Raw genomic sequence first — 57,671 nt, 5'->3', positions numbered from 1 at the left:
AATCATGCGCACGAGCATTTGGTCGGACAGCATTATGCCATATGGATGGAGGAGCAGGGGTTCGATTGGAAGGCGCATTACGCCGAGCCGACGGGAAGTCTACCGTATTCGGCGGAGCACCGCTGGTCGCTGCCCGAAGCGTATCATTACAATACATGGATAGCGGCGCGGACGAACGCCTTAATGGAGCGTTATACCGACGATGAGGAGCCTTTCTTCGTATGGGCGAGCTTTCCTGATCCGCATCCGCCTTATCTCGTTTCCGAGCCGTGGGATACGATGTACGATCCCGAGCGGCTAACCTTGCCTGAATTGACTCCCGGAGAGCATGAGGCCAATCCGCCTCACTTCGGCATGACGCAGCTTGAACGTCCTGATTTTTCGGCTTATCAGGAGACGGGAAAGGGTGTACACGGGCTGTACACGCATCTGATTCCGAAGGAGAAGCAGCGGAAGAACATGGCCGTCTATTACGGGATGGTCAGCTTCATGGACAAGTATGTCGGGCGGATACTGGATAAGCTTGACGAGCTGGGTATTGCCGATAATACGATTGTCGTCTATACAACCGATCATGGGCATTTCTTCGGACAGCACGGACTGCAGTTCAAGGGCGCCTTCCACTACGAGGATCTGCTGAAGCTTCCGTTCATTGTAAGATACCCGGGCAGCGTTCCGGCCGGCCGGGTCGACTCGTCGCTGCAATCGCTGGTCGATCTGGCGCCGACGTTCCTTGGTTTCTCGGGAATACCGGTTCCGCCGACAATGACAGGCGTGGATCAAAGCCGGGTATGGCTCGGGGAGCAATCTGCCGCAAGGGACCATGTCATCTGCGAGAATCGCAACGAACCGACCTTGATGCACGTCAAAACCTATGTGAGCGAACGTTACAAGCTGACCGTCTACTATGAACGCCCATACGGCGAACTATTCGACCTGTATGAGGACCCGGGCGAGTTACGCAATCTGTGGGACGATCCCGGCCACCAGGACGTGAAGGGGCGGCTGCTGCTTCACTTCTTATGGGCGGAGATGGGCAAGGAGCCGATGCCGATGCCTCGTCTGCACCATGCATAGCCGCCCGATGGAGGAATCGTGAAGAAAGAGGAGGAATAGGCATGGCGTCGAAACAGCAGCCTAACATCGTCATGATCATGACCGATCAGCAGCGATGGGACACAATGGGCAGTTATGGAAACGAAATCATCGAGACCGTCAACCTGGATGCGCTGGCGGCGGAAGGAACCGTGTTCGAGCATGCGTACACCCCGTCTCCGTCATGCATTCCCGCCCGGGCAAGCTTGCTGAGCGGGATGGATCCGTGGCATACCGGAATATTGGGTATGGGCGCCGGACAAGGACCGATGGAAACGGGGTTCGCCCATACGCTTCCCGGCGTTCTGGCCGATGCGGGCTACCATACTCAAGGAATCGGCAAGATGCATTTTTACCCGCAGCGGTCGTTGAACGGGTTTCATCATACGCTGCTGGATGAATCCGGCCGGGTGGAGGACCGTAATTTCGTCTCGGATTATCAGGCATGGTTCGAACGGAACAAGACAGGCCCCTATGAGTTCGTCGATCACGGCATTCATTGGAATTCATGGATGGCAAGGCCGTATCACGCGCCTGAGTATTTGCATCCGACCAATTGGACGGTGAACGAATCGATTGCGTTCATCAAACGGAGAGATCCGAGAAAACCGTTCTTTCTGAAAACCTCCTTCGCGAGGCCGCATTCTCCATTTGATGCGCCATCCGTCTATTTCGATCTGTATGATCGAAAGCGCATGCCGGATCCGTTCGTCGGCGATTGGGCGCATATTCATGACAAACCGGAGGATGCGGTCAGTCCCGTCGCATGGCGGGGCGTGCGCAAGCCGGAGGAGGTCCGTCGGGCCCGAGCGGGCTATTACGGACTTATTCATCATATTGACCATCAGATCGGACGGCTGATCCAATGCCTAGAGCGGGAAGGGCTGTACGACAACACGATGATCGTGTTTCTGTCCGACCATGGCGATATGCTCGGAGATCACAATCTATGGCGCAAAACCTACGGCTATGAAGGATCCGCTCATATTCCGATGATCGTCAGGCTGCCGCGCTCCTATGGCAAAGCGAAGGGCAGAGTGACCGAGCCGGTCACGATTCAGGATGTGATGCCGACGATATTGGACATAGCCGGCTTGGACATACCGGAGACGGTTGACGGCAGGAGCATGAAAGGGCTGATGCTGGATGCGGAGATTGCTGATTGGCGGGAATATGTACATGGCGAGCATTGCGCCTGTTACTCGGATGAGCAGGAGATGCACTTCCTGACGGATGGCAAAATGAAGTATATGTGGTTCCCGCGGCTGGGGAGCGAGCAGCTATTCGATCTGCAGACGGATCCGGGAGAATGCCGGAATCTGGCGGACCGTCCGGAGGAGCAGCGCCGGCTGCAGCACTGGAGACGGAGGCTGGTGGACATACTCGCGAAGCGGGATGCAGGTCTGACGGACGAGGCTGAATTGGTTAACCAAGCCGGGAAACCGGCGATCGTCTCCCCCTATTATAAGGTCAGGGTGAGTGGAGCAAAATGACATAAACGGGCTGCCGATTTTCCGGCAGCCTTTCTGTATAGGTATCAATAAATACATGCATAGTTGAACGTCTATTGCGAATGTATTAAACTGAATACGGTAAATTCTGATAATTCTTCTCAATGGATGGAGTTTTTCCGGGTCAATGATGAAAAAAATATTACTCGTTGAAGATGAAAAAAATATGGCGCGATTTATTGAGCTGGAGCTTAAGCACGAGTCCTACGACGTTCAGGTGGCAACCGACGGGGAACAGGGGCTGTCTCTTGCGCTGAGAGAGGACTATGATGTCATTCTCCTCGATCTGATGCTTCCGAAATTAAATGGCATCGAAGTATGCCGTCAAATACGTTCCGTCAAAAAAACGCCGATTATTATGCTGACGGCCAAGGATAGCGTCGTAGACCGGGTATCCGGTCTCGACCATGGGGCCGATGATTATATGACGAAGCCGTTTGCGATCGAAGAATTGTTAGCCCGCATTCGGGTCATCTTTAGAAGGCAGGAGGATGCCGTTGTTGAAGCGACTGCGCCACTGCTCGTTTTTCAAGACCTGAGCGTCAATCTGGATTCCAGAGTAGTCCGGAAAGGGGAGGAGCAGATCCACTTGACGAAGCGAGAGTATGGGCTTCTCGTCACGTTCATGGAGAATGTGAACCGGGTATTAACACGCGAGGCCCTCTTGGATAAAGTGTGGGGATTCGAGGCGGCAGTCGATACGAATGTCGTGGATGTATATGTCCGATATTTGCGGAATAAGATCGACAGCGCTAACGAAGTCAGCTGCATTCAAACGCTGCGCGGGATCGGATACGTGATGCGGCAATGAAGAGACCGTCGATGGCGTTCCCATTCTCTCGCATGCCGGTCAAGTGGAGACTGACGATCGCTTCGGCCTTGCTGCTCTTTCTTCTGTTCGCAGCCTATAATGCGGTGCAGTATGTATTCGTCGAACAATGGATGCTCAAGCGGGAAGAGACTCGTACGGAACAAGATATGCGGGAAATCTTAAACTATTTTCTGGAGAAGGAAGCTTCCTTCGGAGAGAGCGATAAGGCCGAAATACGCAGTTTTCTGGAAAAGGTGAATCGCCAGGATCAATTTCTACGGGTTCTGGATGAGAACGGCACGCCGATTATCGTCGTATCCAATGATCTGCCTGTGGAGTGGGTCGAACCGAAGGCGGTCACGCGGCCTTCGCTTGAAGAAGGGACGTTCAAGGACCACCGGCTGCTTATCATGAGGAGTCCCTTGACGATATTTCAATTCAACGGGACGATCGAGATCGTGAAGAGCACGCAGGTCTTCCATGAATTAACGAAGGATATTCTCTATGTCATGATCCTATGCGGCATAGGAGCCGTCATCTTAAGCGGATTAGGCGGCATGCTGCTTGCGCGGCAGCTGCTCAGGCCGCTGCAGTCGATGGCGGAAACGATGCGGAATGTGAAACAAAAAGGACTGCACGAACGGGTGAGGATCGGCGACAATCAGGATGAGATCTCCACGCTCATGAAGATGTTTAACGAAATGATGGATCAAGTGGAACAGTCGTTTAAGCAGCAGAGACAGTTCGTTGAGGATGCATCTCATGAATTGAGAACACCGGTCGCCATCGTAGAAGGGCATCTATCGATGCTGCAGCGCTGGGGCAAGACGGACCCGGCTATATTGGAGGAATCGCTGGAAGCCTCGATTCTAGAGACGTCCCGTTTGAAGGGACTCGTGGAGGAGCTGCTTATGCTGACGCGGGCTGAGCAAGGCGGCATCGATGAGAAAGCGGTGGTCACCAATCCGGAACAGATTATCCGAACGATGGTCAGAAACGTTGAAGTTCTTCATCCGGAGGCTCGCATTGAAGTTGATCTGGAAGCGATCAAGGATGTCGCACTCACAATTACCGCGCAGCATTTGGAGCAAATCCTTCTTATCCTGCTGGATAATGCGGTTAAATATTCGCCGGAAAGCGCAATGATCACGGTACGCGGTGCAATGGACAAAGACATGGTATGTCTAGCAATAACCGACTGCGGCATGGGGATCCCTGAAGGGGATCAGCCATTCGTCTTGGACCGGTTCTACCGTGTGGACAAAGCGAGAAGCGGCGAACAGGGCGGGCACGGCCTCGGATTGGCGATTGCCAAACGTCTGACGGAACGTTACAAGGGAACAATCACGCTATACAGCAAGGTGAATGTGGGCACGACCGTTTCGGTTTGTCTGATAAAGCAGTATGATGTGCAAAAAAATGAATAATTTTTTTGTTTTCACATCATTTTCTCATTTTAGTCCGTTACAATAGGCAATAGTCGATGCGCTTGGTAATGATATTCATTATCAATTGAATCGACGTTGCTTCAAAGCTTCAAATGAGAATGAGTATTAATTGCAAAGAAGTACAGCTGCTAATGGATTATTATTAAAACGATTGCGGGGTAGGAAGGGAAATGAAAAAGTATACTGTCGGCATCATGCTTATGGTCATGATGACACTCGTATTTATGACCGGCTGCGGCTCTAATGCCGAGAACAACGGCACAGCGGTAAAAGGAAATACGGCACCGAATACGGCGAATGATGAGAAGAAACCCGAAGATACTACGGAAGGGTCAGGCAAAGACAAAGTCGTCAACGTCTTTACTGCACGGCATTATGATGTAGACAGTCTTATCTATGAAGAATTTACGAAGCAGACAGGCATTAAGGTCAATGAGGTCAAGGGAACGGCAGAGGAGCTTGTAGAGCGTTTGAAGCGCGAGGGCGAAAGCTCCGAAGCGGACTTGTTCGTTACCGTTGATGGCGGCGTGTTGAATTACGCGAAGCAGAATGACGTTCTTCAGCCGATCGAATCCGCGACTGTGGAACAGAACGTTCCCGAGCAATGGCGCGACAAGGATAACAACTGGGTTGGCGTTGCAACCCGCGCACGCGTTATCGTCTATGCGAAGGATCGCGTGAAGCCGGAGCAGCTGTCCACTTACGAGGATCTCGCGACCGATAAGTGGAAAGGAAAGGTGCTGGCACGCTCTTCTTCAAGCTTATATAATCAGTCGCTCCTGGCCTCCTTTGTCGAACTGAACGGGGAGCAGAAGGCTGAAGAGTGGGCTAAGGGCATCGTCAACAACTTTGCGCGCGATCCTGAAGGCGGAGACCGCGACCAAGCCAAGGCTATCGCTGCCAAAGTCGGCGATGTCGCGATCATGAATACTTACTACGTCGGTCAAATGTTGAATTCCAAGGATGCGGAAGAAGTGAAGGTAGCCGAGAACATCGGCGTATTCTTCCCTAACCAGGACACGACCGGCACGCATCTGAATATTAGCGGCATTGGACTGACCAAGCATGCCAAGAATAAAGAGAATGCCATCAAGCTGATCGAGTTCATGACAGGCAAGGAAGGACAAACGATCCTTACGCAAGGAAGCTACGAATTCCCGGTCAACCAAGCGGCGGACAAACCGGAGCTGCTGAAATCGTGGGGCGAATTCAAATCCCAACAAATCGATTATGCGAAGCTGGGAGAGCACAACAAGAAGGCGACCGAAATCCTTAATAAAGTAGGCTGGAAATAAAAATGAATGTTGTTTCATGGCTGCGGAGAATACAACGGAGAAGCAATGCTTGGGTGATCATAAGCGTAATTGGGGCCTTCGTGGCCCTTCTTCCGTCTCTATATATTCTCGTGGGCCTGTTCCAGAAGCCCAATGAGAATTGGCAGCATATTCAGCAATACATGCTGAAGGACTATGCGCTTCAGTCGTTATGGCTGGTGCTGGGGACGGGAACGTTAACCGTCTTGATCGGCGTAACGCTGGCCTGGCTCGTTGCAGCATACGAATTCCCGCTCAGGAGATTTTTCTCCTGGGCGTTTGTGCTGCCGCTGGCCATTCCTCCATATATAGCCGCATATACGTACGGCTCTATGCTCAGCTACACCGGGAGCGTTCAAGTTTTTATGCGCAATGTGCTGGGCTGGACTCCGGATCAGAAGTATTTTGACATCATGTCGATGAAGGGCGCTATTTTTATTTTTACGATGTTTTTGTTCCCTTATGTCTATTTGATTACGCGATCATTCTTCGAGAAGCAGAGCGCTTCATTTATCGAGAATGCGAGACTGCTCGGAAAAAATCCGTTCCATATTTTCTTCCGGATCGTGATTCCTCTGGCACAGCCGGCGATTATAGGAGGCGTAAGTCTTGTCGCTTTCGAGGTGTTGAACGACTTCGGCGTGACCAAGCATTTTGGCATTCAGTCGTTCACGACCGCGATCTTCACCACCTGGTTCGGCATGTACGACGTCGAATCGGCTATCCGGTTGGCGGCCTGGCTCATGAGCGTCATCATCGGCGTGTTCCTGATCGAGCGGCTGCTTCGCAAACGGAAAAAATATAATGCTTCAACGAACAGGTCGAGCCCGTTATCGAGAAGAAGATTGCGCGGCCTGCCCGCTTGGGCCGCTTTTGGCTTCGGCGCTGTTATCGTATCGCTGTCCTTTCTCATACCGGTGGTGCAGCTAATCGTATGGGCCAAGTGGACCTATAAGGACGTCCTGAATGCCAAGTTCGCGGAAATGCTCATGAATACGCTGTCCGTGTCTGCGATTGCTATCGCTATTCTTATGCTGTTTGCCATTATCTCAGCCAATGTCGTTCGGACCGGGCGCTCACTGTTTACGCTTGTTCTCTCCAAGCTGATCTCAATGGGCTATTCGGTTCCCGGCGCGGTTCTGTCGATTGGCGTGCTGGCCGTATTCATTTCCTTCGATGAACAGCTCAGCGGCTTCTATGCTTGGCTGGGGTTAGGCAAGGGCAAGCTGGTACTCAGCATGTCGATTGCAATGCTCATATTCGCTTACGTCATCCGTTTTCTGGCGGTCGGGTATAACGCGGTGGAAGCGGGATTCGAGAAAACGGGAAACCGGTATACGGAAGCTTCCCGCCTGCTTGGATTCGGGATGACGCGAACCTTCTTCAAGGTCGATCTGCCTTTGATCAAGGGCGCGCTGCTAACCGGCTGTATTCTGACATTCATGGAAATTGTGAAGGAGCTGCCGCTCACCCTGCTGCTGCGTCCTTTTAATTTCGATACATTGGCAACTAAAGCTTATCAGTATGCAAGCGACGAACAAATTCATCAAGCGTCCGTTCCTTCGTTATTTATTATCGCGGTAGGCATGATTTCCGTCTTTTTCTACCATTGGTTAGGAGAGAAGAACTCAAAATGACCTTTTTTGAAATGACCGACGTTTCTTTTCAATATGACAAAGGAAGCCGAAAGGTGCTGCGCCATTTTTCGCTGCGGATGGATAAAGGGGAATCGGTAGGCGTGCTTGGACAGAGCGGCTGTGGAAAGAGCACCCTGCTGCGGCTCATATCCGGGCTCGAAGAGCCGGCCTCGGGCAAAATCGTCATCAACGGTACGACGATGGTGGACGCGAAGAAGTTCGTTAACCCTGAATCGCGAGGGATAGGCATGGTATTTCAGGATTATGGATTGTTCCCTCATCTAACCGTTGCTCAGAATATAGTCTTTGGCCTGCACCGTTTGTCCAAGAAGGACCGCGCAGCGCGTTTGGACGAGATGCTGGAGCTGGTCAAGCTTCAGGACTATGGCAAACGTTACCCGCATGAGCTAAGCGGCGGGCAGCAGCAGCGTGTCGCCTTCGCAAGGGCGCTTGCGCCCGAGCCTGCTCTACTGCTCATGGATGAACCGTTCAGCAATCTGGATGCGAATTTGAGAGGCGAGATCCGGTCCGAATTACGGCACATACTAAGCGCCGCGAATATGACCTCGATACTTGTGACACATGACAAAGAAGACGCGGATGCGATCTGCGACCGCATAGTCTATATGCAAGCGAATGATGAGACTTCTCTGGAACGAAAATCCTCTTGATAGCCGGACTCCAAATCTGTGCGCGGCAGATTTGGAGTTTTTTTATTTGTTCGCGGTTCATAATGATGTACAAATGACGGCCTATTGGGTCGTCATTTTCATTTTACTATCCGAATATGAGTATCATATTGGTGCATAATCAAGAGTGAACTTAGCGATTGAAAAATATTTAGTGCATCATAAATAAATATATTGTGCATTAAATAAGTTTTTGATATATTTATGTTGTACTAAAGTTGTTGGGGAGGGAAACAGGGGATGAATATCAATAAAATGGTGATTAGCGGGAAGGAACGGAAGCTGGAGTTGGGTGCGATACTGTGCAAATATTGCGGCTGTCTGATCGGTACGATTCCTACTAACGGTGTCAAGAAATTTTATGGGGTATGTCAGAGCGAACCCTGCCAACAGCTTGCTAAAGGAGGACATTGAGGATGTCAGGAGTGCCGCATAAACAAGTATTTGCTTTTCAGGAAGGCCATGCTCAGATGCTTCATCTATTAGGTGGCAAGGGGGCTAATCTGGCGGAGATGGTCCGGCTCGGACTTCCGGTTCCGCCCGGCTTTACGGTAACGACCGAGGCCTGCCGGGATTTTTATGAGCAGGGCGGACAGACCACCGAGGAGCTTCGCGGACAAATCGCCGCAGCTTTAAAGCGGCTCGAGCTTGAGAAAGGGCAGGTCTTCGGCGATTCGTGCAATCCGCTGCTCGTTTCGGTGCGATCCGGTTCGGTAACCTCCATGCCCGGCATGATGGATACGGTCTTGAATCTCGGATTGAATGATGCAACGGTCGAAGGCTTGGCCAACCATACGCATAATGCCCGATTTGCCTATGACTGCTACAGACGCTTTATCCAGATGTACGGCAATGTCGTGCTCAATATAGAAGGCTTTCACTTTGAACGTCTCCTGCATGAATTGAAGCAGCAGGAAGGGACGGAGCTGGATCAAGCCATAACCGTCGAAGGCTGGCAGCGTCTTATTGCTTCCTATAAAGCCTGCATCCTTCAGAAGACCGGACGGGTGTTTCCGCAGGATGTCAATGAACAGCTCTACTTGGCCGTAGAAGCTGTATTCCGCTCCTGGCACAACCCGAGAGCCCAGATCTACCGTAAAGTGCATCAAATTCCCGATCATCAAGGAACGGCAGTCAACATCCAAAGCATGGTATTCGGCAATATGGGAGATGATAGCGGTACTGGCGTTATTTTCTCGCGGAATCCGTCTAACGGCGAGAACGTTCTGTTCGGCGAATATCTCGTTAATGCGCAGGGCGAGGATGTGGTCGCCGGGGTAAGAACGCCGATGCCGATCGCCGCGCTGGAGAACGAAATGCCGGCTGTATATAATCATTTGTATTCCGTTGCCAAGCAGCTTGAACGCCATTATAAAGATATGCAGGATATCGAATTTACGGTGGAGAACGGCAAGCTGTACCTTCTTCAAACCCGCAGCGGCAAGCGCAATGCGCAAGCCGCAATGAAAATCGCCGTCGATCTCGTCTCGGAAGGAAGCATCAGCAAAGAGGATTCGCTGCGCCGTATCGAAGTTTCTCATCTGGATCAGCTTCTGCACAGAGGTATGGACGAGAGTAAAATTACACAGGTGCTCGCAACCGGTCTGCCGGCTTCTCCGGGTGCCGCGACCGGCCAGGTCGTCTTCGATGCCGATACGGCCGTGGAATGGAACCGGATGGGCAAACGGGTCATACTGGCCCGGCAGGAAACGACACCGGAAGATATTCACGGCATGATCGCTTCGGAGGGCGTCCTGACAAGCAGAGGCGGGATGACGAGCCATGCCGCCGTCGTTGCGCGCGGCATGGGAACGCCGTGTATCTGCGGCTGCGAAGGCATTCAATTTATGGAGAAGGAGAAAGCGATGCAGATCGCCGGCCATGTGCTCAAGGAAGGCGACTGGGTTACGCTGGATGGCACCACTGGCCGTGTTATAGAAGGAAGTATTCCGCTGCGCGAAGCCGAGATGACGCCGGAATTGACGCAAATGCTGGAGTGGGCGGATGAAATCCGGACGCTTCAGGTCTACACCAATGCGGATAATCCGAAGGATGCGGAAACCGCCAGACGCTTCGGAGCGGAAGGCATCGGCCTCTGCCGGACGGAGCATATGTTCTTCGCGCCGGAGAGACTTCCAGTCGTGCAGCAGATGATATTGGCCGACAATATCGGCGAACGCAACCGCGCTCTGACACAGCTGCTGCCAATGCAGCAAGCCGACTTCGAGGGGATCTTCCGGAACATGGACGGACTCCCGGTGACGATCCGTCTATTGGATCCGCCGCTGCATGAATTTCTGCCGAACATCGAAGAGCTCCTGCGCCAGCTCAGCCAGTTGAACGGCGAGGATCCGGAGACGCCTGCGAAGAAGAAAGAACTGCAGGTTCTGATCCGCAAGGTTCGGCTGCTTCACGAGACGAATCCGATGCTGGGTCAGCGTGGCTGCAGACTGGGTATCGTATACCCTGAAATTTATGATATGCAAATCGAAGCGATTTTCCTGGCGGCCGATACGTGCATGGCCGAAGGCATCGACGTTCGTCCCGAGCTGATGGTTCCTCTGGTAGGTCATGCCGCCGAATTGCAATTGATTCGCGGGCGGATTGAAGAGATTGCAAAGCGGATTCTGGGCGCGGAGAAGAGCAAGGTCCTTGCGTATAAAGTGGGTACGATGATTGAAGTGCCGCGGGCTGCGCTTACGGCCAAACAAATTGTACAGTATGCGGACTTCTTCTCCTTCGGTACGAACGATTTGACGCAGATGACCTTCGGATACAGCAGGGACGATGCGGAAGGCAAATTCCTGACCCGCTACCTCGATCAGAAGCTTCTCCCGCAGAATCCGTTCCAGGTGCTGGACACCGACGGCGTCGGACAGTTGATTGAGATGGCAGTTGCAGGAGGAAGAACGGTAAAGCCGTCTCTGAAGACAGGGATTTGCGGCGAGCATGGCGGAGACAAGGCTTCCATCCTGTTCTGTCAGCGCACGGGCTTGAACTATGTCAGCTGCTCCCCATTCCGTGTACCGCTTGCCAGAATCGCTGCCGCCCAGGCACAGCTGGAGGTTAAGGCTGCGGAAGAGCGTACGCCGGCAGCCGTCCTGTAGAGTGCAACATTTCAAGGAAAAAGCTAAAGCCAACCCCTCTTCTTTTTACTATGATGGGAGGTAAGAAGAAGAGGAGGCTTAAGCGATGAGTGCGATACCGGATAACGACAAGAAAGCTGCGACCCGGACATTCAAGGATGCGGTGCCTTTGCTGGCGCAGCCGGAAGTTTTGAGGGAAAGAGCGGAGAAGGACGGTTATCTGTTCTTCAAGGGACTGCTCGACAAGGATGAATTACGGCAGGTGCGTTACCGAATGCTCGACGTTATGCGGCAATGGGGCTTATTGGACAGCCGGCATGCGATTGAAGAGGGCATAGGCGACTATGAGGCGGTAAACAAACTCCCACTGGAATCCTTCCGGGGCTACGGAGTGCCTTGGGAATTATATAAACAGGTCCAACGGATCGAAGCATTCCATCAGCTGGCTCACCAGCCCGCGCTGCTTCAGGCCTTCCGCATATTGTTCGGCAGCGAGGTTCTGCCTCATCCGCGGAATATTGCCCGAATTGTAATGCCTCACCGGGAGCTAAAGGCTACCCCTTCCCATCAGGATTTTATCCATATCCAAGGGACGCCCGCGACCTGGACCGCCTGGTTTCCGCTGGGCGACTGCCCTCGCGAGCTGGGTGGATTGGCGATGCTGGAGGGAAGCTATAAATCCGGCGTGCTGGGCGTAACGAATCATGGCGGCGCAGGCGGGCTGGAGTCGGTATTGTGCAACATGGATCTGGAATGGGCGGAAGGCGATTATGAGCTGGGGGACGTTGTTATTTTTCACAGCCATACCGTGCACAAGGCCCTTCCGAACCGGCAGGGCAACCAGATCCGGCTATCCTGCGATTTCCGCTATCAGCCGGTCCATCTGCCGATCGACCGCGGCTCGCTCCAAGCCCATGGCGGCGAAGCGGCGCTGCCCTGGGAGGAAGTATATGAGGGCTGGGTCAATGAGAAGCTGCAGTATTACTGGACAGAGCTTCCGCTTGTGCTCTCCGACTGGGACGAGAATGTACGATGGCAGAAGGAAAAGATCTGTTAAGATACGGGGAAATAAGGACGGTCTCGCTTGCGGGATCGTCCTTTTCTTATGGGCCAAAGCCATATCATCTGCGTTTCCTTTATCCGTCCATTATGAAAATACTGAATAATCTGAATATCTCCATCGCTTAGGCAGGATATGCGTCTAATGATACCGAATCTTGGAGCATATGACCGCTCGGCAAGACGAACTCATTCAGGAGGTGAAGATGAAAATAGGTGTTCTTGGGAACGGAGCCAATCGATTCGATATTTAGCCCGAGGTATGCGTACTGCAATGAATGCATGATCCATTGAAGAAGGGCAGATGATCGTTCATATGAGTTATATGTTAAGAGCCGTAATATTGGAGCAAACCTGGGAGAGGCAGCTTCAAGAGATCATCAAGCTGTGCGAGGAAGCGGACATCGAAGAAGTCATTCTCAAGGAGCTGTCATCGCATATTATACCGGTTCCGTTTCTAATGAATCGACATCGCACGATGGCTGCGATTTACCGGCATATGGCGGAATCGCTCCGCGAGGCGAATATCGTGTTCAGTATTAATATCATTATGCTGGCTGGCCATTCGGATGGTGACGTAGATGCGAAGTATATACTGCCTTATCAGAAATTCGTTGGTGAAGATTTGCGTGAACGGCATGCTACATATTGTTTATTGGATGAGGATTGGCAGGCCTATGCAGCGGATGTATGCGCCATGTATGCCGCAGCCGGGCCGGATAAATTGTTCATAGACGACGACTTCAGAAGCTTGAACCATGGTGTGCAGTATGGCTGCTTCTGTCCGATCCATGTGCGCCGGACCGCGGAGAGATGCGGGGCTGAATTGACCGCAGAGAGCTTGATGCATGCCGTTAGCGGCACAACCCCGGAGCATATTCGGATCAAGGAAGCATGGATGCAGATCAATTTCGAAGGGCAGCTCGCGGCGGCAAGACGAATGCGTGCGGCCGTGGAGCAAGTAAATCCTCTGACACGCCTCGGTTTGATGAATTCCGGGGAACCGGCGCATTCCTTGCAGGGGCGGGATATGGATGTGCTGCTGCGGGAATTTGCCGGAAGCCGAAGACCGCTCTCACGCCCTGCAGGCTGCAGCTATAGCGATTCGATCCATGGCGATTTGTTCACCATTCACCAGGTTATGGCCTTGAGCATGAGCACGGTAGGTGAAGACATTCAGATCGTGAGTGAAGTGGAGAACTATCCGCATTCGCGGTTCACCAAGAGCATCCGCATCACGAAGCTGCAGCTTGAGCTTCATGCGTTGGCGGGGGCCGAAGGCTTTACCCTTAATCTGTATGATTACTTGGCCACCCCTTATGGGCAGGAACCGGATTTTCTTCGTCTTCTAATCGAAGAGAAGGAACGTCTGGAGACGATCCAAGCGGCAAGAAAAGGGAAGAGGATGGTCGGATTCGGCCTCCCGTGGAGGAAGGATACCGCCCTGCATCAAGTGAGCCGGCGCGGATTGCTGGAAGACGTGATGCCAAACCGGGATCCGGATAACTATTTGCCGCAGTTTGGCATTCCCGTACAGTTTCAACAAGGGAAGGGGAATCTCATCTTCGGCGATGCCGTTCAATGCTATGACGAAGCCGAAATAATGAAGCTGCTAGCCGGCGGACTGATGCTCGACGGACTCGCCTTCGAAAACTTGCACAACCGCGGATTCGGCCCGTATTTGGGCTGTAAGCCAAGCGGGTTTGTGGACGGTTTCAGTGTGGAGCAATTCGGAATGAATGAGTTTACCGGACCATTCGCGGGTAATTTGCAAACGACGAATTGGTCAGAAAGCAAAAAACAAGGGAAGCTTCCTCTTCATGTTCATATCGCTCCTGATGCAAGAGCCATATCCATGCTAATGGACGATCATCTGAACGAATTGGCCCCGGGCGTTGTGTTGTTCGAGAATGAGCTTGGCGGCCGGGTTGCGTTGTTCACCGTTCCGATTACGTCCTTTCAGTTTCTTCACCGATGCCGGGCGTATATGGTCGCCAAGGTAGCGCAGTGGCTTATGCGCGAGTCTCTCCCGATTTGGATCGAGGATTGTCCGAATGTTGGACCGATTTATTACGAAGGCGAAGATGGCGAAGGACTGCTCGGGATTATTAGCGGCAATCTGGATGGAACGGAGGTAAAGCTTCATACCGATTTGCAATTGTTCGATCTTTTTACGGATGAAGCGGTACGCAGCATCTGGATGGAGCCGCTATCCGTCCGATTTTTTCGCACGCAGAAGACGTTGTAGGAGCCTGAACAAACGTTATCTACCATGTCGATTGCTATGAATACCGATTCTCGGATACTGAAGTGAGTACGCGAATTGATCGATGCTGCAAGAACCTCGCCGCAATTGTTAACGGTGAGGTTCTTTTCTTCAGAGAACCATTTATCCTGATCCGACAACATATAATCACCGCAATGCAGCCAGCGATGTGAGCAGCTTCTTATATTTCTCATACCGCTCGCAATAAATGTCCACATTCGTCTGGTCCGGGTAGAAGGTTCTGTCCGGCTTGACGAGAACGTCAGCGGCTTCTTCGAAGGAGCGGTAAACGCCGGCCGCTTTGCCTGCAAGCATAATTGCGCCGACCGTGCCGGCTTCGTTCATGTTCAATCGTTCGATAGGTCGGTTCATGATATCCGCTTTAATCTGCAGCCAGAGATCGGATTTGGAGCCTCCGCCGACCGCACGCAGCATATCGATTGGAATACCGGCCGCAGATAGACATTCCAGGTTATTCCGCATCTCGTATGTCACACCCTCCAGCAGTGAACGGTATAGCTGCCCGGCGTCGGTATCGAGCGTCAGCCCGTAAATCATGCCCCGATCTTCCGGATTCATAAATGGCGTGCCTGAGCCGGCAAAGTGCGGGATCACAAGCAGATCCGTCGGGGCTGCAGGTGCGGTTGATGACAAATAGTCATAGACGTTCATATTTGATTTTCGAGATTCAATCTCCGCGGCCTGTCCCCAATGGTCCCGATACCATTTCAAGAGAGATCCGCCGGTAAAATTGAATGCATACGTCAAATACATCCCTTCTATAACATGGGGGGCGCAGTTGAACTGGTAGGCAAGCATCCTATCGTTCAATACAGGCGAGGAATAAGCCGGTGTAATGCATTCCACGGTACCGATTCCGTCGATGGCTTGATGATCCCGCATAATACCTGCACCCAGCGCAGCGCACGCCTGATCATGTCCGCCCGCGACAACCAGCGTATTCTTATGAAGACCAAGCCGCTGCGCGGCTTCCATCCGGACCTGACCGATGACCTCTCCGGGACGAATGAGGTCGGGAAACTGCGAACGATCGATTCCTGCGCCATCGATAAGCGATGACTCCCACTCCAGTCTGGATACATTGAAAGCCATCGTTCTGGAAGCGAGGGAATGATTGCAGGTTGAAATACCGGTCAGCAGATATGCAATGTAATCGCCAAATAGCATGAATTTCCAGGTGCGTGCATACACTTCAGGCTGGTTTTCTTTGATCCACATCATCTTGGGCAACGAGAACATCGGATGCAGCGGGACCCCTGCAAGCTCCATAATCCGCTGTTTGCCGAAAAGCTGCTCCAGCCTCGCAGCCTGATCCTTTCCTCTTGGATCGGTATATAGGACGCCGCTGCTAAGCGCATTCCCGCTCCGATCGACAGGGACGAAGGTTTCACCAAGCGAGGATATGCAGAGAGCTTGAACCTGAATGCCCGGATAGTCGGCCATCGTCTCTTCGATGACGCTTTGAACCTCATTCCATACGCGAATTGGATTTAATTCATAATAGCCCGGCTGCGGGTTTTCGAGTGGATATTCCCGGTAAGCCGAAGACAGCATGCGGCCGTCCTGATCGAATAAGGTCGATTTGCAGCCCGTCGTTCCAACATCCAGTCCGATTAACGGCATCTGTATGCCCCCTATGCACGGAAGTGTAATGATCGGTTTTAGTATACCTGTTTTAAAGTAACAATTAAATAAAATTATTGTTGAATATGACAATAAATTAAACTAAAATAAGGGTGCGTTATGGTGAAATAAGGAGCTTTTGGAAAGAGCGGGTGATCGATCGACGTGTCGAAGATTTCCATGAGGGAGCTGCTGCAGGACGCTTCCAGGCGGGGATATGCCGTTCCTTGCTTCAATGCCATCAATTTGGATATGATCCGAGGCATCATACAAGCTGCAGAAGAGGAAAAGTCGCCGGTAATCCTCTGTCATGCGGAAATTCATTTCAAGTATACGCCGCTTGAGGTGATTGCTCCGGTCATGGTGGATGCGATGAATCGCGCGAAGGTGCCTGTCAGCATTCTGCTTGACCACGGCAAGAGCTTCCCGGCCGTTATGAAGGCGATGCATCTGGGCTTCAATGCCATTATGTTCGACGGTTCGGAATATGAATATGAGGAGAATGTCCGCAGAACGTCGGAAGTCGTAAAGATCGCGAAGGCCTTAGACGTCTCCGTTGAAGGCGAGCTGGGCTACGTAACCCGGCCGAAGAGCGGGGGAGCGGAGGGGGAGGACGATGATTCCATCGCGGACGATACGTCGCTGTACACGGATCCCGACCAAGCGAAGGAATTCGTCGAGCGGACAGGGATCGATGCTTTGGCTGCGGCGTTCGGTACCGTACATGGCGTTTACTTGAAAAAGCCGGTGCTGGACCTGATGCGTTTGAACCAAATTAGCCGAAAGGCCGGCGTCCCCATCGTTATGCACGGAGGATCAGGTCTGTCCGACGATGATTTTCACCAATCGATCGATCAAGGCGTGGCCAAAATTAACTACTATACGGGTATGGCGTTGAAAGTAATGGAGAAGGCGAAGGAGCGCATGCTTCAGAGCGATACGAAGCTGTTCTATCATGAATTCATGATGAACGCTATCGGCGATTTGCAGGAAGATGCGCAAGCGATTATGCATACATTCCGGAGCAGCGGCAAAGCGTGACCGGGCCCGCAAAACTTAGCGGATGTTTACGAAGCAAGTTTTGTTGCGAAGATTCACTGTAAGTTATACTCCACAAAACTTTTAGGAGGTCTCATACATGCTTCAAACGAAACCGTATGTGTTCTGGTTCGTAGCCGGAAGTCAAGGTCTGTATGGAGAAGAAGCGCTGGAGCAGGTTGGACGGAACGCGAAGGAGATCGCAGACGGCTTAGACCAGGATGAAGCCGTTTCGTACCCGATCGTCTGGAAATCGGTTGTGTCCTCGCCGGAAGCCATTCACAGCGTTTGTCAAGCGGCTAACGCCGACCCGGAATGCGCGGGCATCATTGCGTGGATGCACACGTTCTCGCCGGCCAAGATGTGGATCGCGGGACTGAAGCAGCTCCAGAAGCCGCTTCTTCATTTGCACACCCAATTCAATGTTGAAATTCCATGGGACAGCATCGATATGGATTTCATGAATCTGAATCAGGCGGCGCATGGCGACCGGGAATTCGGCTTCATTGGGGCGCGCCTCGGCATCGCCCGCAAAATCATCGCAGGCCACTGGAAGGACGGGAAGACCCGCGAAAGAATCAGCGCCTGGATGAAGACGGCCGCAGGCTGCGCCGAAGGCCAAACGATGAAAATTGCCCGTTTCGGCGACAATATGCGCTATGTTGCCGTAACGGAAGGCGATAAGGTAGAAGGGCAAATCCGGTTCGGATGGTCCGTAAACGGTTATTCGATCGGAGATTTGGCAGAGCGGGTGCAGGAGGTTGCAGATGGACAGGTTCGGGAGCTTATGGATGAATACGAGGAGCTCTATGAAATTACGCCAGAGGGGCTCAAGGAAGGACGTATAAGGGATGCGATCCGAGAGCAGGCGAAGATCGAAATCGCCCTGAAGGCGTTCTTGCAGGAAGGCGGATACAGCGCATTCGTGACGAGCTTTCAAGCATTGAACGGGTTGAAGCAGCTTCCGGGGCTTGCGGCACAGCGGCTGATGGCAGCCGGATACGGCTTCGGAGCGGAAGGCGACTGGAAGACCGCGGCGCTCCTTCGCATGATGAAGGTAATGGCCGGCAATAAAGGAACTTCGTTCATGGAAGATTATACGTATCATATGGAGCAGGGCAATGCCATGGTGCTCGGGGCGCATATGCTGGAAATCTGCCCGACATTAACGGCGGGCAAGCCGCGGCTCGAGGTGCATCCGTTGTCGATCGGCGGCAAGGAAGACCCGGCACGGCTGATCTTCGACGGCATCGAAGGCAAAGCCATCAATGCGACGGTCGTGGATCTGGGCAACCGTTTCCGCCTCATCGTAAACGAAGTGCAGGGCGTTCAGAACCGGCAGCAGATGCCGAAATTGCCGGTTGCGCGGGTTCTGTGGAAACCGGAGCCGTCGCTGGAGAGCGCTGCGGAAGCGTGGATTACGGCCGGCGGCGCGCATCACTTTGTCTATTCCCATCATGTTACGAGCGAGCAGATGGCGGATTGGGCGAAGATGGCGGGAATTGAATGCGTTATTATTAATAACGAAACGACGGTTCGCGGAATCGAGAATGAGCTGCGTTGGAACGATTTGCACTACCGGCTGAATGCAAGCAATTAAGTGAAGTTCCGGAATTGTCATGCAATAAACAGAAGCGCTCCAGTCCGCGTTGGATTGGAGCGCTTCTTCTATGAACCAGCCGCTGACCGCTAGAGCCGCTTTCTTCTAAAAAAGTTCACGAACAAACAGGCAAGGGCCAGCACAACTAATGATCCGGCAACAATAGCCGCTTCCTGCTTATTGTCTTCGGTGACGCCGGCTGCTTGGCGGTTCATGCCGAACGGATCTCCGCCGAAGCCTCCCGGCCCCCCCATACCTCCGGGCCCTCCGCCCATCCCGTCAGGGGGAACCATCCCGTCAGGGGGAACCATGCCGCCGCCGAACCCATTTTGACCGTTCGGTACGCCCATGTCGCCTTGTCCGTCGGGAGCTTGACCATTAAGCCCTGGAGCCTGCCCCCCTGCACCGCCTTGCATGTCGGGTCCAGTAGGATTTTGGCCGTCCGGGGCATTAGGCGATAATTGAGATTCTTGGTCGAGCGGCCGGGTGCCGTCGGTTTCTACTGCTGCAAGGTTGACCGATCCATTCTGGATCGTCGTCGTTATATATGCCAGCTCAGCCGAACCGCTCGCCTTGCCGGTCTGTTGGGACAGCGTGATCCCGTTCTGTTCCGTAGATTCATTCCCGTCAGCCGATTTGCCGTTCTGCTCCGCCGAAGCATTCCCGTCAGCCGAATTGCCGTTCTGCTCCGTCGAAGCATTACCGCCTGCCGATTTGTCGTTCTGTTCTGCCGAAGTATTGTCATCTCCCGAGCGGCCGTTCTGCTCCGCCGGAGCATTCCCGTCATTCGGCGTATTGCCATTCTGGCGGGCATTACCGGGTGCATTGCCGTTTGCGTTTCCGTTTTGGCCTCTGCCGCCGCCGCGGTTGCCCATAAAGCCTTCCATATCGCCGCCGCTTCCGCTTCCATCTCCGGCGATCGCTATCGTTCCGTCCAGCTGCTGGGTATAGGTCGACACATTGCTCGCGTTCAGCTTTACCAAGGACTCTACGCCGGCCTTATACTCTTCGAAGGTGTAGAACGAGGATGGATCATCCTCGACATAGGAGCTGATCAGATCCGAAAGCTGCTGTACGCGCGCGGAGAACGTATCGTTAGCGAGATAGCCTTCCAGCGCTTCACGAATGATGCGATGGTACTCCTCTTTGTATTCATCCACCTTCAGCAGCTTGTCGATTAACGGACGGTCGGCAAGGGCTCCTTGCGTAGGCTCGTCAATCAGGAGAGTGGATCTGCCTAAACCTCCGAAGGCCATATTGTAATCCCAAGGGAGAATGTTGAAGATTCCATCATCCTCGTATAAATAGTAATTTTGCTTAGTCTGTCCCAGGTAGCTGTCCGTATTAACCGTTACGACATTGAGGGCAATATAACGAAGGGCCTCCGAAACATTCAGTACCTTCTCGTAATCGCCGCCGTTGTTCAGCTCGTCGAGCATCGCGATCAGCCGGCTGCTCTCGGAAGACTTCGATTTCCGGACAAGGGAGGTGTACGAAGCGCTATTGTCATCGATCCACTTCAAATCGCCCCCAGTGCCCATCATCTGGGCTTTATACAGCTCGCCGGTCGAATTGCCGAAATTCGCTTCGAGGTAGGCATCCCCGATCTGTTCCACGGCGAGATAGAACCCCCACAGCTTTCCGTTCACATAGACATTCACATAAGAGAAGCCCGGCGTAGTCAGACCCATCTCCGAGGCGAGCTCATAGGTGAGGAATTCCCGCATATAACTCGCGTCGCTGTAATTGTTGTTCAAGTTGATTTTGCTGATGCCGTACAGCGTTTGCTTGTCCAAATATTCGTCGAACGACAGCTTGAAGCTGTACCGGTCGGAATCGCTCATGCCGACTACGCTGCGCAGGCTCAGATTGCCTTTCGTCCGAATGCCGACATTATCCAATTGGATTCCGTTGTATTCGACGCTTGCCGGCTTCATCACTTCCTGGGAAGCATTATCGATCATATCCTGAAAATCGCCGGGATCCAAGGTGATTTTCACGTCGATTACTTTATTCTTGGGGAATACGTTCTCCGCAATGAGGGCGGCGTTCTCGTCCGCCGAAGCGGCAGCCTGGCCCGGCTTGCTCTCTTCCTCCGCCACCATCCGGCCGGTTATCCCGATTAAGAGGACAGCCGCGCAGATGCATGCGATAATCGATTTGGAATAGGGTTTACGTTTCATGTCGCCACCGCCCGTTATTGAGATACATAATCGCCGCTGTAGCTAATGAGCACGGCGCTCTTCACGCCGCTAAGCTTCGTAATTTCGTTCACGAAACGCGGTTCGCTGCTGCCGAGCCGAAGCTCGACCGTCATCTCGATATTGTCTGCCGTTACCGTCTTCTGCTTCACGTTGAACCGTTTGACCAGCTGAGCCAGCTTGTCGTTGACGGCTTTCTCGCTTGCGTCGCCGTCACAATGGATGACAAGCAGATAAGGCGTCTCGAAGGATGCGCTTTTGATGAAAACAAACAGCACGATGCCGATAATGATCGAACCGATGATCGCCAGCGTATAGAAGCCTGCGCCGGTTACGATGCCGACGGTTGCCGCCCAGAACAGAAAGATCAAATCCGTCGGATCCTTGATCGGCGTCCGGAAACGTACGATACTGAGCGCGCCGACCATCCCGAGCGACAGCACGAGGTTTGAGTTGATTGCAATGATGACCGTTGCCGTAATTAACGTCATGCCGATCAGGGACACATTGAAGCTCTTGGAATACAATACGCCGCTGAATATCCGTTTATATAGGAAGTATATAAACAGGCCGATCAGGAAGGCGATCGCGAGGGTCAGAATAATTTTCGAAATGCTGATGTCGGAATTGAAGTTTTGGAGTACGGAATTTTTGAGAATGTCGCTAAAGCTGTTGCTCGTTTGCCCGGTTGGTTCAGCCGCAGCCGCTGCCGGTGTGTTTGTTTCGGCCATTGTTATTGGTCCTCCCATGAGTTGAATTTGAGCCATTTTCTGCATATGACGTATTTCGAATTCGATTGTCGGACAAGTCCGTTCGCTTGAATGGCCGTACGGATATAATCCGGTAAATATTCGTCATACTTGACTTCGAACACGATAATCGGATGATCGAAGGTATGGATGGTGTTGATGTCCGGGTTGAATATATCAGTCGCATGAAGCCCGGTCTTCAAATCTTTGTCGAAGGTGATCCGAACGTTGCCTGCAGCGGACACATAAGCTTCGCGGACATAATCGACGATGACTTTAGGCCGGAGCAGATGCTTGGTCGTTTGCTGATACAGCTCGAACAGCAGCGGCTTTCGCGGATCGTTCAGCGCCTCATAGTGGCCGGCCAGAATGGCGTCCGCCATCTCCCGGCTTAACGAGGTTTTCACTTTCGTAATGTAATCGTTAAACTTGATTTTCTTTTCCAGATGAATCACTCTGTCGGAGAAATTATATATGCGGATGCGGTATTTCTCACGATCCCGGATTCCGCCGAGCTTCTCATGGATCGCTTTGTTGTCGATATCATCGAAGTACAGGCTGCGAATATGATATTGCCCGCTGGAATCGGCGTTCTTATCCGGGGACAGCAAGCTTTTCAGCTGCTGGCGAATAATGTGATATTGATGGTGGTTGACGTAATATTTTAATTCGTGACGATATTTCAGATTTGGATTCAATGTAGTGCACCTCGCTTTCTGTATGAAACTTAATTTACAATTGCTTTACATTCACTCTACAGGCCGAACCTAATTTCTAGCTGAAACGAAACTGAATGTTCGCTGAATGTTCGCTCTCGGGGTTGACTTCATGGCCGGATGATGGAGAATATTATTCAATCATGATGGGTGCAGGAGGCAAGACGATGCTACGGAAATATGCATTCGGAATAATAACGCTGCTTCTCGTGCTGGCTGCCGTTTTACTGATTTGGATGGAGCAGCGGCAGACGGTTACGCAGCCGCCGAATAAGCCGCAGTCGCTGGTGACGACGTTCAAGGGCGATCCGAAGACGAGCAGAGCGTTTACATGGCATACGAAAAGCACGGAGGGGGAAGCGGTTCTTCAGGTGCTCAAAGGCTCGTCAGCCGCAGCTTTCGAAAGCGGGGATGTTCTTGAATTCCGAGGTGCGACGACGGCAATCGAGAATGACAAAGGCGTCTTTCAGGGCGTGCGCAAAGCGGAGGCCAGCGGACTCGCGCCCGGCACCGGATATATGTACCGGGTAGGGGATGGCAGCAGCGGAGGATGGAGTGAACCAGCCGCTTTTGAGACCGAGGCCGAGGAGTCCGGCCCGTTCACATTCCTTAATGTAACGGATTCGCAGGGCATTACGGAGCAGGATTTTGAGCTGTGGGGCAAGACGCTGGAGAAAGCCTTCGAACAGTTCCCGGAAGCGGAATTTATCGTGCATAACGGCGATTTGACCGAATACCCGGAGGATGAGGAAGCTTGGAAATCCTTGTTCGGCAAGGCGAGTTCCTGGATCAGGTCTTATCCGCTCATGCCGGTGACCGGCAACCACGAGGAAGTCGACAAGGACGCGGAACGGTTCGTCTCCCACTTTCTTTTGCCGGACAACGGTTCGGACAGCTCGATCGCCGGGACGACCTATTCGTTCGATTACGGTCCGGTTCACTTTGTCGTGCTGAATACCGAATCGAAAGCGAAGGATCAGGCGCAATGGCTGCGCAGCGATCTGGAAGCGACCGACAAGGAATGGATCATCGCGGCCATTCACCGTCCAGCTTACGGAGGGAGCTCGGATAAGTCCGTATTGAAGCAATGGGTGCCGGTATTCGATGAATTCGGCGTCGATCTCGTCCTTCAGGGCCATAATCACGAGTATTCCCGTTCGTATCCGCTCAAGGACGGCAAGGTCGTCGAATCCGGGGGAGCCGTGTATGCTACCGTGAATTCATCCGGTCCGAAATTCAATGAGAAGAAAGAGGATCAATTCTACCACAAGGTTCACTTTCAGAATTACCGCCAGATGTTCGCGGGCATCCGGGTGGATGACAACACGTTGACTTACAAGGCGTATGACGTGGATGGCCGCTTGATGGACGAATTTATTTTGAAGCATGACCCGAATAACTAAAAGCGTGCTGGAATTTTAACTAATTTTAGTTTAAAATTGATTTAATTATAGCTTATGGCTTGCAGTGAAGAAGGAGCTGGACTATGTCGGCAACATTAAAGGACATCGCCAAGAGGGCGGGCGTGTCCGTCACAACGGTTTCGCGCGTCGTCAATTATCAGGATACAAGCATATGCAGCGAAGAAACGCAAAGCCTGATATGGAAATTAGTCGAAGAGGTCGGATACCATCCGAAGAGAAAGGCGCGAGCCAAGCAAGAAGGGGATTCGGAGCTCCGGATCGGTTACGTCCTGGGAAGCTCGACGGAGCAGCATCATGATCCTTATTATTCGCAAGTGTTGAGAGGGATCGAGCATGAAGCGCTGCAATCGGGCGTGCATATCCCATTCGGTTGCTTTACCCCGGATTTATACAAACCGGAAGTGTTTGTGCGGATTCTGGAAGAATCCAAGGTCGGAGCAGTCATCTACATATCTTATTCGCCCTTGCTGGAGGTATTAAGGAACCGGAAGGATATTCATACGATATTAGCGGGGATCGAGCTCGAAGGGGCGCTGCCAGGTTCCGACTATGTCGGAGTCGATCTCTATGGAGAGTCAAGAAAGTGGATTATGGAGAAGCTCATGAATTCCTTCGAACGTGTCGGATATATCGGCTACGGGGCAACCGTTCGTTACCAGGCTTATTTGGACGCCCATAAATTGCTCGGACGCCCGATCGATCCGGGCTATTCGATCTTTGCGAAGGATTGGAGCACGGATGCGGCGAAATTGGCTGTTGCGTCCTTCCTGGAGGGCGGCGGGAAGCTGCCGGAAGCTTTCTTCTGCGCCAGCGACATTCAAGCCATCGGCGGCATGCTCGCGATGAGGCAGCACAACATTCGCATACCGGTGGACGTGCAGGTGCTGGGATTCGATAACGTGGAGATGAGCAGCTACGTTTCGCCCCCGCTGTCCACGATCGACGTGCCCAAATTCAATATCGGCCGTTCTGCCGTGAAGATGGCCATCGAGCGCATCCGGGGCGAGCGGGATTACCCGATTAACGTAACGATGCGCACTTCCTACGTTCAGCGGGAGTCGCTGCAATAAATCTAGAGATTGACGATCCGAAGGGGCTGTCCACAAGTCATCGAAGATGACGGTAGGCAGCCTCTTCGCATGTGAATTAGTCGGAACCGTATATTCGATGGCCCAAGGTCTGAAACTGCTCCCGTTGAAGGAAATGGAGGATATCACCCTCGAAATTTAATGGCAGTTGACCGCAATAGGAATGCGAATGCCGCTGCTAGTCGGTCTTGACAGATGGATATTGACGGAAAAGGATGATCAAGGTACGATGTATGTAACCGATTACGTAAACGATTACATACACAGGAATCAGGACTGGAGTGAACGAAGGTTGTCCAAAGCAACGATCAAGAAGGTCGCGGCCGAAGCGGAGGTTTCGACAGCGACGGTGTCCAGAGTTATTAATGACAGCGGCTATGTCAGCCCGGAAGTGCGGGAACGCGTCTGCAACGCGATCGCCAAGCTGGATTACCAGCCCAGTGCGGTTGCCAGAAGCTTGAAGCAGGATAAGACGTTCATGATCGGCGTCATCGTCCCGGACATCTCCAACCCATACTTTATGGGGATCACCAGAGGTATCGAGGATATCGTCGGGCAAGAAGGCTTCCAGCTGATGTTCTGCAGCTCGGACGAGAATCCCGATAAGGAAACCCGTCTGCTGCAGATGCTTTATGAGAAGCGCGTGGATGCGATCGTGCTGGCTACTTCGGGAGGAAACGGCGAGACGATCTTCAAGCTTGCCAATAGCGGGCAACCAATCGTTCTGATCGATCGTAAACTCGAGAAGCAGCCTGATGCAAAGCCGCTTGATTTAGTTGCCGAGGACAATACACAGGGCGCCTATCTGTTAACGAAGAAGCTGCTTAAGGACGGGCACACCCGAATCGGTGTCGTGAACGGACCTGCCCGGGCAAGCACGGGGCGCGAACGTTTCGACGGTGTGCTTAAGGCGATGAAGGAACACGGAATTGAAGGCGAACCGCTTCTCTACAATGGCGATTTCACCACGGAGGGCGGAGTCCGCGCTGTCGGACAATTTCTTCGAGAGGAGTCGCGTCCGTCGGCGATCATCTCGCTCAACAACCGGATGAGTCTGGGCGTTCTCTTGGAATTAGTGAACAGAGGTCTGCATATTCCCGGCGATATGGCGGTGGCGTCGTTTGGCGAAGTCGAAGCGGGGAAGCTTCTTAAACAACCCGGACTCTATTATATCGACCAGAATCCCTATGATATGGGGAAGAAGGCCGGTGAAATCCTGCTGAAGCGCATTCGCAAGGAAGAGCAATCCTGTATCGTCAAGATTTTTCGCAATGTCGTCAAGCGTATTCCATGATGGTGTGATTATTCAGCCATATCGTAAATTCCAATTGGAGAGGATGTAATACTGATGAACGTACATGTGGGAAACCGGCTTCAAGGCAGTCTGCCGAAGATTGGCATTCGCCCGATCATTGACGGCCGCAGAGGCGGCATCCGCGAATCGCTGGAAGAGGTTACGATGGAAATGGCAAGGAACGCGGCCGCTTTCTTGACCGAACAGCTTAGACACAGCAATGGGCTGCCGGTGGAATGCGTCATTGCCGACTCCTGCATCGGCGGAGTTGCGGAAGCGGCGCAAGCGGAGGAGAAATTTGCCCGGGCAGGCGTAGGTTTGACGATCTCCGTCACCCCATCCTGGTGTTATCCGACGGAAACGATGGATACGCACCCGACCCGGCCAAAAGCGATCTGGGGCTTCAACGGTACGGAGCGTCCGGGAGCCGTTTATTTGGCCGCCGTGCTCGGCGCTCACAATCAGAAAGGGCTGCCGGCTTTCTCGATCTATGGCCGCGATGTGCAGGATATCGGCGATACTGAGATTACGCCCGACGTTAAGGAGAAGCTGCTGCAGTTCGCCAAAGCGGGATTGGCCGTTGCGACGATGCAGGGCAAATCGTACTTGTCCATGGGTTCGGTATCCATGGGTATCGCAGGCTGTATTGTCGATGAGACCTTCTTCCAGCATTATTTGGGCATCCGCAACGAATATGTGGATATGACGGAATTCGTGCGCCGGATGGAGATCGGCATATACGACCAAGAGGAATTTGAGATAGCGTTGAAGTGGACGAAGGAGAACTGCCGGGAGGGCGCAGAGGTCAATCCCGAGCACCTTCGCCGCACGGAGGAGCAGAAATCGGGCGACTGGGAGACCGTCGTCAAGATGGCGCTTATCGCGCGCGATCTAATGATCGGCAATCCGAAGCTTAACGCGATGGGCTACGGCGAAGAGGCGTTCGGCCACAATGCGATCGCAGCCGGGTTCCAAGGCCAGCGCGCCTGGACGGACTTTTTCCCGAACGGAGATTTCATGGAGGCTGTCTTGACATCCTCCTTCGATTGGAACGGTATCCGCGAGCCGTTCATGCTGGCAACGGAGAATGACACTTTGAACGGCATTACGATGCTGTTTGGCCATCTGCTTACCGATGCTGCGCAAATATTCGCCGATGTTCGCACCTATTGGAGCCCGGAAGCGGTGAAGCGCGTTACGGGGCATCAGCTTGAAGGCAAGGCTGCTAACGGCATCATACATCTCATCAACTCGGGGCCGGCTGCGCTCGACGCCACAGGCAGACAGAGCGTCGATAGCAAACCCGCTATGAAACCATTCTGGGATATAACGGAAGCGGAAGTCCAGGCGTGCCTGGATGCTACGCAGTGGTGTCCGGCTGTCGATTTCTTCCGGGGCGGAGGGTTCTCCACCGACTTCACGACGCGTGAAGGCATGCCGGTCACGATGGCCCGCATCAACCTGGTTGCCGGTCTGGGGCCTGTTCTTCAGCTGGCGGAAGGCTATACGATCGAACTGCCCGATGACGTGCATGATAAGCTCGATCAACGAAGCAACCCGACATGGCCGACGACCTGGTTCGTGCCGAATCTGACCGGCGAAGGACTGTTCAAGGACGTGTATTCCGTCATGAATAATTGGGGATCCAACCATGGGGCTGTAAGCTATGGACATATTGGCGGCGATTTGATTACCCTTGCAGCAATGCTGCGTATTCCCGTTTGCATGCATAATGTTCCGGAGGAACGCATACTCCGTCCAAGCGCCTGGACCGCCTTCGGCGGCATGGACCCGGTAGGGGCGGATTTCCGGGCGTGTCAAGCATTCGGCCCGTTATATCGATAACAGCGCAAGCGGACGCCAGTATGAAGCCGGGTCATCAGCCCGGCTCAAGCAAGCGCAGATCCTGGGCTTTCAGCAGCGCCTGCGTTCGCGAGGAAACGCCCGGCCTCCCATAGATGCGCTCAAAGATACCTTGACGCTTCCCTCCTTCAAGTCCAGCGCAGCGGCGATCTCACGATTAATCGCCCCCTGCCGGCTTGGAGGAGGACTTCGCGTTCCTCGATAACGGAATACAAAAAAAATCATGCAACGTTCACAAATACTACAACATTGCGACTTTATCTTTCTATTCAGCAGGAGCTAATTGCCAGGCGTCGTATTAATTAAGGTGACGGCTGTAAGGCCAGCATTTATTAAGGGGGATTATTCATGCCTAATCAGATTCGCGTTGGACTCATCGGGGCCAGTTGGTTTGCCGATTTGTGGTTTTTGCCCGTTCTCTGTAAGCACCCCGGTGTTACAGTAGCAGCGATATGCAGCAGAAACGGCACGAATGCGGAACGTATGGCTGCGAAATACGATATTCCAGCCGTTTACACTTCAGCAATTGAGATGATGGACACCGAGAAATTGGACGGGGTTTGTATCATCACACCGAATGATACGCATTTCCCTCTAACCATGGAAGCGATGAGACGGGGCATTCATGTGCTTTGTGAGAAACCGTTGGCATTGGACAGCAAGCAGTCACATTTAATGCGGATCGAGGCGGAGCTGAGCGGAGTCGTTCACGCTGTCAATTTCTCGGTTCGTGAGCATCCGGGCGTACAATATTTGCGCAATGCCGTCAAAGAAGGCAAAATCGGGAACCTTCTGGAAGGGCGTTTCGAATATACCGGTGATTATGGGCTAAAGGGATCGCCAGGCTGGAGAGGCTCCGTGCGCGAAGGTGGAACCGGCGGCGTCCTGCAGGATCTGGGCTCGCATATCATTGACTTGGCCCAGTACATTACCGGAGAACCGGTTGCAGCCGTACAATCATCGGTTCGCTGTCTGGAAGAAGGCCGTCTGGTTGATTTCACTGACCGGGCCAATCCCGATCAGGCTGCCGATACGATTATGTTCCAAGCGGACTTCGAGAGCGGTTGGCATGGCGTCTTTCATACAAGCTGGATTCGGGCGCAGGGCAATGGCGGACAGACCATCACGTTGGAGCTGTTCGGTACCGGCGGCGGTCTCAAGCTGGTGTTCGAGGGCTACGGATACAAGCTGTTAACTTCAGAGGCGGGAGGAACGTGGAATATCGTAACCTTGCCATCCCTATTGGAGTGGGATTTAACGTCCGATGCTGGAGAAGACCGTTTCCGCCCTTACCGGAATACCGAAAAGAATGAAGCGTGGAGATGGGCGGATGCCGTGCTGGCAGCCAAATATGGAGGAGACGGTCAGGTACCGGAGCTTCCGGATTTCACGGCTGCCGACCGTGTGCAGCATGTGATCGACGCGGTGATGCAATCAGCTCAGATGAAACGGAAAGTCGGCGTTCACGAGCTTCAGCCACAACAATAGAAAAGCCGTGCGAACAGACAATAGAGTCTCCTCCTCCATAGGCGGAGGCTCTATTGTTTTATGCAGTTCATGCCAAAATGAAGGAGGGTCCCATTGACGACGATCCAAAGTATACTAGGTGTGCTGATCCTGTTGACGGGAACGTTCGCCGGAATAGCCGGCGGCAACTTTTTTGTGCTGATAACGGCAGTTACCTGCGGGCTTGTATTAATATCGTTATCCAAGCTCCTCAATTACAATAGGGAGATCCATAACAAGCTGCTGGGACTTCCTCTGACGAAGAATCAAATCTTCCAGATTAAGAAGCGTTCACCCCTATTCAGGATCGAATCCCCATGGATCGACATCTATCCTCAGCAAGGCATCGCATACCCGTTATTATTTCTCGACGATGAGCGATACCTGCGAGCTAGAGTGTTCTACCGCTATCTATCGCAGGACGAGAACCTTTATACGTTGGAACTGCCGGGCCATGAACCAGTCGTGCTGAGCTGCTCGAAGTTCTACTACAAAGGGGTGGAGCTCTTCGAAGATGAGGAGCAGGTCTTTGTGAAAATCTCCGTATTGCCAGTGAAGCTGACGTTCAACAATGATCGAATAATTATCGATGAATAGAGAAGAACGGCGGCTTGGGCAGGATAAAATACTCCATCCGTCGAAAAGGAAGGCAGAGACAACAAGGTGGCAAGATATCCGCACGATGTCAATTTGAGGCACGGCGTGGCGCCGTATGACGCATACGCCACGCCGCCTAACCGGAGAGGAGCTGCTTAAGAAATGGAAATCGGAGTCATTCACTCGCTTACCGCAGATAAGCCCGGAAGTATGTTCAGTGCCGTCCGTGATTTCAATTTCAACGTATGTCAGCTGGGCTGCTGGGATCTGCGAATGTGCACGCGGGAAGTTGCCGCTCAAGTCGTGAAGGAATCGCAAGAAGCGGGTGTGCGGATTTGCGCAGTCTGGGCGGGCGTACCCGGTCCTGCGCACTGGAATTTTACGGAGGGGCCCGTTACGTTAGGACTTGTTCCCGAAGCATATCGCGTTGAGCGCATCGAAGCCTTGAAGCGTTGGGCGGATTTCGCCGAATGGATCGGAGCGCCGGCGATCATTACGCATTGCGGATTTATTCCGGAGAACATGACGGACAGGACCTATGGGGAGGTCGTCGAGGCAATCCGCGAGGTAGCCGTCTATTGCGAGAGCAAGCAGCTGGGCTTCTGGTTTGAAACCGGTCAAGAAACGCCGATCGTCCTGCTGCGCACCATGGAACGAATCGGAACCGCCAACCTTGGCATCAATCTGGATCCGGCGAATTTAGTGCTATACGGGAAAGGAAATCCGATCGATTCGCTTGATGTCTTCGGAGAGTATGTACGCAATGTGCATGTGAAGGATGGCTTCTATCCGACGAACGGAAACGATCTTGGCCTGGAAGTCCGGGCAGGAGAGGGCAAGGTCGACTTCCCGAACTTTATCGCCAAATTGAAGCAGATCGGGTACGACGGCGAGTTGATAATCGAACGCGAAATTTCCGGTCAAGAGCAGCAGGACGATATCCGCCGCACGGCTGTCGATTTGCAGGCTTGGCTGCAGGCCTAATGACGAATACAATGCAATGATCAGTTGCTACAGTTGCCAATCATAGCGGAACGGCCTCAAGTCTCACATGACTTGGGGCCGTCTTCTTGTATTCGCCCGCGCAAGGCTTAACCGCTTACCGTAAAGGCAGCCAGCGCCCATGGGTAATCGGGATCCTCCAGCGTCCCGTCCTTGTAGGTGGATATAAGCGCCCAACGGTCGTGGCCCGATGTATTTCGGTAAGAGGAATGGAACAGCAAATCATGAAAAATAATGGCGTCTCCCTTGGTCGCATGCAAATCGGCAACTTGAGATTCATCGATTTCGTCCCGTCCAAGCCGATTATCGAACCCAAGCCCGTCTGAAGCGTCTCCGCCGTGGCTTACCGCTCCCAGCAAATGCGAACCGGGTACGACTCTTAAGCAGCCGTTCGCAGGAGCGGCGTCATCCAGGGCGATCCATACCGAAAATTTATGGCTGCCTTCCCAATAGGGATAATCCTGGTGCCAAGGCGACCCGAAATCGGTAGAGGCATTCTTGTATACGATTTTGTCGCTTAGAAATATGACGGAATCGCCGATGATCTCCTTCAGCGCAGCCACTAATTCAGGCTTGGCGGCAGCTGTTTTGAACATGCCGCTGGCGATGGACATCCCGACGTAGACGCCAACTTTATTCATGCCAATGCGATCCAGTACGGCGCGGGCCTCTTCCTTGAGCATTCGGATCTCTTCCTGTGAAAAGAGCTGAGGCAGCACGACATATCCTTGAAGGTCGAACTGTTCTTTGAACGTGGTCACCATGTTGATCTTACCTCCTCTATGAATACTTCCCGAAACTTAAGAGACTGTCAGCGACTCCACATGTTTGCACGGATATCCTTGGGCGGGCGGCCTTTGTGCGCTCTTACCATGCGGGCAAAGTGATAGGAAGTTTTGAACCCGCATCGCTGTGCAATCTCTCCGACGGCCAGGCCGGTCGTGCGCAGCAGCTCGACTCCCCGCTCCACCCGATAGCGCCACAAATATTGCGAAGGCGTCATCCCTTCATACCTGCGGAACAGCCGGATAAGATGCCCAGCCGAAACGTTCGCTTTCGCCGCCATATCCGCCAGCACCAGCTCCTCGTGATAACGCTCTTGGATTAGCGACTTTACCTGCAGGATGGCGGGATGAACGGCGGATGCGGCGGCACCGCTCCGGCATTCGGCGGCATACAGCTGGAATGCTCCGAGTGCTAATGTATTCCGCACATCGCTCCCGTCAGGAATTCCTTGCTTTTGCAGCCCGACCATAACGTCCAGAAGCTGGTTCATCTGCTCCGAGATGGGGAGCGAATCAGGCAGCTGCGTTAACTCCTCCAGCACATCCGCTTCGATATGGTACGTAAAAACGGTAATCCACCGATGCCAGGTACCAGCTTTCCCGTCGAAAGCGATATACACCTGATGTCCTGGCAAAATGAGAAAAACATGGCCGGGCTGCAGCTGTTTGACCATACCGTCAATTTCGATATGCAGGGACCCGCTGTGCAGCAGTACGAGCTGCAGCTCGCTCTGAGGTCTTGGACCATACGTGGTTCCCGGCGCATTCACGATCGTGCCTGCATAGCATTCTAGCGCTTCGAATACTAGCCATTCCTTCTCGCCGGCTGCCGGCATTCACCAATCCTCCAATCCCGACTCGGTAATCTAAACGTAACGTAATTTGGATCAATAGGAAATGCACAGGAAAAGCTTCTTTGTGTCTGAAATGAGCAAGTGGTTAATCATTCTCGGAAAGCCCTTCATTATCCTGTTTGCAGTGTAGTGAAAAAATGATGTCGAGGCAGGTATTCGCCCGGCTGCCCAGATCGTGCAGGAAATGCAGGATTACGGCACGATTGCGCGCGATCTGACATACTTTATTGGAGCTAGCTCCACACCCTCGATTGGGAGATGAAAAGATGTCAAACGAATCCGAAAAACGAAATGGCGGAGGTTCCCGGATTGATATTTTTATTCCGGCGATTGAGAAGGATTTGGGAACGCTGCCTTATGTCATCGATAGCGCGAAGAAATATATCCAGCATCCGATCGACCGCATTTATGTCGTATCCCCAGATAGTGTTAATATCAAGAGCGTGTGCCAGCGTAAAGGCTGTACCTTCGTCAATGAACGAACGCTGCTGCCCATCACGAAGGCCGACATCCATTACAGCTCCAAGAATTGGGACCGGTCAGGCTGGCTTTACCAGCAGCTGTTGAAGCTTAGCGGAAGTAAATTGGGGACGCAGGAAAACTATTTGGTCATGGATGCCGATACGGTGCTTATTCGCCCGCATACGTTCCTGATCGGAAGAAAGCCTGTGTTTTATTGCCGGAAGTGGAGCCAAGAGGAGTACTTTCGAACGTACAGGAAGCTGATGGGGAAGAATAAGACGTCATCATCTTCCTTCGTTGCACACTACATGCTGTTTAACAAGGCGAAGGTGGAAGAATTGAAAAAGACGATTGCAGCGAAGCATGGGACCCATTGGTATAACGCAATCATTCGCAGCATAGACAAGACGAATCAGTTCGGTTTCTCCGAATATGAAACCTATGGGAACTATATCCATTCTACTCAACCAGGCCAGCTCATCAAAAGGAGCGCGAAGAACAAAAGCTTGCATATTAACGCTTCGCAGCTGTCCGCCTCACAAATCGATAAGCTTGCAAAGAAATACCGCTCGTTATCGTTCCATAAACGAAAATGCTATGTGCGATAGTGGCAGGCACATACATCCATACAGCCTTATACCAGCTCTGCGCATATGAATGTTCCGTTCATATAAAGACAAACAGCCATACAGGTTTGAGGATCTGTATGGCTGTTTGTTATGAGCTGCTTATCTCGTTACTTGGCCATTCTATTCACTGGAGCTGCAGCCTAGCGTGACTATTTCGGCAGGCTTGATCTGAACGCGAAGCAATCCGCCCTCGGATAACGGGAGCATCTCGCCTTGTTCCTCCAGAATATTGCTTGTATACCAATCGGCCCGAACGTCGCCGGTCTTCACAATCAATTCGGTCGGCTCGGTGGACAGGTTATACCAACGCGCGATCAAATCCCGGCCGTCTTCCGATACTTTGAAGGTCGAGAGAGCAAGACGCTCTCCTTCCCACTCCAGCCAGCCGTGAACCGGAGGCAGCGAGCCGGAATGGATATCCGTCTGAGCGGCCATCCAAGGGATCTGGAATTGATACGCTTCAGCCGCCGCTTTGCTGCGCTGCTCAGAGCCGCCGTACGGAATGATGGCGAATTGTGCTTTCTGTGCGCCGATGCATTGCGCTTCCGGTGTCGGGAAGACTCCCCAGTCGCCAAGCTCGCCAACCGCGCGCAGCAGCGTAACCGCGATTGTGCCGCGTTGATCGGGCAATACCTCATATTCGTTCAAACCGATGTTTGCGACCGCGAGCCCGCGGTTCGTCTCATCCAATGCTACGAAGGATTGCTGGTGCTGGGTATTGCTCGGATTCCGCCATTCCGACGATGGTGTATTCGGCCGCTCCGCAATCTCAAAGATGGAATCCGCGTGATGGGTTGCCGCCGAGATATCGGAAGGGAACAACGCGCGAAGCCGGTGATCCTTGGCTTGGTTATCGAATGAAGCCTTAATCCTCAGCGCGTTAACCCCTTGCTGGACGGTTACTTGCGTGCGGATGACGAAAGGCGTCATAGCTGCCGAGCGCTGCGATTTGCGCTGCTGAATCGGAACCATCGATGCCATCTCGCGCTCCAGCAGCACATCTGCTCCAGCCGGGAGTGACCAGCGGTGAATGATTTCGACCGTCGTCCTGGTCGGAGTCTGCTCCAGCAGCGATACTTCGGCAGACAGCCCTCTCGTTGTCAGAGCCTCATCGCCTTCAGGCTGCTTAAACATATACTCGTTCCCGATATCGCCTACATCTTCGTATACGCATAGATCGCGATAGACTTGCCCGGTCGCCTTCATTACCATCGTCAAGCTGCCGTTATCGTTCACGCTGACGGTGAAAAATTCGTTCTCCAGACTGCGCGAAGAAGGATCATAGGCATCGGTCGCGCTTGCTTGAACATCGGCATTCGGCTTGGCGGCGGCGCCGCTGCCGGCCGGAATCCAGGCGAAGGTCCGATATCCGAGAGCGGGCACGTCTGCGACTCCCAGCGTAACCCGAACGCGCCGTGCCATATAAGGCTGGCGGAAACGGTCATTCGGCAGCGTATAATTGAATTTGACGCCAAGATCCTCGACTTGCGCCGTAGATAAGGCTCTGCCTTCATCATCGACAATGATTCCGCCGTCGATATCGATCTGTTCCAGACCGGCATAGATTTCCGCCGGCGAAGGCTCGTATAGCGGCTTGCTGGCTACCTCCAGCTCCACGCTTATCGTACCTGAACGCTGCCAGCCGGAATAATTGGCGACGACGAATGGAACGGCGCCGTTGAACGCATCGAACTTCGACGTATCGACTTGCTTCAGCATGACTTGGAGACTGTCTTCGGCAAGCGTCTGGGCAACGGTCTGACTCTTGGCGAAGCGCGTCATCATTTCGCTATGAACCTCATCGACGCTGCAGCCGCAAATACTGTCATGGGGATGGTTCTGCATGAGCGTCTTCCAAGCGTAAGTGAACAGGTGATGCGGGTAATTCTGCCCCAGAAGGCTGGCAATCGCTGCGGCCGGTTCGGCGACCTTCTCAAGCAAGGTTTGGACGCGGGCATTGGCCTGCTTGATATAGACGCGCGCGGATGCCGTATTGACGAGTGTCGACCATCCATCCGTCCGTTGGCTCCGGAGCTCGCCGTCGACTACGGCGAGAGGTGTGTCGATAGATTGCTGTACGGCTGCCGCATAGTCTTCGAAGTTCGCATGCACGAAGTCGTAATCGGGGTAAAGCTCGCGCGCCTTGTCCAAGGCTGCCGACAGGTCGCTCTGAACCGGCTGGTGATCGCAGCCGTTCATGAACAGCAGATGCGGCGTCGAGGCGAATCGCTCCACATCGCGCAGCTTATTCTGCCAATAGACTTTGGCCGCCTCCTCATCGACAGGAACCTCCATGCCATTGTGATACCAGTTTGCGAACAGAATGCCAAGAACTTCGGAGCCGTCCGGCGCGCGCCATGTCATCTCCGAGTAGGGGGACTCATAGGCCGCTGAATCGGAGACGGAATTATTAAAGCCGGTTGGTTTGACCCCGCGGCCGAATATGGCCGTACTCATGCCGGCCTGCCGGAGGAGCTGGGGCGCTTGCCCCATATTGCCGAATGAATCCGGGAAGTAGCCGATTTTGGCGACGGGCCCGAACGCCCGGGCATCCTTATGTCCGACAAGCAGATTGCGCACGTTCGCCTCGCTGCTCGTCAGGAATTCATCCTGCAGGATATACCAGGGCCCAATGCGAATGCGGCCCTCTTGCACATAGCGGACCAGCTTCTCCCGCATCTCGGGACGAACCTGCAAATAATCGTCGAGGATGATCGTCTGTCCGTCCAAATGAAAGCTTTGATAGTCGGGGTCCTTGTCGAGCGTGTCCAGCAAGGCGTCCATCAATGCGATCAGCTTCACATGATGCTTCTCATAGGGCATGTACCATTCCCGGTCCCAATGCGTGTGGGAGATGATGTGAGCGGTTTTTCTGGCCATCGTTTCAGCTCCTTTATAGTACAAATATACAAGTTGTATGATACCTGTTATAATTCAATAATAATTAGGGTTGAAGATACTGTAAATATCCATGATCGTCAAGATAAGAATAAAGTTGTATATTTGTTATGTTAATAGAGGTGGAAGCAGTGGGTAAGAAAGAGAAGCGGACTCCCTTATACAGTCAAGTCCGTGATTATGTAATGGATCAGATTCGTCAAGGCAAGTGGAAGGAAGGACGCAGGATGCCTTCGGAGACGCAGCTGAGCAAGCAGTTCGACGTCAGCCGGATAACGGTCCGGGGCGCGCTAACCCGGCTCGTCGAAGAAGGTGTTATCTACCGGGTTCAAGGGCGGGGAACATTCGTAACGACCGAGGGGCTGGAGGGCGAACCTGTCCGTTATGAGAAGACAGGAAATGAGCCTCAGCTGATCGCCTTCATGATTCCGCGCGTAGACAACCGGTTTACGACAAGTTTATTGAATGGGATAGACGATGAGCTTGCCAATTCCAATTACCGGATGCTGCTGCTTCGAACGCACGACTCCCAGAAGAAAGAGGAGGAGCTGCTGCATGAAGCGGTAAGGTCGGGGGTGAAGGGAATCATCGTCTATCCGGCGGATGGGCAGACCTATAACGAGACGATGCTCCGGCTGGCTATGGATCACTTTCCGATCGTCGTCATCGACCGTTATCTGCGGGGGGTGGATACGAACTGTGTCTGCTCGGATCATTATGCAGGCGCGTATGCGGCTACCGAACATCTGCTTCAGCTGTCGCACCGCGAAATCGGTTTCGTGACCACGGTTTTTACCGGGACGACCAGCCTTGAGGAACGACTGGAAGGCTATAAGCAGGCGCTGGCTGATTACGGCGTTGCTTTCGACCGCAGAAGAGTACTGGATTCTGCAGTACCCGAAGACATTCGTTCGTTCTTATCGGAACAAAGCGACCTGACGGCGTTGTTCGCTGCCAATGAAGGAGTCGGGCTTGCATCGATTCGTGCGGCGTCTGCTATAGGCAAGTCCGTGCCGGAGCAATTGTCGGTCGTCTTCTTCGACGATTATGATCATGCCGAAGATGCCAGAATCCCGCCCACCTGCGTTTCGCAGCAGGGGGAGGAGATCGGAAGGCAGTCGGCGAAGCGCCTATTCGCTCTGCTCGAGCGGCCCATTCAAGACAGAATCAGCATCCGGGTACCCGCCCGACTGATCGTACGGCGTTCAACCGCGACTGCACCCAACATTTAACGCGCGAAGTTACCCATGCGGATGGTGACCGATAGTACGTTCCGGATACCTGGGGATGAAGGGATGAGCAGAAGAATAACCGGGATGACAGCGAACGTCAGAATATTCTGCCCGCGCATCAGGATGTGGTTCATATGATTCGCTTCAACATTATATAATCTAGTGCGGCCTGCGTATTTCCAGCCGGCGGAAACCTAACGCTTGACCATAGGAAGCAAGTTGAGGTAAGCGCAGGTTATTGCTGGGAAATAGGAGGATTCGGTTTGCTTCCTTCCCTTTCATCGTTTATCCTAGAGTTAACAATTTATTAATGGAGGTTTTACCATGGAACCGGTGCAATCGCTATCAGACTTGCTATCCACGGGCCACTCCGGAGCTTCTATTGAGGTACCGGGCAGATTAGCGCGAACCTTCGGGCAAACGACGCTGTCGACAACGCTGCCGATGAGCAAGCTATTCTCGATTTATGAAATTGATTTGGAGGTCCAACGCCAGCTGATCCCTAAGAATGTCTCCCGGCTGGTAGATTACATTCTGCTCTACTTGGATCACGGACAGAATATCTACTTCCCTGGCGTAATCTTATCCGCACGCGGTGCGGGAAGCTATGATACGGAGCGGGAAAAATATTATCTGCAGCCGGTCGAGAAGTGCTACGTCGTTGACGGCCAGCATCGTTTGGCGGCCTTCCGCCGTGTTATGGAAACACTGCAGAGCAATATGGCCAGAGCCAAGGACCGGCGCGAATACGACCGCGTCGATGAAATTACCCAGAAGCTCCGCAAGCTGTATGAGTTTCCGATGTCGGTTATGTTCTACATGGATATAAGCGCCCGCCAAGAGCGTCAGCTGTTCTCCGACATTAACAAGCTGCCACGCAAGATTGGCGGCAACTTGGCTGTTCTTCGCGACCAGCGCCGATTTTATCATATTATGGCTTCACGGCTTGTGCAGGACTATTCCGTTATGGACCAGCTGCCGACCGACATGTTCTCGGAGCGTGGCAAGAGCTCGGATTATCTATTTGCTTACTCGCTCGTTACCGAGCTTCTGATCGCATTGTTCGAAGGACGGCTGAAGTCGGCTGCCCGCAATAACGGCTACCATTATACGGAGGAGTTTCTGGAGGAGCATCTGGAGCATGCGGCCCATTATTTCAAGCTGCTGCTTCGTTATTTGCCAGCCCCGGACCGTGGAGAGTTGTGCTGGACCGAGAATATCCAGATCGCGCTGGGTCTCTTCCTGCATGAGGAAGCGTTCAAGTCCGGTCAGTTCAACAAATATACGCTTGAATATGCGGTGAAGATTCTGCCTCATATCGACTGGAATCTCATCTATAAGAATGACGAGAAGGATCGTCTGCCAAGAAGAAGCCGGATCATGAAGGCCTATCAATATATTAAAGATTATTATGATAAGGAGCATCTGCTGCTTCTATCGGATAAGGAGGATGTCGGTTAATGGACGGATTACGACTCAATATGACGATCCACCCTTACTGCGAACGGTTTGGATTGGCAACCGTTTCCCTTAGGGTGCATGATCTGCTGAATTACTCGACAATCGATCCGATGGTACAGCGCAAGCTAAGCGGCATGCAGCGCCGCAAGATCGCCAACTATTTGCAGGAGCGGGAGCTGGATCACGTCTTCTTCGGACCTGTCACCCTATCGTTGCGTGATGTCGGTTCTCTGGCGAAGGGCGATGACCACCTCATTCTCCTCCACGGTTCCAAGCTGAGCATATTGGACGGCCAGCATCGCATCATGGCACTCGGTTATACGAACGAGCAGCTGACCAAGGAGAGCCGAAAGCATGAACGCGATGTTGCCAAGCTGAAGCTGAAGAACCGTCGAAATCCTGATGACGAGAGCTTGAAGGAAGAGCTGGAGCAAGCGGAAGGGCTGCTCGCGAAGGTCGAGGAAAGAAGGCTGGACCTGCTGGAAAGCCTGCTCTCCGTTCAGCTGTATATCGGACTGGGAGAAGAAGAAGAGAAGCAGCTGTTCGGCGACATTAACTCCAAGGTACAGCTGGTCAGCAAGGAGCTCGGCCATTCGTTCGACGGAAGCGACCCGCTTAACATTGTGCTGCAGCAGGTTGCCGATCACAATGAGCTGCTCAAGAATGTGGGCATCGAGCGCCGGAATAATCTGACGTCGTACAACAAGAACTTTACGTGCTTCAGCTGGTTATATTCCACCGCTACTCTGCTCTTCACAGGGAAGATGAATCTGTCGTATGAGCTGGCTCGCCGCATCCGCAAAGATTCTACGACCCACGTGGAGCTCCTGCATCAGTTCTTCAACGGTGTGCTGCCGCACATGCCCGAAATGCCGGGAACTGCGCAGTTCATCTCATCTAGCCGTGTCGTTCAGGAGTCTATCGCGCTGTATGCGCACGGTTATTTGGTGAAGGACGGGAAATATAATACGGAGTGGGCGAGCTGCCTGGAAGTGCTCGGCCAAATCGACTGGTCGCATGACAACGAGGAGCTTATCGAGCGATTCGGCCAGCTGGATAACGGCAAGCTGAATCTCGTGCATGAGAAGTCGATGCGCAAGCATCTTAATTTTGTCGCATATCTGGAAGGACTCAAGGAAACGGCAGAGGTGTAAGCCGGTTCCGATTGCTATAACGGTTAAGAAACGGTTCCGTCACGAGCGGAACCGTTTCTTTGTCTTATGCAGCTTACCGTCATCTTTGCCGCTTCCGAAACTCTGTCGGCGAGACGCCGAAGTAAGAGGTGAACTGCTTCGAGAAGTGATGGATGGAGGAATAACCCAGATCCTCGGCAATTCCGGTCACGCTTCGGTTGCTCTCCCGCAAGGCGGCAGCGGCTTGCTTCATGATCGCTTTGGTCCAATAGGCTTTGGGCGAGAGGCCGGTCGCCTGCTTGAACCGTTCATGAAACTGCGTCTTGCGCAGGCCGCTCCCCGCCAGCCATTCGTCATAACGCGAACCGGCAGTTGCTTCTTTGTCGATCCGTTCCATGATCATGGTCATTCGGTAATCCGGCACCAAGGAATCGCTGCCTGCCTGCACCAATTCCAGAAGGAGCCCTTTGAGCAGGCAGCCGGCTATCTGTGTCGAATACAAAGCCTTTAGCTGGTGCTGATTTACGGCATGCGTGAAGAGCTCCATCATCGAACTGCGGTGCTGCAGCGAAATAATCAGAGGGAGCCGGTCTAACGGGGTGCCGTGACGCTGCGCTGTCAGCAGCCGCTTGTCGAAGTCGGCTTCGTCCCAAACCAGATGGTGAGGCGTTGGCATAGGCGCATCCGACCATAGCTCGCAGTAGATATTATAAGTCCCCATCGGATGATCGGGATTGGAGTGGAAAGAATGAAGAAGCCTGGGAGGAACGAAAGCAAGATCGCCTTTCTTCAGCGGATAGGTCCGCCCTGAAGCGGTAATCGATCCCTTGCCTTCATCTACAAGGTGGAGAGCGTAACAATATCCGATCCGCTTCGTCTGGCTCGGATTCCATTCGAGTGGAAACCGGTAATGATGTGCAACTCTGATAGAAGGCGCCATGAGATGCATCTGATCCAAATCCATCATTATGTATCCTCCTTCACGGAAGCTTGCTAATCGGATTATACCATAAGCGGGACGAACTCCCGAACAATGCCGGAAGAAATGATCAATTTCCGAAACGTCATCCAAATACGAGCACATAATCATATGTTATTTTTTATACAAGAACAATGACCATTGGAAGGAGTTCATCCGATATGAAGAAAGCTGAAAGCGGAAGTTTAACTAAAGAGCAAGTCGATTTCTACAATGAAGAGGGGTATCTCGTGCTGCCCCGGCTGCTGACAGACGAGGATATGGCCCCTGCCAAGGATGCGATGAATCAGAAAGTATCGATGATTGCCGATGAGCTGTACCGGGCCGGTCTCATTGCTGACCGTTTGGCGGATCGTCCGTTCCCGCTCCGGCTGGCGGAGCTGTTCCGGCATTTGACGGCGGAGGACTTCTTGAAGCACGGCAGAAGCTGGCGCGACCGGCTGCCCGGATACTTTGATTTGATGTGTAATCCCAAAATACTGGATGCCGTGGAGTCGCTTATTGGCGGAGAGCTGTTCGCCAATCCGGTCTACAATACGAGGCCGAAGATTCCGAAGGTAGCGGCTGGTGCAGTTCCTTGGCATCAAGACAAGTCGTATTGGCCGGATGCCAACTCGAATCCGGTCATCACGGTGTGGATTCCGCTTGTGGATGCCACTGAGGTGAACGGCTGCCTGCATATCAAACCAAGAACGCACAAGAAGCGCTTGCTCAAGTGGCATCAAGAACAGATGACGGGTACAGGCTATACCGCATTGAAGGATCGTCAGCTGGGCAAGACGGCTACCGTTTCATTGCCGGTTCCGGCAGGAAGCGCGATTCTGTTCAATGACCGTTGTCTGCACATGTCCACGCCGAACAATTCCAACGAAGTCCGCTGGAGCGTCGATCTAAGATATCAGCCAACCGATCAGGATCCGATGATCGCGCATGGAGTCGGGTTCTTGGCGCGAAGCTGCCGCTATCCGGATAAGGTGGCGAAGCTTGCGGATTGGCTGGAAGGCCGGGCAGAACACGTCGAGCAGCCGAGGCGGGATAATTGACGCTATATTTTATCCTTGCGGCAGGAGTCTCCTCAAACATGCAAATTAGAGCTATCAAGCATTTTGCGTCTAGCAGGGTATTATGACGGCTACCGTGTTATACATGAAACGGATCATTGGCGAGTTTCTGTTATTGCTCGGCTAGATACAATTTGTATCATTTTAACTTGACATATGATATCGTAACCTTATCTCAAAGGAGACGAGGAAGCTACGTATGGTCAAAGAATCGGTGGAGCAAATCCGGCGCGACTTACAGGAACTCAGTCAAAAAATCGCATCGCTGCACGAACGCATTGAGCAAATCATAAGGCCGTCCGCACAGTCGAAGACTTGAATTGGTGCGGATTAGACGATAGGAACGAAGATAGCGGCAATCCGGGAACATCCGGGTTGCCGCTATTATAGGTTCCTCACGACAATTCCCTTCAACTTCAGATATTTCGGCTTCGACTTCTCATTAGTGCAGCAGCCCAATCATTATTATCAGGAAGAGACCACGTCGGAACGAATTCGAGAGAAGCTGCGCAGCTGGCCGCACAAACGGGAAAAGGACTTGAGATCGAATTCGATTCGGCGGTCCTCACCAGCTGGAAGCATCGGAAAGCACTCTACCACTACCTGGAGGACGGTGTTGCGTTCGGCTGCATGAGGGATGCGGTGGTCGCCTATTATCAAGATGTCCAGGCGCTGTACGAGCTGTACCATGAAGGCGGCAGAAGCGGAAGGAAAGTGTATGACGATATTTATTCCTTCCTGAAATGGACTTATAACGGGACATAAACGAAGTTGGAGAACGGGAGATGATTGTCACGAGAGCTTGAATCAATTGGGTATCTTCAACTTATCTCGGAGTTAGGACGGATTGAAGTACCGACAGGATCATGATAGACTTTTTCATGAAGTCCCGCCTTTCCTTATACGGAATCCAACTATGCATTGATATTCTCAGTTGCCTTTGATTGGGTAACTCAACCTAGGCCTAGGCCCGTTAGAGGATGGTGACCGAATCACCTTGCCGGAAGAGGAGCAGAGATAATGGACAAGAAGCAGCCAGAGCGTTTAGCCAGCGAGAGCTATATGAGCTATGATTCTCACTTCGGTATTTTTCGGCATCGGATTGCGGAGACGATCGCGGTGCATTGGCATGAATTTTTTGAGATGGCATTCGTTACCTCGGGAGAGGGCACCCATGTCCTGAACGGTACCGCCTATCCTCTGCAGCGGGGGGCGCTTTTCCTGCTGTCGCCGGCTGATTTTCACGAAATCATCCCATCGCCCGGTTCCACGATCGAGCTGTATAATTTTGTTTTTTCTGAACGAATTCTCCGGGAAGATCTTTATTACGATTCGTTCCAGAGCGCATCGGATTTGCAGTATACGTTTGTCGATGAACGTCTGCCCGTTATTGAATCTGAATTTACGCTTATCTGGCAGGAATCGTCGAACCGGCAGTTCGGAACGCCAATCGTCATTCAGGGCGCTCTGGAACGGATCGTTATCGAGCTGGCCAGAGCTTTGCGGGCCAATCCGATAACGGATATGAACATGACGGGCAGCGGAATGAACGAATCGATTGCCCAGACGGCGGTACGCAAGACGCTCACGTATCTTCAGCATCATTTTCGCGAGTCGATTACGCTGGACGATGCCGCCAAGCAGGCCCGGCTATCGCCCAATTACTACAGCGAATGCTTCCATAAACAGTTAGGCATCTCGTTCCAGACCTATCTGCAGGAGCTGCGGTTGCAGTTCGCGGGCTCGCTATTGAAAGTATCCGACCTGCCCGTTACGGAGATTTGCTTTGCCGCAGGGTTTAATACGCTGCCGCATTTCGAGCGGATGTTCAAGCGCAAATTCGGAGTTTCCCCGCGACAATTCAGGAAGCTGGCGGAATGAACGGATAAGTCTCTGCTCTTTCGTGCAGAGCCTCACTAGCCGACGGCAGCTGCTATAAACGACATGAGGAGGAGCTTGGGCAAGTGACATCCTACAGGTTTTATCCTATGACGCTTGAAGCGGCATCCCGGATTTCCCGCTGGACCTACCCGGAGCCATACGCCATATACGGGATGGGCGGAGATGAAGAAAGCTTATCGGAATTGATGAATGGGGATTATGAGTTTGTAACCGATCGGCAGGGTGAACTGGTCGGCTTCATCTGCACAGACCATTCGGCCCGCGTGCCGGGCGGCTATGATGCGGGGATATACGAGGATGAGCATGGTGTGGATCTGGGGCTCGGATTAGATCCTGACCTGACAGGCAGAGGGTTGGGCTCGGACTTTGTCATCGCGAGCGTGAGGCATGTTGCTCAGCGGTTTGCCGTCCGGCATGTGCGGCTCGCCGTGATGACCTTCAATGAGAGGGCGAAGAAGGTATATGAAAAGGCCGGATTTGAAGAGGGGGTCCGTTTTCACAGTCCGGTGTACGGCGTGGAGAGCGAATTTGTAGCGATGGCCTGTTCGGTTCCTTCGAAGGAAAGCTGACCGGCGTGCATATAGGAGGACAACAATGGAGCCGGCTGCTGTCGGCTCCATTGTTGGATGTATGGGTGGCGTACCCTTCACACCGCAGCGTTATAGTGAAAAAAGGTGCTACAGCCGCGCCCGCAGGTGGGTGAAAGAGCTGTAAGTCCGTTTTACGGCCTTACAGCCTCCGAGGCACGGACCGCTTCAACGGAACACCGGCTGTATGGCCGAAAAAGGGCGGTCAAGTGTCCCCTTGCTTGTCCTCTTCCAAAGCGCGCTTGCGGTATTGACCAGGCGACAGCCCGGTTTTTTTCTTGAACAGCTTATTGAAGAAGCTTAAGTCATCGAAGCCGACCTCGCTCGCAATCGCGGCGATTTTCTGGGTTGAATCGATAAGCGCCTCTTCGGCCACCTTAAGCCGAACCTCGTTGCGGTATTCGATGAACGTCTTCCCTGTCATTCGTTTGAAATGATGCGAGAATGCCGACAGGCTCCAGCCGCTGATCCGGCAAATCTGTTCCAGCGTTAACGGCTGCGCATAATGGCGGTGAATGAAGTCGAGCATGTGCTGCATGGTCTTCTCTTGGTGGGGCATGGAGCGCACGCGTTCTTCCTTCTGCTGATGGCAGCGGCTCAGGAAGATGAAGAGCTGGATCATTTCCGTTTTAATGAAAATGCGGTAACCGAGCGTCTTCTCCTCCCGTTCATATAGAAGACGATCGAGCAGCGTCTTCATCTCGGCCTGCTGGGCTTCGCGCAGCGTCAGCCGTGTCCGGAACCGGACATCGTTGCGCAGCAGCGGCTCCACGTAGAAGAAATCGAGGAACGATGTGAAGGCGGCCATCGTATTCAGTTCTTCTTTAAGCAAGGTTTGCGTGAACAGTACATTATAGATCGTCATGCTCTCGGATTGTCTACCCCGGTAGGCATGCTCCATGCCCGGCTCAATGACGAACACATCCCCCGCTTTAATAACGTGATATTCGCCGCCGTCGTACCGGTGCTCTCCAATCCCGGCGTATACGTAAGCGAGCTCGATAAACTCGTGGGAGTGATCTTCGACCTCATATCCCGGGTTAATGGTGACGGCATTAATATAGAATGGAAAGTCGCGGCTCTCCAATAATTCCTCATTAGTCATCCGCATGCTGATCTAAGCACCGTCCTCCGGTGAATTTACAAGGCATTCTTAGTCCTATTATAGAAGACGGCGGAAGGCTTGGAAAGGAAAAAACCTTGGATACACGATAAAGAAGAGCCGGTTGTCCGGCTCTTCTTTATCGTGCGTGCTTATATCTCTCTGGCCAGGATAGGGAATGTACCGCCCCGGATCGGTTCGTCCTTCTGAAGCCCGAAGTTGTCGGTGCATATATGGCCTGCTCCGCTGTATGTCGTCCCGTCAGGCATGTAGATTAGCGCCAGCACTCTGCGGGGCTTATCGGACATGTTCGGATATGCATAGTGGAAGGTCAGGCCGCTATGAAAGGTGCAGCTGCCCTTCTTGAGCGGAACGACGACAGGCTTCTTCAGATTGGCTTCCTTGTCCTGCACGTAATCGAAGATGTTCTGCGGCTCGAGGAAATCGATCCCTTTCAACTTTCCTTCTTTATGGGAACCGGGGACAAACATCATACAGCCGTTCTTCTCATCCACGTCGTCTACGGGGATCCAGGCGGACAAGGCTTGCGTTTGGTTCATCGGCCAGTATGGAGCATCCTGGTGCCAAGGAGTCGCTTTCGAGTCTTCCGGCATTTTCCATAGGGCATGATCGTGAAAAAGTCTCATCTTGGAGGCGCCGCTCAGCAGTCTGGCGATTTCAGCCACCTTCGGATGAAGGGAGTATTTGGCCATGACCCCGTGATCGCGCCAAACATTGACCTTCTGGTTCAAAACTCTGTAGTACGAGCCGCCGCTCTTATCGGTCTTCACAGCGTTAACCGATTTCTCGGTCATCGCTTCTTCCATGGCTTCCGCCATCTCGGCAACCTCTTCTTGCGTCAGTACATTATCGATCTGAACGAAGCCGTTCTCGCGGTAGAACTCGATTTGTTCCCGGGTAACGGGCATTTCCATTCTTACCATTCCCTTCGTTTGATTCATAGATTAGCTTCAATGTAGCATGTCAAAATCGCCAAACACTTGGGCAATGTTATCAAAAACATGGTCGATCTTGCTGATTCCAGCGAGGTTGGACACGGAACTGCAAACGATTACATGAAAATGGCGCGATCAACCATGTTTTTGTCTGAAAACGCTTTGAGACCCGGGGAGCCATCGACTAGAATGGACACAAACGGACTATACTTTTTAATTTGCTTGAAGTCTCTCGAAGAGCTTGTTTACAAGGTCTGCCTGCATCAAACAGAGCGTATGCTTACGAAGAGAGTTTTGCTCGTACATGCTTCCTTCGGCAAGCATTAGGCTCACAAAACAGAGCGTATGCTTACGAAGAGAGTTTTGCTCGTACATGCTGCCTTCGGCAAGCATTCGGCTCACAAAACAGAGCGTATGCTTACGGAGAGAGTTTTGCTTCGCATATGCTGCCTTCGGCAAGCATTAGGCTCACAAAACTTTTAGGAGGAGATTTACAATGACAATTAAAGCAGCCGTCGTAGGTGTCGGCAACATTGGGTCCATTCATGCGGAGATTTATCACAACCATCCGAAGGCAGAGCTCGTAGCGGTATGCGACCTCGTGAAGGAGAAAGCGGACGCAGCCGCTCAGAAGTACGGCTGCCGCGCCTTCTACAGCGTACAAGAGATGCTGGCCAGCGGCATTGAATTGCATACAGCCAGCGTTGCAACCAAAGGGGAAGAGAACGGCGGCGAGCATTACGAGCCGTCCATGCAGCTTCTTGAAGCCGGTATTCCCGTACTCGGCGAGAAGCCGATCTCCAACCGGATCGACGAAGGCGAGAGAATGGTTAATCTCGCAGAAGAGAAGAAAATTCCATATGCCGTTAACTTGAATCACCGTTTCACGCCGGCTGCACTCCGTGCAAAGACTTGGATGGATGAGGGCCGCCTTGGCCAAGTGCACATGATTAACATGCGCATGTGGATCAACAATCCGGTTGAGACATCGCCATGGTTCCATCTTCGCGCGCTTCACCCGCATTCCTTCGACGTTATCCGTTACTTCTGCGGCGATGTGAAGCGTGTCGCTGCATTCATGATGAAAGGCGAAGGCCGTCAAATCTGGTCGAATACGCAGGTTATTCTATACTTCGAGAATGGCGCAATCGGCCATTTGGTCGGCAGCTACGACGCCGGTGCCAGCTACGGTCTTGAGCAGTGCGAGGTTGTCGGCTCCAAAGGGCGTTTCGTCCTGGAAGACGCTTGCGAGCACTTGACCTTCTATCCGCGCCACAGCATCGAAACCGAAACCTACAGCTACTTGGGCGGTATGCGTTCATTCGGCGAAACGTTCAAGAGCCGTATCAGCGATTGGATCGAACAGCTGGATGCGGGCGTAAGCCACGATCAAGTCAACGGCTCCGGCGTTGATGCATTGAAATCACAGCGTATTATCGAAGCAGCCATCCGTTCGTGGGAAACCGGAACGATCGTTGAACTGGACTAGGAGGAGCAAAAAATGATCAAATTAGGCGTAAATTCCGTACTTTTTAAAGACTTCGACGTAGAAACGGCTGTCCGCCATATCGCCATGTGCGGCTATGACGGCGTTGAATTATCCGCTATTCAAGGCATGTGCGAGCATTTGGTGCTGGATTCCTGGCAGGATCAGGCGGAAGAGCTAAAGCGGATAGCCGCTGAAAACGGTATTTCTTATTTGTCCATGGAAGTAGCTTCTCTCGATGAAGCCCGTCTGACCAAAGCATTCGAAGCTGCTGCAGCGATCGGCATTCCGGTCGTTAACGTCGGACCCGGCGGCAAGAGCGACGTAGAAGCTGACTTGACGCAATCCATCGCCACATTATCCCATCTGTCCGAATTGGCTGCTTCGTACGGCGTGACGTTGTGCGTTAAAGCGCATGTGGGCAATGCCATCTATAATACACCGACTACGCTGCGAGCCATGGAAGCGATCGACAGCGCCGGCTTCGGGATCGACATGGATCCGAGCCATGTGTACCGCGCAGGCGAGAATCCGGAGGAAGCGCTGCCTCAAGTCTTATCGCGTGTGAAGCATGTTCATATCCGGGATTGCAAAGGCCGCACAACTGGCCCTGGACCGATTCAGCAGCAAGCTTGCGGCCGCGGCGAGATCAATCTGGCTGCCTATTGCAAAGTAATGGTAGACGGTGGATACGAGGGTCCTGTATGTTTGGAAGTAATCGGAGCGGCAGGACATTCGCTTGCGGAAGTGTCGATCATTGCCGCTGAAAGCTATGGCTACTTGAATGGCACGCTTCGCGCGCTAGGAGCAAGACAACCGAAAGAAGACGCCCTCCAGCGTCAAAATGGATAGAAAGGGGAATTGACGTTCATGAGTGCAAACGCGAATAAAAAACCAAACGTTCTGTTTCTGGGCATCGACAGCTTGCGCCGGGATCATATGAGCGGTTATGGATATAAGAAGTTGACAACCCCCCACATCGATCAATACGCTAAAGGAGGAACGCTGTTCGAACAGCATTTCAGCCCAAGCGTGCCAACGACACCGGGGTATGCTTCCATGCTGACAGGCATGGATTGCTTCGGCACCGATGTCGTTGCGCTCCGCCATGAAGGCGGGCTTGGCGGCCATGTCAAGACATTGGCCGAAGTGCTCGGTGAACAGGGCTATAACACAACCTGTATCGGATTTACGGGCAATCCGTCCGCAAGAGGATTCGACAAGTATATGGATTACGAAGGCTGGGCGGCGGACGAATCGGGCCGCAGTCCGAAGGCGGAGAACTTGAATAATGTCGCTATTCCCGAGTTGAAGCGCCTGGCTGCGGAAGATAAACCGTTCCTGCTCTTCCTCCGTCATATGGATCCGCATTCGCCTTACCTCCCGCCGGAGCCGTTCGATCGGATCTTCTATGAAGGCAACGAGAACGATCCGGACAACAAGTCGCTGGAAGGGATGGACAGCTTCGAGCCGTTCGTACACTATCTGCGTTCATGGATTCCGGAAGATTGCACCGACTCGGCTTATGTGGATGCTCAATACGATGGCGCGGTCGCCTATATGGACTCCTGTATCCGCCGCTTGTTCACGGCGCTCGAGGATTTGGGCATCGAGGAAGAGACGCTGGTCGTCATTACGGCGGACCACGGCGAGACGCTGAACGAGCATGACTGCTATTATGATCATCACGGCTTGTATGAGACGAACCTGGTCATTCCGCTCATTCTTCGTTTCCCTGGCAAAGTGCCGGCTGGAAAAAGAAAGTCCGACTATACCCAGATGAAGGACCTGATGCCGACCGTTCTTGAGCTGCTTGGCATCGAGACGGACATCGCATTCGACGGCAGAAGCCTCGTCGATTATATGAATGGCGGAGAGCGGGTGCGGGAGCCGGAATTCTACATTACCGAATGTACCTGGATGCGCAAGCATGGCTGGCGTACGCCGGAGTGGAAGCTGATCGTCGCGCTGGAGCCGGATTTCCACTTTAAGCCGGAAATCGAGCTGTACAACCTGATCAAGGATCCGCTTGAGCTTGAGAATGTGGCGGAACAGGAGCCGGAGGTCGTCAAACTGCTGACCGGCCGTCTGGAAGCCCACATTGGACGGCGGGAGGATGCAACCGGCCGCGTGAATCCGATGTTTACGAACCTGAACTGGCATGGACATAAAGTAGGTCCGTTCAAGACCTCCCAGCAGGCATACGATACAATGAGAATCGGTTCGGCGAGCTCTGCCCGCAAACTTCAAGAAAAGGATAAAAAGTAGCGGGGGGATTAAGTATGATTAAAGTCGCAGTTATCGGCTTGAATCATATCGGTCTCATTCACTGCCGCGTCTACAAAGAGCATCCCGATGTCGAGCTTGTCGCCGTGTGTGATTTACGCGGCGACATGGCCCGGTCGGCTGCCGAGCGGTTCGGTGCAAGACCGTATGATAATGTTCAATCCATGCTTGCCAATGAAGAAATCGATGTCGTTAGCGTTGCGACCGGAGGAGTGGAGAACGGCTCTCATCATATGGAACCGGTCATGCAGGCGATTGAAGCCGGCAAGGACGTTCTGGTCGAGAAGCCGATCTCGAATCGTCTTAGCGAGGCTCGCATGATGACGGATGCTGCTACGGCACGAGGCGTGCGGCTTGCCTGCAATCTGAATCACCGGTTCGTTCCCGCGGCGAAACGGGCCAAGGATTGGATTGACCAAGGCGAGATCGGCCAAATGCTGTTTGTGAATATGAAGCTGACCATCGGCAACCCGAATGAAACGTCCCCTTGGATTCATATGCGGGCGCTGCATCCGCATTCGTTCGATGTGCTTCGGTATTTTGCCGGCGATGTGGCCAGGGTACAGGCATTCATGGCGAAGGCCCCCGGACGTACCGTCTGGTCGACAGCTTCCATTAATCTCGAATTCGCTTCCGGCGCAGTCGGCCATTTGACCGGCAGCTACGATATGTTCGGCGGTCATCCGATTGAGCGCTGCGAAGTTGCAGGGACGAATGGCAGGTTTGTCCTGGATAACGTATACGAAAGTCTGACGCTGTTTCCCCGCGAGAGCGATGAGCGGCGGGTATTCAAAAATTCGATCTTCTCGAACTCGCAAGGGTTCGACTCGACATTCTTTAACCGGATCGGCGCCTTTATTCAGGAGGTTCGAGACGGTGTTCCCCCGGATCAAATATCGGCTTCCGGAGCTGACGCCCTGGCGGTACAGCGGATTATTGAAGCGGCGATACGCTCTCAGCTTGAGAACGGTGCGCCGATAAGAATTAGCGACATCCAAGACGATGAGCATGAAGGAGTGCGGCAGGCATGAGCGGGAAAAGCGGTTGCGTCGTTTGGTTTACGGGGTTGTCAGGTGCAGGCAAGACGACAACGGCTCGCGAGCTGCTTCAGCAACTACGGGCAAAGGGCATTAAATCAGAGCTGCTGGACGGCGATGAGCTGAGAACCGGGATATGCAAAGGACTCGGCTTCAGCCGCGAAGAGCGGATGGAGAATATAAGACGTATTGTTTATGTAAGCGAGCTCCTCGCCCGCAATGGCGTTATTGCGATCGTATCGGCCATTACGCCATATAAGGATATGAGGGACTACGCCCGTTCGGCGATTGCCGATTACGCAGAGGTGTTCGTCGATTGTCCTCTCGAGGAGTGCGAGCGGCGGGATGTGAAGGGGCTCTATGCCAAAGCGCGGAATAATGAAATCGAGCGCTTTACCGGCATTTCCGACCCCTATGATGTTCCTGATCGTCCCGAAATTACGCTATATTCGAAGGACGGCAGCATAGAGGGGAATGCCCGTCAGGTTTTTGAATGGCTGGAGCAAGCCGGTTATGTATCCTTATGTAAGGAGGAGATGGTATGAATTTCATATTCATCTCGCTCGACACATTGCGCGCCGATCGACTCGGCGTTTATGGTTATAAGAAGCCGACAAGTCCATATCTGGATAAGATTGCCTCGCAAGGGGTGGTCTTCGAGAAGGCTTATGCCGCAGACATACCGACAGAGGTTGCCCATACGGGCATCTTCACAGGGAAAGTCGGACTAACGACGGGTGTCGTTTCGCATGGCTCCGAGCTGACTTCGCTTCCCAAATCGGTGAAGTGGCTGCCAAACTTATTGAAAAGCGCAGGCTATACGACAGCTGCCGTAGATAATTTGTATCAATTGAAGGAATGGTTCGCCAGAGGATACAGGCACTACATGAACTCCTCGGGGAGCAAGCGCTGGATCGATGGCCGAACGGTCAATGATCTGGCCAAATCGTGGCTCTCGCAGCGAGGGGAAGAACCGTTCTTCCTCTTTCTCCATTATTGGGATCCTCATACGCCATATTTGCCGCCAGAAGAATATATTCCGCTCTTCTACGATAAGGAGAAGGATCCGTACGATCCGGCAAACCGGAGTATGGAGGCCGCATATAACAGCGCCGCCTATCCTTTCTTCAAGTATCATCACTATGACATGCTGGGCAGCGTGACGGATGCAGAGTATTTGAACGCATTATACGATGCGGAAATCCGTTATCTTGACGATCGGCTCCGCGAGCTGGATGAAGAGCTGGAGCGACTCGGTCTGGCGGAGGATACGATGATGGTTCTGTTCGGCGATCATGGCGAGAGCCTGACCGAGCATGATATATATTGGGATCATTGCGGCCTGTATGACACGACGGTTAACGTACCGCTCATCATCAGATGGCCGGGTCGCATAGCCGGCGGCCGCCGAGTGCCCGGACTCGTACAGCAGGTGGATCTGATGCCTACTTTGCTCGAAGCGGCCGGTCTTCCGGTTCCGGACGATTTGGACGGCAAGAGTCTCTGGCCGGCTATCGACGGTCAAGCGACGGGAACACATGATAAGGTATTCCTTAGCGAATGCGCTTGGCAGGCGGCAAGAGGGATTACGGATGGCCGACACAAGCTTATCGTGACGTATGACTCCGGACCGTTCAAGCGTCCGCCGCGCGAGCTTTACGATCTGAAGGCCGATCCAGGCGAGACGAATAATCTGGCCGAGATTGAGCCAGAGCTGGCGGATAAGCTGCAGCGGACGATGGAAGAGTGGGTTCTGAATAAATTGGCAGGAAGGGAAGATCCGATGCATAGACAGCTGGAAGTCGGGCTGCCTTTCCGCAAGCGGATCGAAGCTATTTTAGGCCAGTATGGGCTTACGTGGGAGGAATGGTGGAACGACCCGGTACGCAGCAAGTTTGACGATGCCGTCGAACAATCGCGCAAGCAGCGCGTGCTGGAAGGCGAGCCGCGATGAAACGGAAGCCGAACATCTTAATTGTCATGTCGGATCAGCATCGTTATGATTGTACAGGCACAAGCGGTCAATATCCGGTTCAAACGCCGAATATCGACCGGATTGCGTCGGAAGGAATCTGGTTTACGAATGCCTATACCCCGTTGCCGGTGTGCGGCCCCTCCAGACAATCGTTCATATGCGGCCGCAGACCGGAGAGCTTCGGCGCGTATTGGAATGACGGCATCGGACTTCCCATTATGAGCCTGACCGAACGCGATTATTCCTGGGCAAGAGATTTGAAGGCCGAAGGTTATGCAACAGGTTATATCGGCAAGTGGGGAGGAAGCTCTACAGCGGATCCCACTGCATTCGGATATGACCATTACATCAATGCCGACAAAGATTATGCCGCGTTTCGCGTTGCAAAGCATCCGGAGCACAGTTATACGAACGGTATTTTTGGCGAGCCGGATCCCGTGCCGCTTGAAGATGCGCAGACGCATTGGCTGGCGGGGCAAGCATGCGAGATGCTGGAGGAGCTCTCGCGAAGCGGCGGTCCGTGGCATGCGAGAATCAATTTTAACGAACCGCACCCGCCTTGCCGACCGTCAGAGCCGTTCGCTTCCTTGTACGATCCGAAACAGGTGCCCGAGTGGGGCAGTTTCAGCGATACGTTCGAGAACAAGCCGTATATTCAACAGCAGCAGCTGCTGAACTGGGGGATCGAGAACTATACGTGGGATGACTGGGCGCCAATCGTTGCCCGCTACTACGGTATGATCAGCCAGATGGACGATGCGGTCGGAATCATCATGCAGACCTTGGCGCAGCTCGGTGAAGACGATAATACCATCGTGATTTATACAACGGATCACGGCGATATGTGCGGCGGCCACCGGATGATCGATAAGCATTATATCTTGTACGACGATGTAGTGAAGGTACCGCTCGCCATTCGCTATCCTGGCGTTGTAGCCCCGAATCAGCGGTGCGATGCTTTCGTATACAATGCGCTTGATCTGCCGCCTACGCTGCTGGATCTGCTGGATATGCCAGTGCCCGGGGAGTTTCACGGACGTTCGCTCCGTCCGCTTCTCGAGGGCCGTCTTCCCGAGGACTGGCGCACGTTTGCCGTTTCGACCTATAACGGACAGCAGTTCGGCCTGTTCGTTCAACGGATGATCAGGACATCTACCTGGAAATTTATATGGAATCCGACCGATCGCGATGAGCTGTATGACATGGTTAACGATCCGAACGAACTTGTTAACCGAATCGCGGATCCCGACTGTCAGGAAACGCTGTCTGTCTTAAGGCGGTCGCTGTACGATGAGCTGAAGCAATCGAAGGACGGCATTCTCCGCGGGAGTTGGCTGGACGGCCAACTTCTGGAGGGCAGGAAACGGTAATTGCCATATAGGATTATTGACGGAATTTTAATATAATAGAGGAAATATGAATGGAACGATAGGAAATTAGCGTTTCGACTCATTGTTATTGGACTTGTATCGACCTCGAGGAGGGCCCATGGAAGAGCGAATCGTAAGCAGAGATTACTTGAAGGAGCTGCGGTTTCCGTTTTACATTATGCGGTGTACCCACAACGCGAATAATGTACCGAAGATGCACAGTCATGAGTTCGTGGAACTGGTATACGTGATCAAAGGGGAAGCGCTCCACTGCTTTGAAGGGGATGTATATCCGCTCAAGGCAGGGGATGTGTTCATCATCAATCCGAACGAGAATCATACGTTCGAATTCAGCGAAGGACAAGAAATTGAAATCGTCAACTGTCTGTTCTTGCCGGATCTGATTCATGATGCCTGCTTGAGAGAGCTTGGCGTTGACGATTCGATGGACTATTTCTATGTTCTGCCCTTCCTAAGCCCAGACGAGCGATTCCATCATCGGCTCAAGCTGAGCGAGCGCGAAACATCGGCTATCCTGCAGCTGCTTGAGTATATGATGCATGAATGGGATTTGAAGCGTACGGGATATACGACGCTCATACGACTGAAGCTTGTCGAGCTGTTCATTCAGCTTTCGCGCATCTATAAGGATTGGGTCAGCTCCAACAGAGATCATTCGAAGCGGCGTTCTAACCATTTGCTCGTTCAACGAATCAACGGGTTTCTGGAAAGACATTACGATGAGAAGCTATGTGTCACCGATTTGGGAGAAATGTTCAATATAAGCAATCGGCAATTGAACCGGGTATTTAAGCAAGAGACTGGCTTGACGGTCGTTGAGCGCGTCCATCATATTCGTATCGAGCACGCCAAGCAAATGCTGATGGAAAGCGAAGAGAAGGTACTCCATGTCGCGCAGAAGGTCGGCTATGATGACCCGGCATTCTTCAGCCATTTGTTCCGGCGCTATGTCGGTTGTTCACCCGGTAAGTTTCGAGGTCATGGTAAGTGAAGCAACGGATATGAAGAAGCATTTTGGCAGTCGGCCAAGCCGGCTGCCGTTTTTTATTGAAGAAGCTTGTACGCCTCAGAGCATCGATTTATGAGGGAAGAGTTCATTTCTCCGCTTATCCGACCTCCTTCTTACTCCAAGCTTAAGGTGGATAATGGAATTAATAGATGTAGTTAACATCATTATGTCATGCTATAGTAAGAGGTTAATTACAATGGTGAATATTTTCTTACATGCCTAGGCAAATAAGAGCTCCGTTCGCCTTGACAATATAAAAACGATTTAATATAGTGAAGTTGCTGCTGGAATGAACAATATTCTTGCATCACAGCTGCTGCGAGAGGGAATTTTCATAATGGAGGATTTTTAGGCATTGTTTTTACAATGATTGGTTTTAATATCTATTTATTGTGAGTTCCGATTTGGTATTGAAGGATGAATGGACTTCACATCGTGATTTGTAAGGGTTTTCAATTATGCTCGATAAAAACGTTTTTATTACAGCTAAATGTGAATCAATCATGCTATACCGGGTGTTTTTTTTGAAATGAATCATACGGGCGTAGGAGGAGTTTATTCATGAAAAAATTAGCGATGGAGCGCAGCATTCCTTGTTGGATCTGGCACTCCGATCGAGGTGGCAGCAATCGCCTCGCCATATCAGTAAGCTTTAATCTTAACCGGAAGATTACAGGGCTGTCCTGCCGATTCGCATTGACAGGCCGGGCGGACGTTTCGCTCGATGGTCAGCGTATCGCTGAAATTCCCGAGCTCGCTGCCCATACTGCGGCCTTCACGCTCGTGGACGGATTTCCGAATGTGCTCGA

At 52.7% G+C, this 57,671-nt stretch carries 47 protein-coding genes (2 of these 47 running past the window's edge); 37 read left to right on the top strand and 10 right to left on the bottom strand.

The annotated features are described in order from the left end of the window. The 11 genes from L1F29_RS23000 to L1F29_RS22950 all read left to right on the top strand — a co-directional run. Nucleotides 1–1,077: the 3' portion of a sulfatase family protein gene (locus L1F29_RS23000; RefSeq protein WP_258384373.1), read on the top strand. 432 nt of this gene lie to the left of the window's left edge; the window shows 1,077 of its 1,509 coding nt (coding positions 433–1,509); its start codon lies beyond the left edge, outside the window; its stop codon occupies nt 1,075–1,077. 41 nt (nt 1,078–1,118) lie between these two features. Further along, complete coding sequence (locus L1F29_RS22995; protein WP_258384372.1) at nt 1,119–2,588, top strand: arylsulfatase; 1,470 nt, start codon at nt 1,119–1,121, stop codon at nt 2,586–2,588. A 148-nt stretch (nt 2,589–2,736) separates the two neighbouring features. Then, complete coding sequence (locus L1F29_RS22990; protein WP_258389780.1) at nt 2,737–3,417, top strand: response regulator transcription factor; 681 nt, start codon at nt 2,737–2,739, stop codon at nt 3,415–3,417. After that, nucleotides 3,414–4,844: a HAMP domain-containing sensor histidine kinase gene (locus L1F29_RS22985; RefSeq protein ID WP_258384371.1), complete on the top strand. Its 1,431-nt coding sequence runs from the start codon at nt 3,414–3,416 to the stop codon at nt 4,842–4,844. The genes L1F29_RS22990 and L1F29_RS22985 overlap by 4 nt, the downstream gene beginning before the upstream one ends. Nucleotides 4,845–5,035: 191 nt before the next feature. Then, nucleotides 5,036–6,160 carry a Fe(3+) ABC transporter substrate-binding protein gene (locus L1F29_RS22980; RefSeq protein WP_258384370.1) on the top strand — a complete coding sequence of 375 codons (1,125 nt, stop codon included), beginning with the start codon at nt 5,036–5,038 and terminating at the stop codon, nt 6,158–6,160. A 2-nt stretch (nt 6,161–6,162) separates the two neighbouring features. Further along, nucleotides 6,163–7,815 (top strand): ABC transporter permease, encoded by a 1,653-nt coding sequence (locus L1F29_RS22975; RefSeq protein ID WP_258384369.1) that lies wholly within the window; start codon nt 6,163–6,165, stop codon nt 7,813–7,815. Beyond that, on the top strand, nt 7,812–8,486 hold the full coding sequence (locus L1F29_RS22970) for an ABC transporter ATP-binding protein (RefSeq protein WP_258384368.1): 675 nt from the start codon (nt 7,812–7,814) through the stop codon (nt 8,484–8,486). The genes L1F29_RS22975 and L1F29_RS22970 overlap by 4 nt, the downstream gene beginning before the upstream one ends. Nucleotides 8,487–8,744: 258 nt before the next feature. Next, complete coding sequence (locus L1F29_RS22965) at nt 8,745–8,918, top strand: GapA-binding peptide SR1P (RefSeq protein ID WP_258384367.1); 174 nt, start codon at nt 8,745–8,747, stop codon at nt 8,916–8,918. 2 nt (nt 8,919–8,920) lie between these two features. Beyond that, nucleotides 8,921–11,611 (top strand): pyruvate, phosphate dikinase, encoded by a 2,691-nt coding sequence (ppdK, locus tag L1F29_RS22960; protein ID WP_258384366.1) that lies wholly within the window; start codon nt 8,921–8,923, stop codon nt 11,609–11,611. Between the two features lie 85 nt (nt 11,612–11,696). Beyond that, the gene (locus tag L1F29_RS22955; protein ID WP_258384365.1) at nt 11,697–12,647 is read left to right on the top strand and encodes a phytanoyl-CoA dioxygenase family protein; all 951 of its coding nucleotides are present in this window, start codon (nt 11,697–11,699) and stop codon (nt 12,645–12,647) included. Nucleotides 12,648–12,992: 345 nt separating this feature from the next. Next, nucleotides 12,993–14,897: a hypothetical protein gene (locus tag L1F29_RS22950; RefSeq protein ID WP_258384364.1), complete on the top strand. Its 1,905-nt coding sequence runs from the start codon at nt 12,993–12,995 to the stop codon at nt 14,895–14,897. A gap of 165 nt (nt 14,898–15,062) precedes the next feature. Here L1F29_RS22950 and L1F29_RS22945 read toward each other — a convergent pair whose 3' ends face one another. After that, nucleotides 15,063–16,559 (bottom strand): FGGY-family carbohydrate kinase, encoded by a 1,497-nt coding sequence (locus tag L1F29_RS22945; RefSeq protein ID WP_258384363.1) that lies wholly within the window; start codon nt 16,557–16,559, stop codon nt 15,063–15,065. Between the two features lie 165 nt (nt 16,560–16,724). Here L1F29_RS22945 and L1F29_RS22940 point away from each other — a divergent pair, with 165 nt between their 5' ends. Both L1F29_RS22940 and araA read left to right on the top strand, forming a co-directional pair. Next, complete coding sequence (locus tag L1F29_RS22940; protein WP_258384362.1) at nt 16,725–17,600, top strand: class II fructose-bisphosphate aldolase; 876 nt, start codon at nt 16,725–16,727, stop codon at nt 17,598–17,600. A 97-nt stretch (nt 17,601–17,697) separates the two neighbouring features. Continuing rightward, on the top strand, nt 17,698–19,197 hold the full coding sequence (gene araA, locus L1F29_RS22935; RefSeq protein WP_258384361.1) for an L-arabinose isomerase: 1,500 nt from the start codon (nt 17,698–17,700) through the stop codon (nt 19,195–19,197). Between the two features lie 89 nt (nt 19,198–19,286). Here the strand turns inward: araA and L1F29_RS22930 are convergent, their stop codons facing one another. Genes L1F29_RS22930 through L1F29_RS22920 form a run of 3 tightly spaced genes read right to left on the bottom strand, consistent with a single transcriptional unit; the run spans nt 19,287 to nt 22,845 of the window. Then, complete coding sequence (locus L1F29_RS22930; protein ID WP_258384360.1) at nt 19,287–21,380, bottom strand: CotH kinase family protein; 2,094 nt, start codon at nt 21,378–21,380, stop codon at nt 19,287–19,289. Nucleotides 21,381–21,394: 14 nt separating this feature from the next. Then, nucleotides 21,395–22,129: a DUF4956 domain-containing protein gene (locus L1F29_RS22925; protein ID WP_258384359.1), complete on the bottom strand. Its 735-nt coding sequence runs from the start codon at nt 22,127–22,129 to the stop codon at nt 21,395–21,397. Between the two features lie 2 nt (nt 22,130–22,131). Beyond that, nucleotides 22,132–22,845: a polyphosphate polymerase domain-containing protein gene (locus tag L1F29_RS22920; RefSeq protein WP_258384358.1), complete on the bottom strand. Its 714-nt coding sequence runs from the start codon at nt 22,843–22,845 to the stop codon at nt 22,132–22,134. Between the two features lie 185 nt (nt 22,846–23,030). Between L1F29_RS22920 and L1F29_RS22915 the strand changes: the two genes are divergently transcribed. From L1F29_RS22915 to L1F29_RS22885, 7 genes are all read left to right on the top strand, one after another. After that, complete coding sequence (locus L1F29_RS22915; RefSeq protein ID WP_258384357.1) at nt 23,031–24,266, top strand: purple acid phosphatase family protein; 1,236 nt, start codon at nt 23,031–23,033, stop codon at nt 24,264–24,266. Between the two features lie 83 nt (nt 24,267–24,349). After that, nucleotides 24,350–25,357: a LacI family DNA-binding transcriptional regulator gene (locus L1F29_RS22910; RefSeq protein WP_258384356.1), complete on the top strand. Its 1,008-nt coding sequence runs from the start codon at nt 24,350–24,352 to the stop codon at nt 25,355–25,357. A 187-nt stretch (nt 25,358–25,544) separates the two neighbouring features. Then, entirely contained in the window at nt 25,545–26,669 is a 1,125-nt protein-coding gene (locus L1F29_RS22905; RefSeq protein ID WP_258384355.1) for a LacI family DNA-binding transcriptional regulator, read from the top strand. A 54-nt stretch (nt 26,670–26,723) separates the two neighbouring features. After that, nucleotides 26,724–28,514 (top strand): L-fucose isomerase, encoded by a 1,791-nt coding sequence (locus L1F29_RS22900; protein WP_258384354.1) that lies wholly within the window; start codon nt 26,724–26,726, stop codon nt 28,512–28,514. Between the two features lie 366 nt (nt 28,515–28,880). Then, a complete protein-coding gene (locus L1F29_RS22895; protein WP_258384353.1) occupies nt 28,881–30,020 on the top strand; it encodes a Gfo/Idh/MocA family protein in 1,140 nt (379 codons plus the stop codon). A gap of 93 nt (nt 30,021–30,113) precedes the next feature. Continuing rightward, entirely contained in the window at nt 30,114–30,635 is a 522-nt protein-coding gene (locus L1F29_RS22890; RefSeq protein ID WP_258384352.1) for a hypothetical protein, read from the top strand. Between the two features lie 162 nt (nt 30,636–30,797). Continuing rightward, nucleotides 30,798–31,619, top strand: coding sequence for a sugar phosphate isomerase/epimerase family protein (locus tag L1F29_RS22885; RefSeq protein ID WP_258384351.1), 822 nt, complete (start codon nt 30,798–30,800; stop codon nt 31,617–31,619). Nucleotides 31,620–31,726: 107 nt separating this feature from the next. On the opposite strand, the gene L1F29_RS22880 is transcribed toward L1F29_RS22885, so the two are convergent. Further along, complete coding sequence (locus L1F29_RS22880) at nt 31,727–32,401, bottom strand: phytanoyl-CoA dioxygenase family protein (RefSeq protein ID WP_258384350.1); 675 nt, start codon at nt 32,399–32,401, stop codon at nt 31,727–31,729. A 47-nt stretch (nt 32,402–32,448) separates the two neighbouring features. After that, nucleotides 32,449–33,258 carry an AraC family transcriptional regulator gene (locus L1F29_RS22875; RefSeq protein ID WP_258384349.1) on the bottom strand — a complete coding sequence of 270 codons (810 nt, stop codon included), beginning with the start codon at nt 33,256–33,258 and terminating at the stop codon, nt 32,449–32,451. Nucleotides 33,259–33,542: 284 nt separating this feature from the next. Here L1F29_RS22875 and L1F29_RS22870 point away from each other — a divergent pair, with 284 nt between their 5' ends. Further along, the gene (locus L1F29_RS22870) at nt 33,543–34,346 is read left to right on the top strand and encodes a DUF6492 family protein (RefSeq protein ID WP_258384348.1); all 804 of its coding nucleotides are present in this window, start codon (nt 33,543–33,545) and stop codon (nt 34,344–34,346) included. A 141-nt stretch (nt 34,347–34,487) separates the two neighbouring features. On the opposite strand, the gene L1F29_RS22865 is transcribed toward L1F29_RS22870, so the two are convergent. After that, complete coding sequence (locus L1F29_RS22865) at nt 34,488–37,247, bottom strand: alpha-mannosidase (RefSeq protein ID WP_258384347.1); 2,760 nt, start codon at nt 37,245–37,247, stop codon at nt 34,488–34,490. A gap of 149 nt (nt 37,248–37,396) precedes the next feature. On the opposite strand from L1F29_RS22865, the gene L1F29_RS22860 reads away from it, so the two are divergent. The 3 genes from L1F29_RS22860 (at nt 37,397) to L1F29_RS22850 (ending at nt 41,112) form a co-directional block, all read left to right on the top strand. Then, nucleotides 37,397–38,497 (top strand): GntR family transcriptional regulator, encoded by a 1,101-nt coding sequence (locus L1F29_RS22860; protein ID WP_258384346.1) that lies wholly within the window; start codon nt 37,397–37,399, stop codon nt 38,495–38,497. A gap of 324 nt (nt 38,498–38,821) precedes the next feature. Continuing rightward, nucleotides 38,822–39,958 (top strand): DNA sulfur modification protein DndB, encoded by a 1,137-nt coding sequence (locus L1F29_RS22855; protein WP_258384345.1) that lies wholly within the window; start codon nt 38,822–38,824, stop codon nt 39,956–39,958. Beyond that, a complete protein-coding gene (locus L1F29_RS22850) occupies nt 39,958–41,112 on the top strand; it encodes a DNA sulfur modification protein DndB (protein ID WP_258384344.1) in 1,155 nt (384 codons plus the stop codon). Before L1F29_RS22855 ends, L1F29_RS22850 begins: the two co-directional genes overlap by 1 nt. 79 nt (nt 41,113–41,191) lie before the next feature. Here L1F29_RS22850 and L1F29_RS22845 read toward each other — a convergent pair whose 3' ends face one another. Further along, nucleotides 41,192–42,058, bottom strand: a complete 867-nt coding sequence (locus tag L1F29_RS22845) for an AraC family transcriptional regulator (protein ID WP_258384343.1) — start codon at nt 42,056–42,058, stop codon at nt 41,192–41,194. A 173-nt stretch (nt 42,059–42,231) separates the two neighbouring features. On the opposite strand from L1F29_RS22845, the gene L1F29_RS22840 reads away from it, so the two are divergent. The 4 genes from L1F29_RS22840 (at nt 42,232) to L1F29_RS22825 (ending at nt 45,602) form a co-directional block, all read left to right on the top strand. Further along, on the top strand, nt 42,232–43,113 hold the full coding sequence (locus tag L1F29_RS22840) for a phytanoyl-CoA dioxygenase family protein (protein ID WP_258384342.1): 882 nt from the start codon (nt 42,232–42,234) through the stop codon (nt 43,111–43,113). Between the two features lie 438 nt (nt 43,114–43,551). After that, nucleotides 43,552–43,896, top strand: a complete 345-nt coding sequence (locus L1F29_RS34245) for a DUF4855 domain-containing protein (protein WP_309252423.1) — start codon at nt 43,552–43,554, stop codon at nt 43,894–43,896. A gap of 255 nt (nt 43,897–44,151) precedes the next feature. Next, on the top strand, nt 44,152–45,012 hold the full coding sequence (locus L1F29_RS22830) for a helix-turn-helix transcriptional regulator (protein WP_258384341.1): 861 nt from the start codon (nt 44,152–44,154) through the stop codon (nt 45,010–45,012). A gap of 83 nt (nt 45,013–45,095) precedes the next feature. Further along, entirely contained in the window at nt 45,096–45,602 is a 507-nt protein-coding gene (locus L1F29_RS22825) for a GNAT family N-acetyltransferase (RefSeq protein WP_258384340.1), read from the top strand. A gap of 223 nt (nt 45,603–45,825) precedes the next feature. Here L1F29_RS22825 and L1F29_RS22820 read toward each other — a convergent pair whose 3' ends face one another. Beyond that, nucleotides 45,826–46,731 (bottom strand): AraC family transcriptional regulator, encoded by a 906-nt coding sequence (locus L1F29_RS22820; protein WP_258384339.1) that lies wholly within the window; start codon nt 46,729–46,731, stop codon nt 45,826–45,828. Nucleotides 46,732–46,874: 143 nt separating this feature from the next. Beyond that, complete coding sequence (locus L1F29_RS22815) at nt 46,875–47,684, bottom strand: phytanoyl-CoA dioxygenase family protein (protein ID WP_258384338.1); 810 nt, start codon at nt 47,682–47,684, stop codon at nt 46,875–46,877. 490 nt (nt 47,685–48,174) lie between these two features. Here L1F29_RS22815 and L1F29_RS22810 point away from each other — a divergent pair, with 490 nt between their 5' ends. The 9 genes from L1F29_RS22810 to L1F29_RS22770 all read left to right on the top strand — a co-directional run. Beyond that, on the top strand, nt 48,175–49,167 hold the full coding sequence (locus tag L1F29_RS22810) for a Gfo/Idh/MocA family protein (RefSeq protein WP_258384337.1): 993 nt from the start codon (nt 48,175–48,177) through the stop codon (nt 49,165–49,167). Nucleotides 49,168–49,179: 12 nt separating this feature from the next. Then, entirely contained in the window at nt 49,180–50,016 is an 837-nt protein-coding gene (locus L1F29_RS22805) for a sugar phosphate isomerase/epimerase family protein (protein ID WP_258384336.1), read from the top strand. A gap of 18 nt (nt 50,017–50,034) precedes the next feature. Continuing rightward, the gene (locus tag L1F29_RS22800; protein WP_258384335.1) at nt 50,035–51,432 is read left to right on the top strand and encodes a sulfatase family protein; all 1,398 of its coding nucleotides are present in this window, start codon (nt 50,035–50,037) and stop codon (nt 51,430–51,432) included. 14 nt (nt 51,433–51,446) lie between these two features. Further along, on the top strand, nt 51,447–52,481 hold the full coding sequence (locus L1F29_RS22795; RefSeq protein ID WP_258384334.1) for a Gfo/Idh/MocA family protein: 1,035 nt from the start codon (nt 51,447–51,449) through the stop codon (nt 52,479–52,481). Then, complete coding sequence (gene cysC, locus L1F29_RS22790; protein ID WP_258384333.1) at nt 52,478–53,032, top strand: adenylyl-sulfate kinase; 555 nt, start codon at nt 52,478–52,480, stop codon at nt 53,030–53,032. Before L1F29_RS22795 ends, cysC begins: the two co-directional genes overlap by 4 nt. Continuing rightward, a complete protein-coding gene (locus L1F29_RS22785) occupies nt 53,029–54,441 on the top strand; it encodes a sulfatase family protein (protein WP_258384332.1) in 1,413 nt (470 codons plus the stop codon). The genes cysC and L1F29_RS22785 overlap by 4 nt, the downstream gene beginning before the upstream one ends. Further along, nucleotides 54,438–55,832, top strand: a complete 1,395-nt coding sequence (locus tag L1F29_RS22780; RefSeq protein ID WP_258384331.1) for a sulfatase family protein — start codon at nt 54,438–54,440, stop codon at nt 55,830–55,832. The genes L1F29_RS22785 and L1F29_RS22780 overlap by 4 nt, the downstream gene beginning before the upstream one ends. 118 nt (nt 55,833–55,950) lie before the next feature. Beyond that, the gene (locus L1F29_RS22775; protein WP_258384330.1) at nt 55,951–56,844 is read left to right on the top strand and encodes an AraC family transcriptional regulator; all 894 of its coding nucleotides are present in this window, start codon (nt 55,951–55,953) and stop codon (nt 56,842–56,844) included. A gap of 579 nt (nt 56,845–57,423) precedes the next feature. Continuing rightward, nucleotides 57,424–57,671 carry the beginning of an alpha-L-rhamnosidase C-terminal domain-containing protein gene (locus L1F29_RS22770; RefSeq protein WP_258384329.1) on the top strand. It continues 1,906 nt past the right edge of the window, so 248 of the gene's 2,154 nt are visible here — the first part of the coding sequence; it begins with the start codon at nt 57,424–57,426; its stop codon lies beyond the right edge, outside the window.

The sequence above is a fragment of the Paenibacillus spongiae genome, assembly GCF_024734895.1.
Lineage (GTDB): Bacteria > Bacillota > Bacilli > Paenibacillales > Paenibacillaceae > Paenibacillus_Z > Paenibacillus_Z spongiae.
This window is presented reverse-complemented; position numbering and strand designations above follow the sequence as displayed.

Bases quoted from the DNA above. Each gene is read 5' to 3' on its own strand.
- L1F29_RS22995 (WP_258384372.1), top strand. From the start codon at position 1,119: ATGGCGTCGAAACAGCAGCCTAACATCGTCATGATCATGACCGATCAG.
- L1F29_RS22990 (WP_258389780.1), top strand. From the start codon at position 2,737: ATGAAAAAAATATTACTCGTTGAAGATGAAAAAAATATGGCGCGATTT.
- L1F29_RS22985 (WP_258384371.1), top strand. From the start codon at position 3,414: ATGAAGAGACCGTCGATGGCGTTCCCATTCTCTCGCATGCCGGTCAAG.
- L1F29_RS22980 (WP_258384370.1), top strand. From the start codon at position 5,036: ATGAAAAAGTATACTGTCGGCATCATGCTTATGGTCATGATGACACTC.
- L1F29_RS22975 (WP_258384369.1), top strand. From the start codon at position 6,163: ATGAATGTTGTTTCATGGCTGCGGAGAATACAACGGAGAAGCAATGCT.
- L1F29_RS22970 (WP_258384368.1), top strand. From the start codon at position 7,812: ATGACCTTTTTTGAAATGACCGACGTTTCTTTTCAATATGACAAAGGA.
- L1F29_RS22965 (WP_258384367.1), top strand. From the start codon at position 8,745: ATGAATATCAATAAAATGGTGATTAGCGGGAAGGAACGGAAGCTGGAG.
- ppdK (WP_258384366.1), top strand. From the start codon at position 8,921: ATGTCAGGAGTGCCGCATAAACAAGTATTTGCTTTTCAGGAAGGCCAT.
- L1F29_RS22955 (WP_258384365.1), top strand. From the start codon at position 11,697: ATGAGTGCGATACCGGATAACGACAAGAAAGCTGCGACCCGGACATTC.
- L1F29_RS22945 (WP_258384363.1), bottom strand. From the start codon at position 16,559: ATGCCGTTAATCGGACTGGATGTTGGAACGACGGGCTGCAAATCGACC.
- araA (WP_258384361.1), top strand. From the start codon at position 17,698: ATGCTTCAAACGAAACCGTATGTGTTCTGGTTCGTAGCCGGAAGTCAA.
- L1F29_RS22930 (WP_258384360.1), bottom strand. From the start codon at position 21,380: ATGAAACGTAAACCCTATTCCAAATCGATTATCGCATGCATCTGCGCG.
- L1F29_RS22925 (WP_258384359.1), bottom strand. From the start codon at position 22,129: ATGGCCGAAACAAACACACCGGCAGCGGCTGCGGCTGAACCAACCGGG.
- L1F29_RS22915 (WP_258384357.1), top strand. From the start codon at position 23,031: ATGCTACGGAAATATGCATTCGGAATAATAACGCTGCTTCTCGTGCTG.
- L1F29_RS22910 (WP_258384356.1), top strand. From the start codon at position 24,350: ATGTCGGCAACATTAAAGGACATCGCCAAGAGGGCGGGCGTGTCCGTC.
- L1F29_RS22905 (WP_258384355.1), top strand. From the start codon at position 25,545: ATGCCGCTGCTAGTCGGTCTTGACAGATGGATATTGACGGAAAAGGAT.
- L1F29_RS22900 (WP_258384354.1), top strand. From the start codon at position 26,724: ATGAACGTACATGTGGGAAACCGGCTTCAAGGCAGTCTGCCGAAGATT.
- L1F29_RS22895 (WP_258384353.1), top strand. From the start codon at position 28,881: ATGCCTAATCAGATTCGCGTTGGACTCATCGGGGCCAGTTGGTTTGCC.
- L1F29_RS22885 (WP_258384351.1), top strand. From the start codon at position 30,798: ATGGAAATCGGAGTCATTCACTCGCTTACCGCAGATAAGCCCGGAAGT.
- L1F29_RS22880 (WP_258384350.1), bottom strand. From the start codon at position 32,401: ATGGTGACCACGTTCAAAGAACAGTTCGACCTTCAAGGATATGTCGTG.
- L1F29_RS22875 (WP_258384349.1), bottom strand. From the start codon at position 33,258: ATGCCGGCAGCCGGCGAGAAGGAATGGCTAGTATTCGAAGCGCTAGAA.
- L1F29_RS22870 (WP_258384348.1), top strand. From the start codon at position 33,543: ATGTCAAACGAATCCGAAAAACGAAATGGCGGAGGTTCCCGGATTGAT.
- L1F29_RS22865 (WP_258384347.1), bottom strand. From the start codon at position 37,247: ATGGCCAGAAAAACCGCTCACATCATCTCCCACACGCATTGGGACCGG.
- L1F29_RS22855 (WP_258384345.1), top strand. From the start codon at position 38,822: ATGGAACCGGTGCAATCGCTATCAGACTTGCTATCCACGGGCCACTCC.
- L1F29_RS22850 (WP_258384344.1), top strand. From the start codon at position 39,958: ATGGACGGATTACGACTCAATATGACGATCCACCCTTACTGCGAACGG.
- L1F29_RS22845 (WP_258384343.1), bottom strand. From the start codon at position 42,058: ATGATGGATTTGGATCAGATGCATCTCATGGCGCCTTCTATCAGAGTT.
- L1F29_RS22840 (WP_258384342.1), top strand. From the start codon at position 42,232: ATGAAGAAAGCTGAAAGCGGAAGTTTAACTAAAGAGCAAGTCGATTTC.
- L1F29_RS22830 (WP_258384341.1), top strand. From the start codon at position 44,152: ATGGACAAGAAGCAGCCAGAGCGTTTAGCCAGCGAGAGCTATATGAGC.
- L1F29_RS22820 (WP_258384339.1), bottom strand. From the start codon at position 46,731: ATGCGGATGACTAATGAGGAATTATTGGAGAGCCGCGACTTTCCATTC.
- L1F29_RS22815 (WP_258384338.1), bottom strand. From the start codon at position 47,684: ATGAATCAAACGAAGGGAATGGTAAGAATGGAAATGCCCGTTACCCGG.
- L1F29_RS22810 (WP_258384337.1), top strand. From the start codon at position 48,175: ATGACAATTAAAGCAGCCGTCGTAGGTGTCGGCAACATTGGGTCCATT.
- L1F29_RS22805 (WP_258384336.1), top strand. From the start codon at position 49,180: ATGATCAAATTAGGCGTAAATTCCGTACTTTTTAAAGACTTCGACGTA.
- L1F29_RS22800 (WP_258384335.1), top strand. From the start codon at position 50,035: ATGAGTGCAAACGCGAATAAAAAACCAAACGTTCTGTTTCTGGGCATC.
- L1F29_RS22795 (WP_258384334.1), top strand. From the start codon at position 51,447: ATGATTAAAGTCGCAGTTATCGGCTTGAATCATATCGGTCTCATTCAC.
- cysC (WP_258384333.1), top strand. From the start codon at position 52,478: ATGAGCGGGAAAAGCGGTTGCGTCGTTTGGTTTACGGGGTTGTCAGGT.
- L1F29_RS22785 (WP_258384332.1), top strand. From the start codon at position 53,029: ATGAATTTCATATTCATCTCGCTCGACACATTGCGCGCCGATCGACTC.
- L1F29_RS22780 (WP_258384331.1), top strand. From the start codon at position 54,438: ATGAAACGGAAGCCGAACATCTTAATTGTCATGTCGGATCAGCATCGT.
- L1F29_RS22775 (WP_258384330.1), top strand. From the start codon at position 55,951: ATGGAAGAGCGAATCGTAAGCAGAGATTACTTGAAGGAGCTGCGGTTT.